Origin of the sequence: Ruegeria sp., assembly GCF_965243365.1 — a bacterium.
Lineage (GTDB): Bacteria > Pseudomonadota > Alphaproteobacteria > Rhodobacterales > Rhodobacteraceae > Ruegeria.
The window spans coordinates 2,447,188-2,502,713 of sequence record NZ_CBDEUW010000002.1 but is presented as its reverse complement, the minus strand read 5'-3'; the positions used below and the strand labels follow the sequence as shown (position 1 = coordinate 2,502,713).

Below are 55,526 nucleotides of genomic sequence, written 5' to 3'. Positions count from 1 at the left end.
CGGCTGCGCGGGCTTAAAGCCGTCCAGCGCCACTTCAGTCCCGTTGCGGTCATTCGTGATGGTGTCACCGACGCGGGTGTCGCGGACCTGTTTGATCGAGGCTGTGAGGAAGCCGATCTCACCTGGGCCGAGGCTGTCGACCATCTCCATCTCGGGGCGGAAGACGCCGACGCGATCGACATGGTGCAGGGTGCCGTTCGACATGAACTTGACCCGCATGCCCTTTTTCAGCGTGCCGTCCATGATGCGGACCAGAACGATGACGCCGAGATAGGCGTCGTACCACGAATCCACCAGCATTGCCTTGAGCGGTGCGTCCAGATTGCCCTGCGGTGCGGGCAGTTGCTGCACGATGGCCTCTAGCGTCTCGTGGATGCCCTGCCCGGTCTTGGCGCTGACCTGAATGGCGTCGGTCGCGTCGATGCCGATCACATCCTCGATCTGTTCGGCCACGCGGTCACAGTCGGACGCAGGCAGGTCGATCTTGTTCAGCACCGGCACGATCTCATGATCGGCGTCGATGGCCTGATAGACATTCGCCAGCGTCTGCGCCTCAACCCCTTGGGTCGAGTCCACAACCAGCAGAGAGCCCTCAACCGCGCGCATCGACCGGCTGACCTCATAGGCAAAGTCCACGTGGCCGGGGGTGTCGATCAGGTTCAGCACATAGTGCTCGCCATTATCGGCGGTATAGTCGATGCGAACCGTGTTGGCCTTGATGGTGATGCCACGCTCACGCTCGATATCCATGCTGTCGAGCAGTTGTTCCTTCATGTCGCGATCCTTGACCGTTCCGGTCTCTTGGATGAGCCGGTCAGCAAGGGTGGATTTGCCATGGTCGATATGCGCGACGATGGAGAAATTGCGGATATGAGCGAGGTCTGTCATGGGTTGGGGATATGTAGAGGAATCGTGGGTTGGTCAAGGTGCTATACAATGACTGGGTTTGACAGGGATGATCAAGTTCCAGAACCTGGATTCACTATGCTTTTTGGCAATCAGGCAGCCAAGGAAACTATCCCGTATTTCATAGGCGAAGAACAATCTGTACTGATGGCCCTATCCGTTCGACTCCTTCTTCGCTCGCTTCCTCGGATGTTCGTCGCTTTAGTCGAAAAAGACCCCCCAAATATCGATTTCATAATCCTTGGTACATTTCGTGCCGCCATCTCCACAGCAGTCGGGTGCAAGTATCCGAACTTCCTGTCGAACCGAGATGCCGCTTCGGAAGAAGTATTGCAAATGAAGTTGCACCAGCTTGATAGTGTCGTGCATATGGCAAATTGCTGTGCTCAGTTTTTTGGAACGAATAGCGAGAGACGCCGTGCAGAGCTCGTTGCGGGCAGCATCGACGCCTCTCTACTGGCCTTCCCAGAAAACGAAGTTATCAATCAGGTATTGGCTGATCTGGAAGACCACGAGCAAGGAACGACGGATGAACAAGCGTTCTATTCGCCGCTTTTTTCCGTCTACGATCCCCCAGATAGCCACAAAAGTGCGATGTGGTATTTCGACCAAGTACCTAACAGTGGTCCATGGGTGTTTTGGCGAAGCTGGTATCAAGGTTACTTTGATGGGCAACCTTTGGACTGGGAACTCCAAAAACAGATTGCATTGATTGACAATAGTATCTGGAACGCTGGACCGAATGCGATAGCTGATGAAATCAGGCGAGTTCGAGCGCGGTTGAAGGTCGAATCTTCATTGGCTGAACTCAAGGTCCACTTGGAGGCAAAGCGACTTGCCCGCCATGGCATCGGCGGGAACAACCCTCCTGAGAGCATTCAAGACAAGCCTTTGTCCGGCGCAATAACACTGATTTGGGAAGCCAAAGAGGAACTCTCGACCGCGTTGAAGCAGGAAAATCCTGCTCGCGAGTGGATTCAGGCGATACTGGTTAAGTTCAAATCCGGTTTAATTGACCTTCTCAAATGGTGTACTCGAAAGGTCAATTTAGCTGTTGGCACCGCAATCATAGTTGGAACCACCAAAGGTACGACCGTTGTCGTGGATGCTTACATCGCCAAACATCCAGAGAAGATTGAAGCGTTGATTGAAACTTTGGAGGAGTGGCTGCCGTTCCTCTCATGACGGGCGCCGGGCTGAATCCCGGCCTACAGGGTGGGGTGTTTCTGACTCGTCTATTCACTTTTTTGAACCCACCGATTGATCCCGAATCCACTTTGATTCATACTCCGCCGCAGACCGAGAGGGGCGAAAGACCCGTCCGGGCAGGCAAAAAACGAGGCTCGAGTATGAAACAGTTCCTCTTAATCGCATTTTGTGCGGCATCGCTGACAACAGTTGCTCCGGCTGCGGACGCCGCGCAGATCAAGCAGGCGTGTTTGGCGTCGGATCGCGAGGCGGCGACGCGGGCGCGGTGCAGTTGCATTCAGCACGTCGCCAATCAGGCGCTCACCAGCAGCGATCAGAAGACCGTGGCCAAATGGTTCGGCGACCCGCATCAGGCGCAGGAGCTGAAGATGTCGCAGACTGCGCGCGATGATGCGTTGTGGGATCGGTATCAGAACTTTGGCCAGATGGCGCAGGCAATCTGCAGCTAAGCCCTTCTGCAACCTTGACCTGACCTGCCCTGCGCCCCAGAAATGGCGCAGCGAAAGGTATGTGCGATGGTGATGAAAGGGCTGACCCTGCGGGGCCTCGAGGTGTTCGAGGCGCTGGCGCGGACGGGATCGGTGGCACAGGCGGCCGAGATCACCGGGCTCAGCCAGCCTTCGGTCAGCCAGCAGTTGCGCAATCTGGAAAAGGCCTTGGGCACCGATCTCGTCGATCACGGACGGCGGCCGATGCGGCTGACGCAGGCCGGGCGCAGCTTTCTGGCGCGCGCCGAGACGGTTCTGGCCGAACTTCAAATGGCCCAAAGCGAACTGACCGTTATGGACCTGGGTCATCTGACCACGCTCTCGATCGGGTTGATCGACGATTTCGATAATGATCTGACACCGCGTCTGGCGACCCTGCTGGCCGACAGCCTGACCCGGTCAAAGTTCAAACTGATCACTCTGCCCAGTCTGGACCTGTTTGAGGAACTCGAGGCGCAGCGCCTGCATATGGTTGTCTCGGCCCATAGCGGAGAGGTGTTTGAAGGGGTGGTAGAATACCCTTTGGTTCAGGACCCGTTCATTCTGGTGACTCCCAAGGCCATCGAAAACCCAACACGCGATCTGCCCTTTCTACGCTATGCGCGCGAGCAACTAATCAGCCGGCAGATCGAAGGTCATCTGGCCCGGCAACAGCTGGAGTTTGAGGAACGCTTCGAGATCGGTTCGCACCTGGCGCTGATGGCCATGGTGGCGCGCGGGCTTGGTTGGGCCATCACGACCCCGCTGGGCTATATGCGCGCCACCCGGTTTCATGACGTGCTTGACGTACATCCGGCCCCATTCGGAGACCATGGGCGCACGATTTCCCTGTTCACGCGCACCGACTTGGCCGGGCAGGTCCCGCAGGAGGTCGCGGGAATGATGCGACGCCTTATGAAAAGCCAGATTATTGATCCGGCAATTACAAAATTACCCTGGCTGAGCGGACGTTTGAAAGTATCAGACTAGTCGTCCAGATGCGCCCTCAGCCCTTCGACCGCTGTTTCGATCAGATCCAGCGCACCATCGAAATCGCGGGTGTAGTACGGGTCGGGCACATGTTCCGCGCCGGTTTCGGGCGCAAAATCCGTTAACAGGCGCACGGGCGTTTCATTCCCCGCAGGGCGCAAATCTTCGATATCGGCAATATTGCGCGCGTCCATGCCGATGATCAGATCGAACCTGTGGAAATCCTCTGCCGAAAACTGCCGCGCACGCAGATCGCCAAGGTCGATCCCGCGGACCAATGCCGCGTTTTGCATCGGTCCGTAAGGTGGATCTCCGACATGCCATCCCGAGGTGCCTGCGCTATCTGTTTCAAAATGCGGCGCGCGGGACCGAAAGGCGCCCTCGGCGGCCGGGGACCGGCAGATATTGCCCAAACAGACGAAAAGGATACGGTGTGTCATGGGGCAAGCTTTAGCGCGTGAGACAAGTATGGAAAAGATCGTCATTCTGACAGGAGCCGGAATATCTGCGGAAAGCGGGTTGAGCACGTTTCGGGACGAAGGCGGTTTGTGGGCACAACACCGCATCGAAGACGTGGCCACGCCCGAGGGCTTCGCCCGCGACCCTGCGCTGGTGCACGGGTTCTACAATGCCCGCCGGGCGCACGCGGCCCAGGCAAAACCAAACGCGGCGCATAGCGCGTTGGCCCGGCTGCAAAGGGACTGGCCCGGCGACGTCATCATCGTGACCCAGAATGTGGACAGTCTGCACGAAGCAGGTGGAGCCGAAGACGTCATTCACATGCACGGCAGTCTGGCTGGCGCGCTTTGCGCCGCCTGCGGTCACAGGTGGGCGGCGCCCCCAGAGATGGCCGTGGGTGAGCCCTGCCCTGCGTGCCACGCACCGGCTGCGCGGCCTGATGTCGTCTGGTTCGGCGAGATGCCGTATCAGATGGACGTGATTTATGATCACCTGGCCAACGCTCGGATTTTCGCCAGCATAGGCACGTCGGGTCAGGTCTATCCGGCCGCAGCCTTTGTCCACGAAGCCATCGCAGGTGGGGCCCGCACCGTCGAACTGAACCTTGAGCCTTCGGCTGGAAGTTCAAGTTTTGACGAAACAATTCTGGGGCCTGCTACGGAAACGGTCCCACGCTGGGTGAACAAACTCCTTGGTCAGCGCTAAGGCTGTGGGTACAGATTGTTTATGCCTCAATCGGTTGGATTGCGGCCAGATTTTGGAGATGGGATGAACATGACAGACCCAAACGCAAAAGACGGTGAAATCCTGGACGAGACCACCATGCGCTCGCGAGACGCGCTCAGCGACAATCTGGCAAGCCTGTGGTGGACATTCCTGTTGCGCGGCGTGCTGGCCGCTGTGGTCGGGATCGCGGCGCTGTTCTGGCCGACTGGAAGCATCTCGCTGTTGCTGCGGCTGGTCGGGTTTCTTCTAATCCTGGATGGCGGCCTGACCCTGGTCGGATTTGGACGACGCGGAGTGATCGGCGGTGCGGGCATTGTCGCCGCGCTTATTGGTCTGGTCTTGCTGATCTGGCCCGAAGGCGCGGCCCGACTGGCGTTTTTCCTGCTGGGTGCGTGGGCGCTTGTCATGGGGATCGGTTCGATGATGGCGCTGTCCCAGATGCATGCTCAGGATCCGGAACGCATGATTGTGTAGAGTCGGGGAGAGGCGCGCCCTGCTGTAGGTGTGGGGAGTAGCTGTTATCCGGCGGCTTTCGCGTAGTGCCGGTGCCTCAGTCCTCACCATGGCCACGTTTCCTCGTCCCCGCTCATCAAACCGGACGTGCGGCTTTCCCGCATCCGGCTTTCCGACAGGTCATGCCTTCGCCCACGGAAGGCCCTTCGTCATTGGCGCAAGGCGTAGCAAGCCGTAGGTGTTCCACAGCCGTTCGTCCGGGTAGCGCACATACTTCCCAGCTTTCACCTTGTGCTTTCGACAGAGCCATTGTCGCAGCCGCTTGGTCGTGTGCGCATCAATCGCCGCATAGGCCGAACTGACTTGTCCGAGGTGGTAATAGTTCGCCCAGCCGGACAGCATCCAGTTGAGACGGCGCACCATATCCCCAGAACTCATCAGCCCATACTTTGCAGCGGTCTGCGCACTGATCTTACGGCAGATGCTTTTGACGCTCGCCTTGCTGGGTTTGGTGCCAATATAGGCACCCCCCTGCGGGCGGTAGTTGCGTCCGATGCGATACCCCAGAAACTCAAGCGCCTCTTCCGGGCATCGCAAGCATCGGGTCTTGTCGTCGTTGATCGCCAGCTTCAGGCTATCCATGATCTGCCTGACCGCCGCCAGCATTTCTGCCGCCGGGGCCTTGCCGAGAACACAAAAGTCGTCCGCATAGTTCACGATCTCTGACCGAAAGCGCCGGGCGTAGCCCAGCACTGTCCAGCCCAGAATGAACCGGCGCATGTAAAGGTTGCTGAGGAGCGGTGAGATGGGGGCACCTTGGGGTGTTCCCTTCCGCTCGTGGCGGGCGCGGTTCAAGCGGCGCTTGCCGCCCTTTCCGTCCTCCTCTTCTACCGGCATTTCCAGCCATGCCTTGATGAGGCCGAGCATCCGCCCATCGCTCACGCGGCGGGCAATGCTCTTCATCAGTTCGGCATGGGGGATTTCGCCGAAGTAGTTGGACAAGTCGCCGTCTACAACCTCGTTATGTCCGGTATTCACAAGCCGATGAATGCGATTGACCGCATCCGTCGCGCTCCGTTCCGGTCGGTAGGCATATTGCTCCGGTTGCAGGTCGGCCTCAAAGATCGGCTCAAGCACAAGCGTCGCCGATGTCTGCGCCACCCTGTCCCGTATGCAGGGAATGCCCAATGGCCGGAACTGGCCGGGCTGTTTCTTCGGGATCAGAACCTGTCGCACCGCTTTTGGTGTGTAGGTTCCGTCCTTCAAGTCCTGCGACAATTCCCCGAGCCATTGCTCCACGCCATACGCTTCGATGTGGTCGACTGTCTCTCTGTCCACCCCGGCGGAGCCGCCATTCAGGCGCACCCTGTCCCAGGCTTCCGTTAGAAAGTCCATTCGCCACACCTTGTCGATGAGGGCGTGAAAGCGCCGGTCGGGTTCTTCCTTCGCTTTCGCATGTAGCATGGTCTGGAGTTTCTGAACACGTTGTGACCCTGTTAGGTTTTGACCAGTGGTCATGCCTTGCTTCCTTCTCCATACTCTTCTGAAGTCAGGCCCCTTTCCTCGACCGGCATTACCCGGCGTCCTCGGTACTACGGGCCTGTCCGCCACCCTGTCGGCCCGGTCTGTCCCTTGCGGGGAACCGGTTGGCGTGCGCGCGCCACCGACAGGGCTTCCCGTGTTGCCACGTTTTCCATCTTCCATACGTGCCGACGCCAATACCCCGGCGGGAACAGACTGGTGCGTATGTCGCTTGCTTCCCAGTCTGTCGTCGGACTTCCCCAGATACGTGGTGGGTCGTCTCCCGCATTAACCTTTTCGAGGCCTGCTCGGCGTTCACTCGCGTTCCGGCCCGCATGGTCGCTGAGTTGCTCTCGCAACCCTTCTACCTGAGTGCTTCAGACCATGTCGTTACCTCCGTGATCCGCTCAGGCTGCTACCAACCGAAGCGACAATTGTTAGGCGGGATTCGCACCCGCTAGGAAAACGCGCCTTTCCACGGCGCACACGCAACTCTGGCCTGGCAGCCCTGGCGATTGGCTTGGTGCTGATGTTTTGGCCCGGTAGCGGCCTTGTGGCATTGGGCTGGGCTATCGCCTTCTCAGCTTTGGCGATTGCCGTGGTCATGTTTTTCCTGGCCGCACGCTTCAAACGTGCGGGTGACCGCCTTGGGATGCGCTCCGTCAACCGATAACGCAACAGACCGGGCATAGCCCGGTCTGACGCGTGGATGAGGGCTGTTTTTGCGGCCCGAAGACAGGCGTACCCTCAGTGGGAATGCGCGCCGTCTTCTTTGCGTTCCAGATCAACCGGGATCTCGACCTTCACTTCACCGGCTTGCTCAAAGATCAGCGTGACCGGCACTGTCTCGCCATGTTCAAATGGTTCGGTCAACCCCATGAACATCACGTGGTCGCCGCCGCGTTTCAGCATGTGGCCCTCGCCTGCGGGTATGACAAAACCTTCTTCGACATGGACCATTTTGGCCACGCCAGCGTCATCGATCTTGTGAGTGTGCAGCTCAACCCGTGCGGCGACCTCTGATTGCACCCCGATCAGCCGGTCGTCGGCTTCACCCTGATTAACGATCATCATGAAAGCTGCGCCTGCTTTGGCGTTTTTTCCAGATGAACGGGCATAGGCGTCATCGACCTTGATTTCGCTTCCGGCCCAGGCGGTTGCGGCCAGGGAAACTGCTGCGAGTGAGGACAGAATTGTGGATTTGAAGGACATTTAGCCTCTCCTTGATATGTCTGATTTTCTCGTTGGGTCAGACCAAGGCAGGCGGCGCGCGCGCAGGAGTTTGCGGTACAGGGGCAGCGATCAACCCATCTGCGTTCAGAAGAACCGTATGGCGCGGCGTCTCAGGAGGCTGTGGCATGTCCACCTGCGGGTCCAAAACCGCGCCAAGCAAGGACAGAACGTAGTCGGGGCAATAATGCGGTGCGCGGGTGGGCTGCCCCTCTTCGTCCATATAAACGACGACCGGGCCAGTTCCGGTGCACAACACCATCTGACCGACAGCGCGGTCCACACCGCGCGAGGCCGCGACGCCCTGGCCAGTCAAGATGACCAGCACAGACAATGCCATCGATAAAGTGATGCGAATAACAGCCGTCATGCTGGTCAGAGGTATAAGTCAGGGAAACCCCGGGCTTCAATCGCTGATCGCAGCCCTGCGGCGATGCGTCAGTTATCCAGCCCGGGGCGTTTGACCGTTTCAACGGTCAGACTGTTATGTTGCCGATTGACCCGCTGCTGCATTCGAGTGCAGGTGCCAAGAGCTTTGCCCAGAAATGCGGGCAGCAGAGTCAGGAAATCAAAGACTTTTGTAGGCATTGAAATGTCTCCGCCAATTTGAATATGAGCAAACTTAACTCACATTCAGACCCCGATATGTGAACAAGATCACCAACGGAACGGATTTAATAATTAATTAATAATTGCTGGAGAGAAGACGGAAACGAAAAACCCCACACCATCGGGTGCGGGGCTTAAGCATTCAACAAGAAAGTAAGGCTTAGGCCGAGGCTTGTGCCTTGACGATTTCCTTTTTCACTTTCAGAGCGTTTGCGGACAGCTCTTCATCCTTGGCTTTGGCCAGGAACGCGTCCAGACCACCACGGTGGTCAACCGAACGCAGGGCAGCGGCCGAGATACGCAGCTTGACGCCACGACCCAGGGTTTCCGACTGCAGGGTAACGTCGTTCAAGTTCGGCAGAAAACGACGACGAGTTCTGTTTTTGGCGTGGCTGACATTGTTGCCAGTCATCGGGCCTTTTCCGGTCAGTTCGCAACGGCGCGACATGGTTTCTTCCTTTGTTTCTGGAGGCCGGGCAAGATGCCTGCGGCCAAATCACAAGGGGCGCAACCCGAAGTCGCGCCCGAAAACTGGTTGGATGCGTGTAGTGGGAATCGCGACAAGGGTCAAGACGGCTGCGGCGAAATCTTTAAGCAGGCGTAGATTTCCTTTTTCCCTAAATGACCGGGGTCTGCAACAGGGGTTTGTTATTCTTCAGATGCCTGGCAATCAGCTGTGCCTGCAATCGCCCCCGCGGGATCGGGCGGGCCGGGTTTGCGACATAGTCAAGTTCGGCCAACTCGGGAAAAATCGTGAAAATTTCCTGCCGTGACTCAGAGCTGAGAGACTTTAGCGCTTCGGGCCCGGTATACAGGCTTTCAGTTGGAGCATCTTCGGCAAAGATCACCTGATGCTTGTCGAAGAGCAGATGAAAATATTCGACGCTCTCAGCGTGTTCATCCACGAAAATCCCGGGCAGAACGGTTAACTTGATCGCAGGGACCAGTACCTCGCTGGTGCCAAACATGCGCCGCGCGATTCTGGATTGCACCAACATCCGATGCTGCCGCGACACCACAAGATCGCGCCGGGGAAGACCCTCGCCCAGCGCACCGGCCAGAATGCGCACCGGTCGGAGCTTTGGATTCTCATGCAACATCGCAGCGGTCAGCTTTCGACGTCCGATCCAGAGAATGGGGCGCATGCCTTCCCCCAGGGTTGGGATCAGGTCACCAACGCTCAAATCCTGTATCGGCATCGGTCCATTTTGCGTCAATATCTCGGTGCCATAGGTAAAACACGTAACACCCGTCCCCGTTTCGAACCCCGCGTAGCCGGCGGTTTTGCCGGACGGCAACGTGAAGGATCCGCTGGACAGTGAATAGCTGACACCATCCAGAACCGTGAAAGTTCCGTGTGTGTCATCCACCACAACTGTACCGGTGGGAAGATTTAACTGATCCGTTCCCGCACCGCCCTGGATCGTTCCGGCGACATCCGTGCTGCTGAAATTCAGGGTGTCATTACCACTGCCAAGCCGCAGATCACCAACCGTGGAGCCAGTGACAGTAATCACGTCCGACCCTGACCCACCGGTCAGGCGCCCCCCGACTGTGCTGTCGGTTACCGTGATCGTATCGCTGCCACCGTTGCCGAGGACGTTATTTGGAATCGTGCTGTCCGTGACATCAATCTGGTCATCGCCATTACGCCCCCTGACATTATCTATCGGTGTCCCCTGCGGCGTGCCGTTCAGGGTTCCGTTGTCATCCGTGACATCGATATTGTCGTTGCCGGTTGTCCCGTTGATATTGGGCATGGGTTACGGCTCCGTCATCGGCGGCCAAAAACATTTACATATAATATACCATTAAATTTTGCAGCGACCAACCTAGCAACACAACCTTAAATTGCATCGCAGCTTTTTTCGGCTACCATTGCCAGCCCGCTCTACCGGACCTGCGTTTAGTTCAAATCAGCCAACATCCGTTCCGCTGCTGCCGAAGGGCTGAGTTTTCCGGCCCTGACTTCGGCCCCCAGCCGCCCTAGCAAACCGCGGGCCTGCGTGGTCGATAAACGGGCCAGAAGGGCTGCGCGGACCTCTTGTTCGAACCAATATTGTGCCTGCACGGCGCGGTTTTGCGCCCAATACCCGGCCTCACGCCGCCAGGCGATGAGGCTTTGCATTTCCTCCCACGCATGCTCCAGCCCATGTTCCTCGACTGCAGAGACCGTCATGGCCTTGGGAAACCCCTCCGGGTCCTGAGGACGCTTGCGCAACAATCGCAGGGCCCCGGCATAGTCGGCGCAGGTTCGGGTGGCCGTGGCCTTCAGGTCTCCGTCGGCCTTGTTGATCAGGATCATGTCGGCCATTTCCATGATGCCGCGCTTGACCCCTTGCAACTCGTCCCCACCAGCCGGGGCGAGCAGCAGCAGAAAAAGGTCGGACATCTCGGCCACGACCGTCTCGGATTGACCAACGCCAACGGTTTCGATCAATACAACGTCGAACCCAGCGGCCTCGCACAGGGCAATGGCCTCGCGCGTGCGCCGCGCCACCCCGCCCAAATGGCTTTGGCTGGGCGACGGGCGAATAAAAGCGTTTTTCTCACGGCTCAGACGCTCCATTCGGGTCTTGTCGCCCAGAATCGAGCCGCCAGACCGGGCCGAGCTGGGATCAACGGCCAGAACAGCCACACGCAGCCCCTGCCCCGTCAGCATCATGCCAAAGCTTTCAATGAAGGTAGATTTGCCGACCCCGGGGGTTCCCGACAGGCCGATGCGCAGGGCCTGCCGATCCGCTCCGGAAAGGCGGTCCAGCAACGCAGCGGCCTGGGCGCGATGATCCGACCGCCCGCTTTCGACCAAAGTGATCGCGCGCGCCAATGCCCGGCGTTCACCGTTCAAAATTCTGTCGCCCAGTTCGGCGGTATTCATCAGCGACTTCCTCGTCAAAACCTGCCCTAGATGAAGGCCCAGCACCGGAAATGTCCAGCACCAACAAGCGTAGCAGCGTTCTGGACCTTGGCCGACGCTTTGGCGATAAGGCTGCATGATCCGATTGCCTATAGACGAGGTCCTTCCCGACCTGATTGCCTCTGTCAAAGAGTGTGGCCGCGCCGTGCTGCAAGCTCCTCCGGGTGCAGGCAAAACGACGCGTGTGCCGTTGGCCTTGTTGGAAAGCGGCGTTTGCAAGGGCCGGATCGTGATGTTGGAGCCCCGAAGGCTGGCTGCGCGCGCCGCTGCCGAGCGGATGGCAGAAACCCTGGGCGAGCCTGTGGGCCAGACTGTCGGCTACCGGATTCGCGGTGAGACCAAGGTGTCGAAATCCACCCGGATCGAAGTGGTGACCGAGGGCATTCTGACCAGAATGCTGCAATCCGACCCCGACTTGCCCGGTATCGGCGCAGTGATTTTTGACGAGTTCCATGAACGGTCGCTGAATGCCGATCTGGGTCTGGCATTATGTCTTGAGGTTGCCGGCGCGTTGCGGGACGACCTTATCCTCATTGCGATGTCGGCGACACTGGATGCAGAACCGGTCGGGGAATTGATGGGCGCGCCGCTTGTGACCTCGGAGGGCTCCAGTTTCCCGGTTCAGACACGTTGGCTGGATCGGCCATTGGGTCCTCAATCCCGGCGGCTAGACGCTCTGACCGATTTGGTCGTTCAGGCCGAGCGCGAGACGCGGGAAACCGGCGGCGGAATTCTGGTCTTCCTACCAGGAGAAGGTGAAATTCGCCGCGCCGAGTCTTCCCTGGCTGGGCGATTGCCGCGAGACTGCACCATCCGGCCTTTGTTTGGTGCCCTGACCTTCGCCGCACAGCGCGCCGCAATCGCGCCAGCGGAAACTGGCCGCAAAGTGGTGCTGGCCACATCGATTGCCGAAACCTCGCTGACCATACCGGACATTCGGGTTGTGGTGGACATGGGGCAGGCACGTCGGGCCAGATTTGACCCGGGCTCGGGCATGTCCCGCCTTGTGACCGAACGCGTCACGCGCGCCGAGGCGACGCAGCGCACAGGGCGTGCCGGGCGAGTGGCCGAAGGGACATGTTACCGGCTGTGGTCCAAGGGTGAAGAGGGTGCTTTGGCCGCCTTTCCGCCCGCCGAGATCGAGGCAGCCGACCTGACCGGTCTGGCGTTGGAACTCGCCCTGTGGGGGGCTGACGCCAGCGATTTGGCCTTCATGACGCCACCGCCTCAAGGCGCCCTGACCGAGGCGCGGGCATTGTTGGTCACGCTGGGCGCATTGGATGAAAAAGGAAGGATAACCGACCACGGGCGCGCTTTGGCCGCCCTGCCGTTGCATCCAAGGCTTGGCCACATGCTGGTTCACGCGGGAGCGGACGCGGCATTGTTGGCCGCGCTGATGGCCGAACGCGACCCACTGAAAGCTGCACCTGTGGATCTGATGCTGCGGTTGGAAGCGCTGCGGGATATCCGCACGTTTCAGCGCAATCGCCCGTGGCAGGTGAACCAAAGCACGTTGGAACGAACCAAAGCCGAAGCCAAGCGATTGCGCGCTCAGGCCAAAAGCGCGCGAACCGACCTGAGCCCGGCAGCCATGGCAGCGCTTGCTTACCCGGATCGGATCGGGCAACGCCGGAAAAGTGATCAGCCGCGCTATATCTTGTCCGGTGGAAAAGGGGTTGCGTTGGATAGCAGTGACACGCTGGCCGCAGCCCCCTTTCTGGTGATCTTAGATACCGACGGAAACCCTCGGGAGGCAAAGGTGCGCATGGCGGCGCACATCTCGGAAGGCGAGATAAGGGACCTCTTTGCCGAACAGATCGCATGGGTCGAAAGCTGTGTATGGTCCAAGCGTGACCGGCGCGTGGTCGCCCGACGACAGGAACGGTTTGGCGCGATCGCGCTCAGCGACCGCATCTGGAAAGATGCCCCGGATGACATCATCTCTCGGGCTATGCTGGATGGGGTTCGTGATCTGGGCCTGAGGCTGGACGGCGCGCCTGCCCGGCTGGCTTCGCGGGTTGAACTGGTGCGGTCCGAGGGCGTGGTGCTACCCGATTTCTCGATCCCTGGCCTGATGGATGATCTTGAAAACTGGCTGCTGCCCATGCTTTCAGGCGTACGCAGCGCGGATGACTGGAAGCGGTTCGACCCCCTTCCTGCTTTGCGCGCGCGGCTAAGCTGGGACCAAACGCAAGAGCTGGATCGGCGGGCTCCGGGTGCCTTCGTGACCCCTCTGGGTCGAAAAATCCCAATCGATTACAGTGGGGCGACCCCCGAAATCGCGCTGCGGCTGCAAGAGGTGTTTGGCGTCACCAAACATCCGATCGTGGGCGGACAACCTCTGAAGATCACCCTTCTGTCCCCGGCCCAGCGCCCGATCCAGATCACGCGTGATCTGCCGGGATTCTGGGCAGGGTCCTATGCGGATGTTCGCAAAGATATGCGGGCCCAGTACCCGAAACATCCGTGGCCTGAAGACCCAACCCAAGCCGACCCAACTTTGCGGGCCAAACGGCGCAGCAAGTAAACCAATTTGGTATGAAGCGTTCAAAATAACATGTGTTTTTGACCGATATTTCAGGCTGCTCACCCCATTTCGGTCAAAAAACCTCTAATTTTTCCGCAACATTATTGAGATATTGCAGATGTATGATTACATACCCGCAATCTGTGATCCAAAAGAGGTCCAGGCAGGCAAACAATGACAAAATGGCTGCGAGATATTTGGCAAGAAGTGGCGCGGCCACTGATCTTGCGCCCGAAACGGGTGCAATGCGCGGCTTTGTGCACCCGAAAATCGGGCAAAGACCGAGAAGTTCTGCTGATCACAAGCCGGGACACCGGGCGTTGGGTCATTCCCAAGGGTTGGCCAATTGACGGTCTGGACGGGGCGGAAACCGCACAGCAGGAAGCCTGGGAAGAGGCCGGTGTTCGCGCAGAGCATATTGACCCCGACCCGGTAGGCCATTTCACCTATGACAAAATCCTCAAGGACGGATCAGCCCAGCCGGTACTGACCAGCGTCTATCACCTTCAGGTCTCGGAACTGGCGGAAAAATTCCCAGAAGTCGACCAGCGTACGCGGCGCTGGTTCTCGCCGAAAAAGGCTGCAAAACAGGTGCGCGAACCCGAATTGCGGGATATATTGCTGCAATACTGACGTTTTCGCTGCGGCCCCACCACAAAGCCCTTGCTCTTGTGGCTATAAGGCGCTAGCGCGCTCGCCCAACCCAATTTCGAACTGAATTTATGCCCGAGTACCGGCCCAGAACGCGTTGGCAGGCGCTGGACAGTGACCTGCACCGCATCACAAACATAGAACGTGCAAACGCGTACGTCTCACGCCCGCTCTTGGCGCCGGGCGTTGCCTTGGCGTTCATTGTGCTGGCCGGGCTGATGGCGGCTGTCGCGCTCAACCGCATAGATGGGGGGATGATCGTCATCGCTGCGGCCGCGTTTGGGGCCTATATGGCCATGAACATCGGTGCGAACGACGTGGCCAACAATATGGGCCCTGCGGTTGGAGCCAACGCGCTGACAATGACAGGCGCGATTGCCATTGCAGCGGTCGCAGAAAGCGCAGGGGCGCTGATCGCGGGCGGGGATGTGGTGTCAACCATTTCCCGCGATATCATTGATCCGGCGTCCGTACAGAACACGACTGTGTTCGTCTGGGCGATGATGGCGGCCCTGATCTCGTCCGCGTTGTGGGTCAATCTGGCAACCTGGATCCGCGCGCCGGTATCGACCACGCATACGGTGGTCGGAGGCGTAATGGGCGCTGGCATAGCCGCCGCCGGTTTAACGGCGGTGAACTGGACCACCATGAGTCTTATTGCGTCCAGCTGGGTGATCTCTCCGGTCCTGGGCGGTGCTGTTGCTGCGGCGTTTCTGGCGTTGATCAAATCCAGAATTCAGAACCAGAACGACAAAATTGCGGCCGCCCAGCGATGGGTTCCCCTTCTTGTCGCTTTGATGGCTGGAATTTTTGCGACCTATCTGGCGGTCAAAGGTTTCGGTCACATTGTAAGGATCGACCCGGAAGCCGCACTGTTGATCGGCCTCGCGGCCGGTGCCTTGGTCTGGTTCATCACCGTCCCGTGGGTGCGACGCAAATCAGAAGGAATGGAAAACCGCACCCGATCCGTGAAGGCGCTGTTCACCCTGCCGCTGGTGATCGCTGCCACGTTTCTGAGTTTTGCGCACGGGGCGAATGATGTAGCCAATGCAATTGGCCCCCTGGCCGCAATTGTTTATGCAACCGAAGTTGGCGACTTTGCCGCTCAGGTGACCATCCCGAGTTGGGTCATGATTATCGGCGCGTTCGGCATTTCGTTTGGTCTGTTTCTGTTCGGCCCAAGGCTGATCCGGATGGTCGGCCGCCAAATCACCAAACTGAACCCGATACGGGCGTTCTGCGTAGCACTATCGACCGCGTCAACGGTAATCGTTGCAAGCTGGTTCGGGTTGCCCGTCAGTTCAACCCATATTGCCGTGGGCGCAGTATTCGGGGTTGGCTTTTTCCGGGAGTGGCACGTGGATCGGCATCGCAAGCGGGCGCAACTTCAGCGCCCCCAGCATGTTCGGCTGGCTCGGGAAGAGGTTCGCCGGCGAAAATTGGTACGGCGATCGCACTTCATGACCATCATTGCGGCATGGGTCGTGACCGTCCCCGCGACAGCCATCATGTCTGGCCTCATCTTCAGAATACTGACTACGTTCAATTGAACCGGGAACCGGAATGGCTTCTGATGCCCTCAGCCTCTGATCTGTGCAACGGAAAGAGCAGAGGTCGGTGATTGCCGAACAAGCTCGGCAATCCGCGTATTAAGGGGCGCAGGCACCCCGTGTGCAAGGCCGATCCGAATAATCTCACCCTGTAGGCTGTCGATTTCGGTTGGTCTACCCGCGCTCAGATCATAGGCCATGGATGTTCTGGCACTGGGATCAATAGTCAGCATGCGTGACGCAACTCGCGAAAACAACGCCGTTGGCAGCCGCAGGATGTGCGGCGTGAACGAGGCTGGCAAGGGCGTGGTCGAGCCCACCGGATGCCCGGCAGCTTTGAGAACCAGCAGCGCCTCGGCCATTTGATCGGCCATCAGGCAGCGCCAATCGCGATTCAGCAGTTGCTGCTGCAAGGTTAACCCAGACAGCGCGTTCAGAGCGTTGTTCAGGTTGATGACCAGTTTGCCCCATTGGACCTTTTCAATCTGGTCACTTTCACTGACCGGCATGGTCGGGTTGGACAAACCTTCGGCCAAGGCCCCGCCGCCGCTTTCAATAACGATATCACCAGAGGTCGCCCGGTGATACGTGGCGTGATCCAATGGCACGACATTAAAGGGCACCATGCCGGCGCGAACATCCCGATCCGGTAATTCCGCGCGCAAAATACGCACGTTTTCCATACCGTTCTGCCATGACAAAACCGCAGCATTTGCAGGCGCATAGCGCGATATCAGTCTCGCCATTTCGCGTGTCGCTGCCGACTTGACGGTCACGATAATCAGATCCGCCGCCGCCATGCAGGCTGGGTCTTTGACCAGAGCAAGCTGACTCGCCGGGATTTCGCGACGCATCCCCGAAAAATCAGTCACCGTCAGGCCGAACGTGCGAATAGGTTCCAACACATACTCGCGTCCTAACAGGGTCACATCATGGCCGTTGGCGGTTATAATGCCGCCACAGAAGCACCCAATGCTACCGGCACCTGCCAACACGATTTTCATGGCGACCCTCCTGAAGATACCAAGAGGATCACCGGTATGCATCGGGCAGGCAAGCCCGGTGAATACAGACGTCGCGCCCGCCTGCGCTTAGCGCGCCAATCTTGGGCGGGTGCGTTCTAATTCCTCGGAGATGGGTATAAACTCCTGATCGTCCCCCGGAGGCAGATGAAAGGCCCCATTAGCCCAATCTGCGGTTTTCCACTCGCGTGTCGCAGTTTCGATCTTTTCCTTCGACGACGAAACGAAATTCCACCAGATATAGCGATCTTCGTTCAAAGTCGCCCCGCCCAGCAACATCAGCCGCGCGCCTGTTGCCCCCGCCCTGACCGACAATTTGTCGCCAGGTCGGAATACCATCATCCGTCCGGATTCGAATGTGTCACCCGCAATCTCGACCGATCCTTCAGTAACATAGACACCACGATCTTCGTGATTGTCCGGCAAAGGAAAGGACGCCCCAGGGTCTAACTGGACGTCCAAATAAAAGGTCTCGGACAACATCGTGACGGGGCTTGTTTCGCCATATGCCGAACCAAGAATAAGACGTGCGCTGACACCGGCGTCCTGAATGTGGGGCAAAGCACCTTGCTTGTGGTGCTCAAAATCCGGGGCCATATCTTCGTGGGCTTCGGGAAGGGCGATCCAGGTCTGGATACCAAACAGGCTGTGTTTCTTACCGCGCGTGTCATCGCTAGTGCGCTCTGAATGCGTCACGCCACGGCCAGCGACCATCCAGTTGACCTCGCCGGGATAGATCATTTGATGAGTGCCCAGGCTATCGCGATGCTCGAATTCGCCTTGATACAGATAGGTGACGGTTCCCAGTCCAATATGCGGATGTGGCCGGACGTCGATCCCTCCGTCCGTGATGAACTCAGCCGGGCCCATCTGGTCGAAGAAAATGAATGGCCCAACCAATTGCCGTTTGACCGAAGGCAACGCGCGGCGAACCTCGAAGCCGCCCAGATCGCGCGCACGCGGAATGATCAGGGTGTCCAATGCCGAGTTTTCCGACATGCAGTCGGGATTGTGGGTGGGGTTCCAGCTCATTCCTGCTCTCCCTTGGTTCGAGAATTTCGTTCCCTGATGCATAATATAGCCCATGATTTTCATCTTCAATTCGCAAAAATGCACAGATTTAGTTCAAGCCTTTGGATGAGTTGTGATGCGCCGACCATCAGCACACTTCGAAGATGACGACCCGGAAGTTCTACCCAAAACCATTTTGACGACTTCTATCACGGATATGTGAGGCTTGAGATTTCTACACCTGCGCGGTCTCGGAATTGGCCGAAACCATGCTATGTTTCAAAGGTGCTGCTGCCCCTTGCCCTTAGGGTACTATGTACAGGAGGTCCTACATGACAAACGCACCTGTCACTCGACGCTCTGTTATTGCCGCTGGTGGCGCCATACTGACCACCGGCGCGGTGGGCTTACTGGTGCCAGCGCGCGCCTCGGGTCTGGCTCCGACGCCATCCATGCGGGGCGGTTCCAACAACTATCGCCCGGGTGCGCCTATAGTCGACCGCATCGGAGGAGGAGGCTTCTGGATGACCGGCACGGTGCGTCGGGCCGGTGACGGCGCACCCCTTCCCGGTCAGCGTATCCAGATCTGGGCGCATACAACCGAAGGGCATGAGCGTGACCCGCAAAGCCACGGGGCCACCCTAACCGACGCGAACGGAGAGTTCCGGCTGGAAATGCCTCAGATCGTGCCCGCCTTTGGTCAGCCTCATGGTCACCTGGCTTATGACAGCGGCGAGTTCGAAACGGTATTTCTGCGCCCCATCATGGATAGCTCGAAAGACAAAACTCTGTCTGCGCATTTTGTTTTGCAGCCGATCTGAAATCGGTGATCCGCGCAACAATCATCTGGTCGGCCCTGACCATCGCCCTTGTTGCGCCATTGATTGCGGCCGCGGAAAGCCCGCTGCTGGCCTGGCGTGAGCCTGTTTACATCGCGGCCGGTTTTGCGGGGATTGTGTGCATGGAGTTGCTTCTGTTGCAGCCACTTTTGGCAGGAAGACAACTGCCATACCTTTCCCCGGCAGCCTGCCGGAGCTTGCATAGGCTTGTTGGCCTGGCACTGATCGCAGCTATTCTGGTCCATGTCGGTGGATTATGGGTCACCAGCCCACCGGATGTTGTTGACGCGCTTCTATTCACTTCGCCGACCCCGTTTTCAGCCTGGGGAGTCGTCGCAATGTGGGCCGCATTTGCGACGGCCTTGCTGGGTATCTACCGGTTTAGACTGAACCTGCGATTTCGCCTCTGGCGGTTCGGCCACACCGGATTGGCCGCAATTACGATCATTGGCAGTGTGGTGCACGCATTGCTGATCGAGGGCACGATGGAAATCATGACCAAAACAGCGCTCTGCTGTTTGGTCTTGTTGGCGAGTGTTCGGGCACTCGCCAACATGCGGGTATGGGAAGTCAGACGCCGTGCTTAGACTCCCAGACACCAACGCATGACAGCTTTCTGCGCGTGCAGGCGGTTTTCGGCCTCGTCAAAAACAACTGAGTTCGGGCCGTCCATGACCTCTGACGTCGCTTCCTCCTCGCGGTGGGCGGGCAGGCAATGCATGAACAGCGCGTCGGGTTTGGCGTGGCTCATCAGCTCGGTGTTGACCTGATAGGGACGCAACAGGTTGTGACGCCGCTCTTTCGCCGACTGGGAATCATGCATCGAAACCCAGGTGTCGGCGACCACTAGGTCCGCGCCCTCGACAGCTTTGAACGCATCACGCTCAACCACGATTTGCGAGCCCTTCTGACGGGCGAACCCCATGAACTCTTCTTCGGGGTCGAACTGGGCGGGGCCGGTGAAGGTCAGATCAAAGCCGAATTGGCCCGCAGCGTGCAAAAACGAGGCACAGACATTGTTGCCATCGCCTGTCCAGACCACCTTTTTGCCTGCGATCGGGCCGCGATGTTCCTCGAATGTCAGAACATCGGCCATGATCTGGCAGGGATGGGTGCGGTCGGTCAGACCGTTGATCACCGGGACGTCCGAATATTCGGCCATCTCGGTCAGGATGGTTTCGTCAAAGGTGCGGATCATGATCATGTCGACATAGCGCGACAACACGCGAGCGGTGTCGGCGATGGTCTCGCCGTGGCCCAGTTGCATATCCTTGCCAGACAGGACCATGGTCTGCCCGCCCATCTGGCGCACGCCTACGTCGAACGAGACGCGGGTCCGGGTGGATGGTTTTTCGAAGATCAGCGCGACCATGCGACCAGCCAGCGGCTGCTCATCATCGGGCGCGGCCTTGGGACGCCCAAGACGGGCCTGTTTCATCGCGCCCGCCTGGTCAATCATGGTCCGCAAGGCGGTGGAGTCGGTTTTGTGGATATCAAGGAAGTGGTTCATACCGTGTCGCTTTTGGTTAGGGATGCGTGGGGGCCAGCCCCCACACCCCCGAGGTATTTTTGAACAGAAGAAGACTCAGGCTGCGGTTAGATTGGCCTCGATTTGCCTGGCGGCTTTGTCGAGGCGGATCATGGCCTGAGCGATATCATCTTCGGTCAGGGTGAGCGGGGGCAGCAGACGGATCACGTTGTCGGCCGCAGGAACGGTAATGACCTCGTTGTCATACCCTGCGTTCACCACGTCGATATTGGTCGGTTTGCATTTCAGGCCGAGCATAAGGCCCGCGCCGCGCACCTCTTCAAACACATCGGGGTGGTCGGCGATCAGGCCCTCGAGTTTTTGCCGTAGCAGGCCCGCCTTGCGGTTGACACCTTCCAAAAAAGCGGGCGTGGCGACATGATCGATCACGGCGCATCCTACCGCGCAGCCCAGAGGGTTGCCGCCATAGGTCGATCCGTGGGTGCCAGCGGTCATGCCGCTGGCCGCCTCTTCGGTGGCCAGTACGGCCCCTAAGGGGAAACCGCCGCCGATGCCTTTAGCGACCATCATGATGTCGGGTGTGATCCCGGCCCATTCATGGGCAAAAAGCTTGCCGGTCCGGCCCACACCACACTGAACTTCATCGAGGATCAGAAGCAGGCCGTTGTCGTCACAGATCTGGCGCAGGGCCTTGAGCTCGGCATCCGGGACCGGGCGGATACCACCTTCGCCCTGAATCGGTTCGATCATGATAGCGGCTGTTTTATCCGTGATGGCGTTGGTGACGCCGTCGAGATCTCCGAATGTGAGATGCACGAAACCGGGCAGCAGCGGGCCGAAGCCTTTGGTCATTTTTTCGGACCCGGCGGCGGCGATTCCGGCGGAAGACCGGCCATGGAAGGAGCCGTCAAAGGTGATGATTTCGACCCGTTCGGGTTGACCTTTTTCGTAGAAATACTTGCGGGCCATTTTCACCGCCAGTTCGCAGGATTCCGTGCCTGAATTGGTGAAGAATACCGTGTCGGCGAAGGTGTGCTCGACCAGTTTATCGGCCAGTGCCTGCTGCTGCGGGATGTTATAAAGGTTCGAGACATGCCACAGCGCGTGCGCTTGCTCGGACAATGCGGCCACAAGCGCGGGATGCGCATGACCCAGCGCATTCACAGCGATCCCGGCGCCGAGGTCCAGAAAACGTCGGCCATCCGCTTCGATCAGCCAGGCGCCTTCGCCCTTCACGAAAGTCAGGGGCGCGCGGTTATAGGTCGGCAGAACGGACGGGATCATCGGATCATCCTCTTAGATATGTTGAGCCTCGTGAGTGATACACGAAAGCCCGGTTCGTCAACAGATTTGGTGGGTGATGCGCGGTATTTGAGCGCGCGAACAGATCAAACTGGCCGGTTATGCGGCGAAACGTCGGCGTCGGAGACGCAGGATATGAGCGTGGTTGATCATGTCGGGTCGTATAGCCGGGCAAATGCAACCTGAAAACCCCCTTATCGCCAATTCAGGGAATTTCATTCAGAGGCCGCACTTGAGACTTGCCATTTGCCCGCCGTTACCCCACCGCTTGCACATGATCGCCGACCGACCACAGAACCCGCCCCTTGCCGCGCTGCTGATATTCACAGCAAGCGCCTTTTTTGCCGGGACGACCCTGTTGGCCAAGGCGCTTGGAACCGGGGCGCTGGGTCCCGCGCTGCATCCAATGCAGATAAGCCATGGGCGGTTTCTGTTTGCCTTCCTTGTCATCTTATGCGCCGTGGGCGTGATCAGGCCCCGTTTGAGGCGGCCCCATTGGGGGCTACATATCGGTCGAACCAGTTTTGGATGGCTGGGCATTACGCTTATGTTCGCATCGGTTGCCTATATCCCGATCTCTGACGCCACGGCGATTTCATTTCTCAACCCGGTTTTTGCGATGGTTCTAGCCATACCGTTGCTCAAGGAAGGGGTCGGGCCATGGCGCTGGCTGGCGGCGGCGGTCTCTCTGACCGGGGCATTGATTTTGTTGCGCCCAACTCCGGAAAGCTTTCAGCCTGCCGCGCTGCTTGCACTGACAGCCGCCGCGGTGATCGGGATGGAACTGATCTTCATCAAGAAACTCTCGGGCCGCGAGATTCCGATCCAGATCCTTCTGGTGAACAACGCGATGGGTTTGACGATCGCCACAGTCGCCGCCAGCTTTGTGTTCCAGATGCCGACCCCGGCGCAATGGGCAGCGCTGGCTGGTATTGGCGTACTGATGGCCTGCGCACAAGCTTGCTTTGTCAACGGAATGGCGCGGGCCGACGCGTCCTTTGTCGCGCCGATCAGCTATGCCACTTTGATCTTTGCCGCCTTCTTTGATCTGGCGGTGTTCGACGTGATCCCGGATACCATCAGCGTGATTGGTTCGGCCATCATTCTGACAGGCGCACTAATCCTGGTTTGGCGAGAGGCGCGCGTCCGCCGGGGCTGATAAAAGTTTCGCGACTTGGTCCGGGGGCGACCAACATGTCGTAAATGCTCATGATCTTCGCAAGGTGGAGCGTAGCCTGAATCTCGATTGATTCGAGAGATTGCCATGCACGAACGCCGCATTCCCGAGTGGGTCCGCCATGCCCCTGCCCCATCCGTCCGCGACTTTGGCATCCTTGCCGGGTTCGAAGCCATCGTCCGCGGGATTCTGATTTCGGTCTTTCCGCTGGCGATGTATCGCGCGCTGGGCGACGCCTCTTCGGTGTCATTTCTTTATTTTCTGGTTGGGATCGTGTCGCTGATCGCTGGGCTTATGGTGCCGTTTCTGGTCAGATTTGTGCCGCGGCGGTGGTCTTATACTGCCGGCTGCCTGATGTTTGTCGGCGGCGCATTGCTGGCCATTGAAGGCAGCCCGGCGGCGGTTGTAGGGTCGCTGGCACTGAACACCGTGGCGACTGTCGTTACATTTGTATGCTTCAACGCCTATGTGCTGGATTACATCAGCAAGATCGAACTTGGCCGTTGTGAGACCAGCCGCATGTTCTACAGCGCGCTGGGGTGGACTGCCGGGCCGATGGCAGGCGTTCTGCTGATGGAGGTGTGGGCTCCTGCGCCGTTCGTCATCAGCGCAGTCGCCGCTCTGGCCATGCTTGCCCTTTTCTGGCGCATGCGGCTGGGCAACGGAAAGCTGATCAGCAAGGCGCGAGGCCCCGCGAAGAATCCGCTCGCTTTTTTGCCAAGGTTCTTTTCCCAGCCGAGACTGGTGGCAGGGTATCTGTTTGCGATGATCCGGTCCTGCGGCTGGTGGATCTATGTCGTTTACCTGCCCATCTTTGCGATTCAGAACGGTTTGGGCGAACAGTTGGGCGGTATACTTCTGTCGGGAACAAATGCAATGTTGTTCGCCGCGCCGCTTATCCTTCGCTGGGTGCAGGGACGATCATTGCGCACCGCGGTTCGGGTGGGCTTTGCAGTCAGCGGGACCTGTTTTGTTGCAGCCGGAGCGATATCGGCCTGGCCCGTTGCCTCTGTTGTTGCGCTGGTCCTTGGGTCGGTCTGGCTGATCGTGCTGGATATTTGCGCGGGCCTGCCATTTCTGATGGCCGTCAAACCGTCCGAGCGGACCGAGATGTCGGCCATCTATTCCAGCTATCGCGATGTTTCAGGCATTTTGACCCCAGGAGCCGCCTCTCTGATCCTGTTAGTCACGCCAGTCGCGGGCGTCTTTGCCGCCGGAGGGGCAGCCCTGTTCGGTGCATGGGCGGTCGCGGCGCGTTTGCATCCAAGGCTCGGCAGACCTCGGGTCCTGCTTCAACCCGGGGCGCCGGCCGAACCGGTTTAAGCTTTCAACCGGTAGCCCGTTCGCAGCATCTGCCAGGTCAAGCCGCCGACCAGCAAGGTGGCCCCAAAGCAGACAGCCATGCCCAGATACGGCGAACTGTCGGATACCCCGATCATTCCATACCGTAGCCCGTCGATCAGGTAGAATACCGGATTCACGTGACTCAGACGATTAAGGACCGGTGGCAGGGCCTCGACGGAATAAAAAGTGCCCGACAAAAACGCCAATGGGGTCACGATGAAGTTAGTGATTGCCGCCATCTGGTCGAACTTGTTCGCAAAAATCCCTGCAAACAGGCCAAGCGCGCCCATGAAAGCCCCTCCGAGAATTACGAAAATCAGCACGGTCAAAGGGTTTTGGGGCACAAGACCCAACACCAACGCCAATGCAGCGGCGACAACAGCTGCGATCAGAATGCCGCGCACGACGCCTCCGGCCAGATAACCCAGCAATATTTCCAAAGGCGACAATGGAGGCATGAGCGTGTCAACGATATTGCCCTGCACCTTGGCAATCACCATCGAGGACGAGGTATTGGCAAACGCATTCTGAATCACGGTCATCATCATGATCCCCGGGGCAAGAAAGGTCAGAAAGGGCACACCCATCACATCCGGACGCCCTGGACCCACAGCAATGTTGAAGATCAGCAGGAACAGCCCGGCAGTGACCAGAGGTGCAAGCAAAGTCTGCGTCCACACTGCCAGAAACCGCAGCGTTTCCCGTTGGATCAGCGTATAGAGACCCATCCAGTTCACCGCCCCGAAACGGCGCGGGTCATGATCTGTACTTATCTGCATGTGTCGCCCTCAAACTGATTCGAGAACCGCTTGTAACTCGGCTCGCAGTGATTAAAATAGGGGGCTGAGACGATTTCCCAAGGCGGCCCGAATCCGGGGCCGCTTTCCGCTTTTGAAAGGCAACCGATGTCCTGGACTGACGAGCGCGTAGAACTGCTGAAGAAGATGTGGGGCGAGGGCCAGTCGGCCAGCCAGATCGCCAAGGAACTGGGTGGCGTCACCCGTAATGCGGTGATCGGCAAAGTGCATCGCCTCGGCCTGTCGAACCGCACGGCTGGCGCCTCACCCGCCAAAGCGGAACCCAAGGAAAAACCGGCGCCCGCCGCAAAGGCCGAGGCCAAGCCGAAACCGGCCCCCAAGACCGAACCAGCGCGCCCGGCACCACCCGCCGAAGCCAAACCCGCCATTCCGGCCCGCCGTCAGATTATCCCGGCAGGTCAACCGCTGCCCCCGCAACCCTCGGCCAACGAAATCAGCCCCGAGGCGCTGGCCAAGGTCAACGAGGTTGAGAAGAAGGCCAAGAAACTGACGCTGATGGAGTTGACAGAGAAAACCTGCAAATGGCCCGTCGGCGATCCGGCAACCGAGGATTTCTGGTTCTGCGGTTTGCCGGTTGAGGCCGGTAAACCCTATTGCGAAGCGCATGTGGGTGTGGCCTTCCAACCGATGAGCGCACGACGCGATCGGCGGCGGTAAAACCGGTGCGCCAGGATCCGACGGCAATCGAGGATACCTGGCTGGCGCGGGCCAAACGACTGTTGGCGCTGGCCGAAACCGGCCAGCATTTCACCAAAAATCCCTTTGATCGCGAACGCTATGACGAGATCGCCCATATGGCGCGTGCCATGCTGGCCGATCTGGGACAGGTCCCCCTGTCGCGGATCGAAGGCCTGATTTCCGAACATGCCGGCGGCTATGCCACACCCAGCGTCGATATCCGCGGTGCGGTCATCCGCGACGCCCAAATTCTATTGGTGCGGGAACGCAGTGACGGGAAATGGGCCCTGCCTGGCGGGTTTGCAGATATCGGCAGTTCTCCGGCAGAGAATATCGAGCGCGAGGTGTGGGAGGAAGCTGGGCTAAAGGTCCGCGCGCAACACCTTTATGCGCTACGCCACAAGGCACGGCACCCCTACCCGGCTGACGCCCGCGACTTCTACAAGTTGTTTTTCTCATGCGAAGAAGTCGACCAAAGAGATCCTAAGCCGGGGTCCGAGACAAGCGACGCCGCTTTCTTCAAACTCGATGAGTTGCCCGAACTGTCGCAGGTCAGGACCTTGCGGCAGGATATTGTTGCTGCCTTCCAGGCAGATATAACCGATCGCCCTTGTACACTTTTTGATTAAAACGTCACTGCGCCGGGTGCGTCGGTAAATCCGGCATCGGCACCCACCCCGGTAATTCATCCGGCAACACCGAAACATGCAACCGTTCTGACCGATCGCGCCCGACTTTCCGATGCTTGCGCAAAAGGAAAATCTTGCCCCACCCCCGCCAAGTCCCGACTGACCGCGCATGGATATCTGTCGGGAAGCGGTCACGCCAGCCTTCGGGCAAAGGCAGCCCGTGCAACTCAGCTTTGTCCAGCATCCAGATCAAAGAGATATTGCTCAGCGGTCGAGCCTCTTCAAACCCGTTCAACTGGCCACCGACGTCACCATGCGTGCCGCGGAACCAGACCTGCTCGACATGCCCTTTGAACTCTGGAGTACAGGTCCACAGAACCGGCTCGAACACCTCACGCGTCTCATCCAAGGCCATTGCGTGGTATCCATGTCGGGTCGCAGGGCCAAGTTGATGGGTGTGGAACGCATGCCGCTCTTCCGCCCAGCGCCAGAGCAACGGCAACCGCAAGCCCAGCGCTTTGACCGTGTCCCACACACCGACCATCTCAATCGCAACCTCTTCATGGCAAAATTGGCGGCGGAAATCCCGTGCCGCAGTGCCATCGGGGTTGCACTCATAGTGCCGATAGGCTTGCTTGATATTCCTCTCTGTCGCGTGCTCGGCCTTGAGCAATCCGATCATATCTATAACGCCCGCAAGGCTGCGCACGCCGTACGCCCCGCGCGAGTAACCGATGAAATAAATCCGGTCACCCGGTTTGTACCGCGACGCCAGATAGCCATAGGCCCGGCGAATTTGCCGATTGATCCCGCGCCCCATCAGGACATCCAGCGAAGACTTCCAGCTTTCCCACTGGACCCCGGATTCATAGAAAACCGAAACCTGGCTGCCCATCTCTCGGCACAGGCGATATGTCTGACCAGCATGGGTTTCCCGCCCGGGTTCAAGCGTCGACATCGTACCGTCGAGGATAATTACGTGATTGACGGGTTCGCGATGTTTAACCCCGGCTGAATGTTCGGACCGCAATGGCCGCCCGAGCCACCCTAGTACCTTTCTGCTCAGCCGCGACAAAACCATACGTTCGCGAGTTCCTTTCCCTTTTGAGGTCAGGCGGGCCTTGCCCACCATACCCGGTCAAATCAGTGCGCCCGAACCGCATATGCCGGTTGGGCTTATGCATCCACGGTGCCTGTCTTGCACCCCCGGCCGATGCCCGCCAGTTAGGCCCTTGACGAAACAGGCACCAAGGTAAACCTAATCATGGGTATCTCAGTCACCTGGGGCAAGGCTTATACTCTGAACGAAACTGTGAGGCGTTGTCGATCCGCATCGCGCTTTGCCTACCTGCCGCATGGCCGATTACGGTGGACGCCTTGCCCCACAGAGCCCCGTTGCATTCAGACATCCCATTGATCTAGCGATGGAATCGAGTGTAACACGCCTTGTCTAAATTCGCTGATCTTACCCTGAAACACTTCATCACGCCCCTGGGACCCAAACCGCTTCACTACACAATTTCTAACCGTTTCGCCGGATTGCCCCCGTCCCGTAAACACTGCCCCAGGAATGATCGCCCGAAGGTATTGAGAACCCGTAACCGTGATTCACTTGGCCGGGCGCGGGTAAATAGCCTTGCTGACTCTTCCCCTTCGGCAATCCTTTCGCTATTGCAGGCACCGACCCGAGATTGATGACGCAGGACGCACCCCATGGCGATGGAAAAGACATTCAACGCGGCCGAGGCCGAGGCCCGCATCTACAAGGCCTGGGAAGAGGCCGGAGCCTTCAAGGCAGGCGCGAACAGATCGCGCGATGAAAGCTTTACCATCATGATCCCGCCACCCAACGTGACTGGAGCTTTGCACGTGGGCCATGCGTTCAACAACACGCTGCAGGACATCCTGATCCGCTGGCACCGGATGCGCGGCTTCGACACGCTCTGGCAACCCGGTCAGGACCACGCGGGCATTGCCACGCAGATGCAGGTCGAGAAAATGCTGGCCGCCACTCAGCAACCCAGCCGGAACGAATTGGGTCGCGAGAAATTCCTTGAGAAAGTTTGGGAATGGAAAGGCGAATACGGCGGCACGATCATCGAGCAGTTGAAACGCCTCGGCTCCTCCTGCGACTGGTCGCGCAACGCCTTCACCATGGCCGGTGCGGCGGGCGATCCGCGCACGGGGCATGAGAATTCGGCCAACTTCCACGACGCCGTGATCAAAGTCTTTGTCGATATGTACGAAAAGGGCCTGATCTATCGCGGCAAGCGTCTGGTGAACTGGGACCCGCATTTCGAAACCGCGATCTCGGACCTTGAGGTCGAGAATATCGAGGTCGCGGGCCATATGTGGCACTTCAAATACCCGCTGGCCGGGGGCGAGACCTACACCTACGTCGAAAAGGACGAAGACGGGAATATCGTGCTTGAGGAAGAGCGCGATTATATCTCGATCGCCACGACCCGACCCGAGACCATGTTGGGCGACGGCGCGGTTGCGGTTCATCCGTCGGATGAACGGTACGCGCCAATCGTCGGGAAACTCTGCGAAATCCCCGTTGGCCCGAAAGAGCACCGCCGTCAGATTCCAATCATCACCGATGAGTACCCCGATCCCGATTTCGGCTCGGGCGCGGTGAAGATCACCGGCGCGCATGACTTCAACGACAACATGGTTGCCAAGCGCGGCGGCATCCCGATGTACCGCCTGATGGACACCAAAGGCGCGATGCGGGCCGATGGCGCGCCTTATGCCGAAGAAGCCGACAAGGCGCAGGAATATGCGCGTGGCAAGGACTTCACCGAGAACGAGATCGACGCCATCAACCTCGTGCCCGATCACCTGCGCGGGCTCGATCGGTTCGAGGCGCGCGCGAAAGTCGTCGAAGAGATCACGGCGGACGGTCTGGCCGTGATGACCCGCGCGGATGATCCGCGTCTGGGTTCGACCGCGTTGAAGTCAGATCACGAAGGCGCGGACAAGCTGGTCCCGCTGGTCGAGAGCAAACCAATCATGCAGCCCTTCGGCGACCGCTCGAAGGTTGTGATCGAGCCGATGTTCACCGACCAGTGGTTCGTCGACGCCGCCAAGGTCGTCGGCCCCGCGCTGGATGCGGTCAAGGACGGCACGGTGAAGATCATCCCAGAGTCCGGCGAGAAGACCTATTACCACTGGCTGGAAAACATCGAGCCCTGGTGCATCTCGCGCCAGCTGTGGTGGGGGCATCAGATTCCGGTCTGGTATGGGCCATCCCTTCAAATTGTCGACGACTCACCTGATGACCCATCATTTCACCTCGACTGGGACTCTCCTGTCGCGTTCTGTGCCCCGACCTATGAAGGTGCGGCACTTCGCGCCAAGGAATACTACTCTTGGTTGGAAGAAATCAGCGCGCTATCTGGATTTACTGAGGTTGATTCATCAGACAATTCAAAGTCAGCATTCCTGAAGCAGCCCCAAAAGCCAAAGGGCAACTTCTCGGGCTCATTTTCGGTCCCAGACACTGATGGAACTCAGTTTATCGGCCTTTACCGCGATCCCGACGTCCTCGACACCTGGTTCTCCTCCGGCCTCTGGCCCATCGGCACGCTGGGCTGGCCCGAGCAGACCGAGGAGCTGGAGCGCTACTTCCCCACGGACGTTCTGATCACCGGCTTTGACATCCTGTTCTTCTGGGTCGCCCGGATGATGATGATGCAACTCGCCGTGGTCGATCAGATTCCGTTCCACACCGTCTACCTGCACCAGCTTGTCCGCGACGAGAAGGGCAAGAAGATGTCCAAGACCACCGGTAACGTCATCGACCCGCTGGAAATCGTGGACGAATTCGGCGCCGACGCGCTGCGCTTTACCAACGCTTCGATGGCGGCGATTGGCGGGGTGCTGAAACTGTCCCGCGAGCGGATCACCGGCTATCGCAACTTCGGCACAAAACTCTGGAACGCCGTCCGCTTTGCCGAGATGAACGAGGTCTTTACCGACGCCGTGCCGCAACTGGACGTGACCGACCTGAACCCCAAGGCCGCCGTGAACCGCTGGATCATCGGCGAAACCGCCCGCGTTCGGGAAGAGGTTGACGCAGCGCTGGAAAGCTATCGCTTCAATGACGCGGCCAACGGGCTTTACGCCTTTGTCTGGGGCAAGGTCTGCGATTGGTACGTGGAGCTTTCGAAACCCCTGCTGCAAGGTGACGATACTGAGGCACAGGCCGAGACCCGCGCCACCATGCGCTGGGTTCTGGATCAGTGCATGGTCCTGCTGCACCCGATCATGCCCTTCATCACCGAAGAACTGTGGGGGCTGACCGGCACGCGGCCCAAGATGGTCGTCCACGCCGACTGGCCGACTTACACCGCCGCAGACCTGATCGACGCGGAGGCGGATCGTGAGATGAACTGGGTGATCTCGGTCATCGAAAACACCCGCTCGGCCCGCGCCCAGATGCGCGTTCCAGCAGGTCTCTATGTACCGATGCTGGTGACCGAGATCGACGCGAACGGACAGGCCGCGTGGGATCGCAACGAGGCGCTGATCAAGCGTCTGGCGCGGATCGACAGCCTGACCAAGGCGGACGAATTGCCCAAAGGCACCATCTCCATCGCCGCGCCAGGCGCGAGTTTCGGCCTGCCGCTGGCGGATATCATCGACATCGGTGCCGAAAAGGAACGTCTTGAGAAAGCCAAGGGCAAACTGGCCAAGGAACTGGGCGGTCTGCGCGGTCGGCTGAACAACCCCAAATTCGTGGCCTCGGCCCCGGAAGAGGTGGTCGAAGAAGCCAAAGCCAACCTCGCCGCCCGCGAAGAGGAAGAGGCGAAACTGAACGAGGCGCTCGCCCGTCTGGCCGAAATCGCCTGATCTTCATCTTTTTAAAAATACTCAAAACCCGAACCCTATCGCCAACCCCGGCGGTAGGGTTTCTCTTTACCCTCACAGCTTTCCCCTTGTTCGCGCCACCCCGCGCTTGTTAGCACTTCGACATCACAACCCTGAGGCCCTGATGGCGCGATCCTTCCCTCCGATGCAAACCGTTTCGACCGGGCTGGTGGTCGCCATTGTGGGGTTCTTCAGCTCATTCCCCATTGTCTTGCAGGGGCTGGGTGCGATGGGCGCATCCCCAACGCAAGCCGCGTCGGGCCTGATGAGCGCGGCGATTGCCATGGGGCTTGCGGCCATCATCCTCAGCCTGCGGTACAAATTGCCCATCAGCGTCGCCTGGTCGACCCCGGGCGCGGCTCTGCTGGCCGTGTCTGCCACCCCTGCCGAGGGATTTTCAGGTGCGGTTGGAGCGTTCCTGTGTGCCGGAGCGCTGACCGTTCTGGCCGGGCTGTGGAAACCGCTCGGGCGGCTGGCAGCAGCGATCCCCACCTCGCTGGCCCAAGCGATGCTGGCGGGGGTTCTGTTGCCTCTCTGTCTGTTGCCGTTCAAAGCGGCGGTCGAGATCCCGTGGCAAGCGCTGCCGGTGATCCTGATATGGTTCATTGCAGGGCACTTTAACCGGTTGTTTGCCGTCCCGTCCGCCGTAGTCGCCGCAGCCATCATTGTGGCCCTGAACGCCGGAGATGCGCAATTGATGCCCGACCGCCTGGTTGCGGCTCCGATCTGGACAACCCCATCATTCTCGGTCGCGTCGGCCATCGGTATCGGCGTGCCGCTGTTCATTGTCACAATGGCAACGCAGAACATCCCCGGTGTCGCCGTCATGCGCAGCTTTGGCTTCGCCCCCGTTCCGGGCCGTTTGTTCTCATCCGTTGGTGGCGCAAGCCTGATCTCGGCCCCTTTTGGAGCACCCGCAACCTGCTTAGCCGCGATAACCGCCGCGATGTGCTCCAACGAGGACAGCCACCCCGACCCGGCGCAGCGCTATTGGTCCGCCATCATGGGCGGCGTGTTCTATTGTCTGTTCGGCATCTTTGCCGTGGCAATCACCAGCTTTGCCGCGCATGCCGATCCGCTGCTGATGGGCACTCTGGCCGGGGTCGCTTTGATCGGGGTCATGGCGAATTCGATGCACGCAGCGCTGGACGTGCCTGCCGAGCGTGAGGCGGCCATCCTGACCTTGGCCATCACGGCCTCTGGGATAACGGTATTCGGCCTGGGTGCAGCGGTTTGGGGGCTTCTGGCCGGGGGCATCGCATATCTTGTTACGAACAGAATGCGGTGATCCCTTTCGCTATCCCACCACAGTCGGTATGATACATACATGATTGGATCCCTTGGAAAACTGGTAGAACGCCAGATCAAAAAAGCTCAGGCCGAAGGCCAGCTGCAAGGTCTTGAAGGCGAAGGCGCGCCGCTGCCCGACCGCTCTGCGGAAGCGCAAGGTGATCCGGCCATTGCAGCGGGCCATCGCATCATGGCGCAGGCCGGCGTGTTACCCGAGGAATTCAACATCAAAAAAGAACTGGACGCCGTTCGGCAGACTTATGCGAAGCTGACCGATCCCGAGGACAGAAAAACCGCCATGGCGCGCATCGCGGATCTGGAGATGCGGTACAATATGGCGCGCGACGCTCGGCGTTCGTTTATGAAGTGATCATTTGAACTCGGGTCTGCGGCCCTGCATCTGGGCGGTGACAACTTCGATCTGATCCGGTTTGCCGATCAACGCTACCTGTTCCGAGGATTCCTCTAACAGAACCTCGGTGCGGGATTTTGTCTCGGCCACATCAATCAAACGTTTTGCCGCCCGGATCGCTGATGGGCTTTGACCCGCGATATCTTCGGCCAACGCAAGCGCTTCGGTCACAGGATCATCCGAGAGTTTCGTCACCAGCCCCCAATCCGCAGCTTGCGGCGCACCGATGGGGCGGGCCGTGTAAGTCAACAGGCGCAGCACGTCCGAGCGCACCAGTTTTGGCAGCAGAACCATACCGCCCATATCGGGTATGATGCCCCACTTCATTTCCATTAAGGCCAGTTTGCTTTCTGGGTGCGCGATCCGGATATCCGCACCCAGCGCGATTTGCAGACCCCCGCCATAGGCCACGCCTTGAATGGCGCAGATCACCGGCACGGGAATGCGTCGCCAAATCAGTGCAAGCTCCTGCATTTCATTGGCGTCCTCATGGCTGCGGGTCATCAGCCATTCTGTAGGGTCCATATGAACCATTTTGGCAAAGCTCGCCATGTCGAGGCCTGCGCAAAAGCTCTTGCCCTCACCCGTAAGAACAACGGCGCGGGCATCCGACGTGGCAACCTCGTAGCCAGCGGTCAGGATCGCCTTGATCATGGCATCATCCAGCGCGTTCATCTTGTCGCCACGGGTAAGCGTGACATGAGCTATATGGTCTTTGTATTCCACCGAAACGCGCGCCATGCTGGACCTCTCGTTGCTGTTTCCGCAAGCTTGCACCAAATACCACGCTAGGCGCTACTGCGACGTCAGGGCATATCGCCAACACGCGCGGGGCTTGCCCGTGGAAAGCCCTTGCGCTTATCTGCCTGCATGACTGGTCCTCGATTTACTCCCCTCGCCCAATCCCTGCCCGCTACGGTTCCTTTTGTCGGTCCGGAAACGCAGGAGCGGCAACGCGGTGCGACATTCGACGCTCGGCTGGGCGCAAATGAAAACGGCTTTGGCCCATCGCCCCTTGCAATTTCAGCCATGCAAAAGGCCGCTGGCGAAATCTGGATGTACGGCGATCCTGAAAACCATGACCTGCGCTATGCGCTGGCTGATCATCACGGTGCTCGGCCCGACCATATCATTGTGGGCGAGGGAATTGACGGTTTACTTGGGTATCTGGCCCGCCTGTTGGTCGAACCGGGAGATGCCGTAGTGACCTCGGAAGGGGCATACCCGACCTTCAACTATCATGTCGCGGGGTTCGACGGGGTGCTGCACAAGGTGCCCTACTCGGACGACCATGAAGACCCGGTCGCTCTGTTCGCCAAAGCCGCCGAGGTAGACGCAAAGATGGTTTATCTGGCCAATCCTGACAATCCGATGGGTAGCTGGCATTCTGGTGCGGATATCGTCGCAGCGCTGGAGCATTTGCCCGATGGCTGCCTGCTTGTGCTGGATGAGGCTTACGTGGAATGTGCGCCAGAAGGCACGGCGGCGCCGGTGTCAGCCGACGATCTGCGCGTTATCCGAATGCGCACATTCTCAAAGGCTTATGGTATGGCTGGGGCCCGGGTCGGCTATGGTATCGGTGCACCTGATCTGATTTCCGCTTTTCATAAGGTCCGCAATCACTTCGGCATGAACAGGGCCGCGCAGGCTGGGGCCTTGGCGGCCCTTGAAGACGCCGAGTGGTTAGCAAGCATTCGGAAGCAAATCGCCCAAGCGCGTGAACGGATTGGGCAGATTGCGCGTGAGAATGGGTTGGAGCCCTTACCTTCGGCGACCAATTTCGTTGCCATCGATTGTGGGCGAGACGGGACCTTTGCCAAGGCTGTGCTTGGGGCGTTGGTCAATCAGGGCGTGTTTGTCCGCATGCCGTTTGCTACGCCACAGGATCGTTGCATACGTGTCAGCTGTGGAAAGGATGCTGAGTTGGATGCATTCTCAGCAGCTTTGCCCAGAGCCTTAGCCGAGGCTGCAACAGGCTAAAGGAGCAATTGGCGTGAGGAGGGCCAGGGGGCTGTCTGCCCCCTCTTGGCCCGTTGGGCCAATTCACCCCCGAGGATATTTTCGGCCAGATGAAGAAATGGATTCTTGGTATCTTGGCGTTTTAGGGGTTGGTCTTAGCTGGCCAATACCCTGGCTGCTGCCTCCAGGGCGCCTGCCCCGCGGGGGATATTCAGGGCAGCCATTGCGGTTTCGACACTGCCAAGCGTGGCCAGCACCATCTGGCCATTTACGTGCCCCATATGCCCAAGCCGGAAGCAACCGTCCCAATCCTCCATGCCAAGACCGATGCCAAGGGTCAGGCCCATTTGGGTTTCCGTGAATTGTCGCAGTGGCGTACCTTGCCCATCCGACAGGTGGAGCGCGGTAACAGCGCGGCTGCGATGCTTTCGATCTGTGACATTCAGATGTAGCGCGCCGCCTTCGGCCCATATTTCACATGCGCTCCAGATTGCCGTTGCCAAGCGTTCGTGGCGTGCCCAGACATGTTCGATCCCCTCGGCATGGATAAGATCCAGTGCAGCACGCAGACCGTAGAGGTGGTGTGTTGGCGCGGTGCCGTTAAAATACTGGTAAAACAGGTCAGGGTTGGCGCGGGGGGTCCAGTCCCAGTATTGCGAAACCCGGGGCATCCGGGATCTTTTCGCATGCGCCTTGTTGTTGAAGAATACGAAGCCCATACCGGCTGGGGTCATCAGGCCTTTCTGGCAGGCCGAGACCATAACATCGACGCCCCAATCGTCCATTTCGAACCGGTCGCAGCCCAGCGAGGCAATGCAGTCCGCCATCAACAGCGCCGGGTGGTTCAGATCATCCAATAACGCCCGCAAGGTCGGGATGTCATTGCGGATAGAGCTGGAGGTGTCGACATGAACCGCCAGAACAGCCTTGATCTGGCGGTCAGCATCTGCGCGCAGCGCATCAGCGATACGGTCGAAATCCCAGGGCGATGAGGTGCCAAAATCGATGAGCTCGACCTTCGCACCGATCCCGATCGCCATTTCAGCCCAACCATGTGTGAACCGGCCCGATGCCGGGGCCAGAATAGTCTCACCAGGGGCAATAACGTTGGACAATGCCGCTTCCCACGTGCCGTGGCCGTTGGAAATGTAGATTGCGACGTTATGTTCGGTTCGCGCAACACGACGCAAATCCTGAACCAGCGCAGGCATCATCTCGATCAGTTCACCATCATAGATGTTTGGCGATGGCCGGTGCATGGCTTGCAGCACCGCATCGGGCATGACTGAGGGGCCGGGTATAGCCAGATACTCGCGCCCTTGCGCGAGGGAGAGTTGCTTTGTCATGGGGTCAACCTGTGTGAATTGGCCCCTACCCTAGCGTGGCTTTGGGCGGCGTCAATCCGTCAGCCCGGAGGCCGCGCGGGCAAGGGCTTCAATCCCGGCCCAATCACCGCTTTGTACCATGTCTTTGGGTGCAACCCAGCTGCCGCCCGCGCAGACCACGTTGGACAGACAGAGGTAGTCTTTTGCGTTTGTTGGAGAAACCCCCCCCGTTGGGCAGAACGTGACCTGCGGCAGAGGTGCGCCGATGGCTTTCAGGGCCGGAGCGCCACCCGACGCCTCGGCGGGAAAGAACTTCTGCATGTCGTAGCCTTTTTCCAGAAGCTGCATGGCTTCGCTGGCCGTGGCCGCACCGGGCAACAGGGGCAGGCCTTCGGCCTCACATGCAGCGATCAGGGCGTCGGTGGCTCCAGGTGAAACGCCGAATTGTGCGCCGGCCTCTTTTGCAGCGCGGACATCCTCGGGCGTGATCAGCGTGCCGGCGCCAACAACGCCACCGGGAACCGTGGACATGGCCCGGATGGCATCCAGGGCCGCCGGGGTTCGCAATGTGACTTCCAGCGCGGGAAGGCCGCCAGCAACCAGGGCTTCGGCCAGAGGACGCGCAAGCGCTTCGTCATCGACCACCAAAACGGGAACAATGGGAGCCAGGGCGCATATTTCACGTGTGCGGTGGGTCTTGGACATAAGTTACACTCCGAAAATGCTTGCGCCAGTGTCAGCCGAGCCGACATTGGCCCGAAAGGTTCCGAACAGATCGCGCCCGACACCAAACTGATTGGCAGAAAGGTCTGCTGTTGCCGGGGTGCGTTCGAGAACGCCGTCTGTGAGGATTTCCAACTCGCCTTTGACCGCGTCGACACGCAACAGGTCATCATCTTGCAGATAGGCGATCGCACCCCCGTCCAGCGCTTCGGGGCAAACATGGATCGCGGCAGGCACTTTGCCAGATGCGCCCGACATGCGGCCATCAGTCACCAGCGCCACCTTTTGCCCGCGCCCTTGCAGTATCGACAGGATGGGTGTCAGCGAGTGTAGTTCAGGCATGCCATTGGCTTTCGGACCCTGAAAACGGACGACAACAATGACGTCACCGGTGAACTCTCCGGCTTTGAAAGCCGCTTTTACCTGATCCTGATCGTCGAATACTCGGACCGGAGCTTCGACGATCTGGTGCTCTGGCGCGACGGCTGAGACCTTCATGACGCCAGTTCCCAGATTACCGGTCAGGCGGGACAGCCCTCCTGTGGGCTGGAACGGGTCTTTGGCGGGGCGCACGATCCTTTCGTTCAGACTCTGGCCTGCACCTTCTTCCCAGACCAGTTCACCGCTTTTCAGCTTTGGTTCTTTGGTGTAATTGTGCAGGCCCTGCCCGGCGACCGTCAGCGTGTCGGGGTGCAACAGACCATCTTCCAGCAGCGTGCCGATAGCAAAGCCCAAACCCCCCGCCGCGTGGAAATGGTTCACATCTGCCAAACCATTCGGATAGACCCGCGCAACCAGAGGAACCACTGCGGAAATGTCCGAGAAGTCCTCCCAATCCAGTACGATGCCACCGGCCCGTGCCATGGCAATCAGGTGGATTAGCAGGTTTGTCGAGCCTCCGGTTGCCATCAATCCGACGATACCGTTGACGAAGGCACGCTCGTCCAGGATCTGGCAAACGGGCGTGTAATGGTTGCCAAGCGCGCTGAGCGACAAGGCACGGCGCGCGCCCTCTTCGGTCAGAGCGTCGCGCAGGGGCGTGTTGGGATTGATAAAGCTGGATCCCGGCAAATGCAGGCCCATGAACTCCATCAGCATCTGGTTGGTGTTGGCCGTTCCGTAGAATGTACAGGTGCCGGGGCCGTGATAGGCGGCCATTTCGGCCTTCATAAGTGCGTCGCGGCTCACTTCTCCGGCGGCGAATTGCTGACGAACCTTCGCCTTTTCATCATTTGGCAAACCGCTGGTCATCGGACCTGCGGGCAGGAAGACGGCGGGCAGGTGGCCAAAACTTTGGGCCGCAATCACCAGACCAGGCACGATTTTGTCGCAAACGCCAAGAAACACCGCCGCATCATAGGTGTTATGGCTCAGCGCGACAGCCGCCGCCAACGCGATCACATCGCGCGAGAACAGCGACAGTTCCATCCCGGCCTCACCTTGGGTGACACCGTCACACATGGCGGGCACACCACCCGCGACCTGCGCGGTGCCGCCGGCGGCACGGATGGCCTGCCGGATCAGTTCGGGATACCGCTCGAACGGTTGGTGCGCTGACAGCATGTCGTTATAGGCAGTGACAATGCCCAGATTTCCCGCCGTACCGGTGGCCATGGATTGTTGGTCCTGCCCCGCCCCCGCATAGGCATGGGCCTGGCCACTGCAGGACAGATGCGCGCGGGCTGGGCCCTTGGACCTGGCCTGCTCCATCCGTTCCAAATGCGGGCCACGCAGGTCGGCGCTGCGCGAGATGATACGCTGCGTGACGTCAGTGATGACGGAATGTACCATGTCTAACCTCCGATCTGACGCCAGCGACGTCCGTCGCGATGCATCAGCATCAATGCTTCTTCGGGACCCGAGCTGCCCTGATCATAGCGCGACGGCTTGTCGCCGCGATCTTCCCAGCCCTGAATGATGGGATCGACCCAGGCCCACGCGGCTTCGGCTTCGTCACCGCGCATGAACAAGGTCTGGTCGCCGCGGATGACGTCCATGATCAGGCGCTCATAGGCGTCCGGGGCGCTGGCATCGTCGCCCAAGGCATCAGCAAAGCTCATATCCAGCGAGACATCGGACAGGCGGAAGCCACCCGGACCGGGATCCTTGATCGTGGTGCGAAGGGTGATGCCTTCATCCGGTTGCAGGCGAATTACCAGAACGTTCCCATGCAAAGGGCCGACATTGGGGAATATCGTATGGGGGGGATCGCGGAAGAACACCGCAATCTCGGATTCACGCGCACGCAGGCGTTTGCCGGTACGCAGGTAGAACGGCACCCCGGCCCAGCGCCAGTTGCCTAAATGAACTTTGAGCGCAATAAAGCTCTCGGTCCGGCTGGCGGGGTTGCCGACGTGATCAACATATCCGCCCTCACCCTTTTCCGCGCGATATTGCCCGCGCGCAATGTCTTTGGGTTCGACAGGTTCCAACGCCTCAATCACTTTGACCTTTTCGTCCCGCACCGCGTTGGGAGAAAACTTCGAGGGCGGCTCCATCGCCGTCAGACACAGCAACTGCACCAGATGGTTCTGGACCATATCCCGCATGGCGCCGGACTGATCGTAATACGCACCACGTCCTTCGACGCCAACGGTTTCTGAAACAGTGATCTGAACGTGATCGACATGGGTCGAATTCCACAAGGGTTCGAACAGAGAATTGGCAAACCGCAAAGCCATCAGATTCTGAACGGTTTCTTTGCCCAGGTAATGATCGATCCGATAGATTTGATGCTCTTCAAAACAGGCGCGAAGGCCGGAATTCAGCGCCTTGGCCGACGCAAGATCGTGGCCAAAGGGTTTTTCGACAACGATCCGGCTATCGGGTGTGGCTATGCCGGTATCCTGCAATCGCTGAGCAATGCCGGAAAACAGGCTTGGGCCGACCGACAGATAAAAAGCGCGTATGACGTCGTCGCGCATAACGCCTTTCAGGGCATCCCAACCCGCTTGGCCCAAGGCATCAACCGGGACATATTCAACGCAGGCCAGAAACCGGTCCAAAGTGCCCTTGTCGAATTCTGGCGCAAATTCCTTCATCGATGCGTGAATCTGTTTGCGAAAGCCATCGCTGTCCATTTCTGACCGCGCTGTGCCGATTATTCGGGCATCCTCCGGCATCTGTCCGACTTCAAATCGGTGATACAGCCCCGGCAGGATTTTACGCTGCGCCAAGTCACCGGTTGCACCAAACAACACAAGGTCGAAAGGCTGTACCGGAATTACGCGTGAAACCATGTTGAGGCTCCTGTTGAGGTCACTGCGATTAGCTTAACATGGCGCGCTACGTATAAGAGATCATACCATGTTATCGCTAACATTCTGGGCGTTAATAGAAAGGCGCACACCAAAAATCAAGCTAAGAATCGCTGAAAACCATGCTTTTCCAACCTATCCCTGACTGCGCAGCCACTCCATTACGGCTGGGCGCACTGATTGCTCCCCGCGATGACGGGCATCGGCGATGATTTTGCGCACAGCCAGCAGGTCAGATCGCAGCAACAGGCTTTTGACCGGCCCGATCGAGGCCGGACGCATCGATAATGTGCGCATCCCCATGGCGGCCAGGCAGAGCGCCTCGACCGGGCGGCCCGCATCTTCACCGCAGAAGCTGAGCGGGGTGTCCGACGTACTGCATCGTTCGACGATACGTTCGATAAAAGTCAGAAAGCTGACGTTCAGAGTGTCATATCGGCGGCGCACCAGTTCATTTTCGCGGTCAGCGGCGAAGAAGAACTGTTTCAGGTCATTGCCACCAATCGATACAAAATCGACCTCGTCAAAGAACTTTTGCGGCGCAAAGGCCAATGAAGGCGTTTCAAGCATCGCGCCGACTTCAAGCGTCTCGGGCAACACGTGACCCAGACGCTTTTCACGCTCGATGGTTTTGTTCACCTCCCATCGCGCTTCGCGGTATTCTTCGGCCTGGGCGACAAAGGGGAACATGATCGTCAACGGACGGCCATTGGCAGCACGTAAGAGCGCCTGCAGCTGCATCCGCATCACGCCACGCTTGTCCAGACCGACGCGGATCGCGCGCCACCCCAGCGCCGGGTTCGGCTCGGCCACATGTTTCATATAGGGCAGAACCTTATCAGACCCGATGTCCAATGTACGGAACACCACCCGTTTGCCACCAGCCGCATCCAGAACCCGCTGATATTGCGAAACAAGTTCCGAGCGTTTGGGCATCTGATTACGGATCAGGAATTGCAGTTCGGTACGGAACAGGCCAACCCCTTCGGCGCCCGAATGACCCAACGAGGGCAGGTCGGCCATCAGACCGGCATTCATTACCAGATTAATCCGCGCGCCATCCCGCGTTACCGTTGGGGTTTCGCGGATCGAGGCGTAACGCTCCTGCGCCTTGGCCTGCATCGCGACCTTGTCTCGGAACGCGCTGACCACGGTATCTTCGGGGCGCAAGTGAACAACACCATTGTCGCCATCGACCAGAATATGATCGCCATTCAGTGCCTCGGTCGTGATCCGGCCAACATGCACCACCAATGGAATCGCCAGCGCACGCGCGACGATGGTGGCGTGGCTGCCGACCGAGCCTTCCTCAAGCACGATACCCTTCAGCGAGCGACCGTATTCCAGCAAGTCGCCCGGGCCGATGTTGCGCGCGACCAGGATCGGGTCGGGCGGCAGATCGGCCCCGTTTGCATTCCCCTGCCCTGTCAGAATGCGCAGCAACCGGTTGGACAGATCATCCAGATCGGCCAGCCGTTCGCGCAGATAAGGGTCGGTAACCTGGCTCATGCGCGCGCGCGCCTGGGATTGTTCCTTTTCAACCGCGGCTTCGGCGCTGAGGCCAAGGGCGATATCTTCCTCCATCCGCCGCATCCAGCCTTTGGAATTCGCGAACATGCGATACGCTTCCAGCACCTGCAACTGCTCGGTATCGCCATCGCGTGAGATTTCCAGCATCTTGTCAACGCCAACCCGCAATTCTTCAACCGCCTCGGTCAGACGCTCTTGTTCTCTGTGCGGGTCTTCCGCAATCGGGTTGGTGACAACGACGCGGGGCTCATGCAGCCAGACATGACCTTCGGCCGAGCCTTCCTGGGCGGGCCCACCAGTCAACTGAACCGATTGCTGGTGCAAAGGGGACAGGGCCGCGCCTTCACCGACAAAAGCGCCCAGTTCCGCCATTTCGGCCAGAACCATGGCCACCACTTCAAGCGCATAGATCTCGTCTGCAGAAAACTTCCGTGCTTCACGGGACTGAACGACCAACACGCCGAGTTTTTCGCCCAATCGCTGAACAGGCACCCCCAGAAAGGACGAAAACCGCTCTTCTCCGGTCTCGGGCATATAGCGGAAACCCTTGGCCGAGGGCGCATCGGCTGTGTTCACCACCTTGCCGCTTTTGGCGACACGACCCACCAGCCCCTCGCCCATGCGCATACGGGTCTTATGTACCGCCTCGGGTGACAACCCTTCGGTAGCGCACAATTCCAGCGTCTCTTCATCCCGGAACAGGTAGATCGAACAGACCTCGGCCCGGATACTGTCTGCAATCAGATGCGTGATCCGGTCAAGGCGCTCTTGGCCGGCGGCCTCGCTCGCCATTTCTTCGCGCAGCCGACCCAGCAGCTTGCGGGATTCTGTTTCGGTGCCGTCCACCATGGCCCACCCAAGTTACGGTTTCAGGCGACCCTGTTGGCTGAAATGCTCAGGCCGCCTTGTCCAGTTCAAAGGCATCATGCAGTGCCTGAACAGCAAGTTCCATGTATTTCCTGTCGACCAGCACGGAAATTTTAATCTCAGAGGTTGTGATGACCTTGATGTTGATCCCCTCATCCGAGAGCACCTTGAACATCTTGGCCGCAACCCCCGACTGCGAGCGCATACCGATACCCACGACCGAAACCTTGCAGACATCTTCGTCAGCAACCAGTTCGGCATAGTTCAGCTCACCCTTTTCCTTGATGCCCAGCAGAGCCTTTTCGGCGCGCGCCACCTGATCGGTCGGGCATGAGAACGTCATGTCGGTACGCCCCTCGTCCGAGATGTTTTGGACGATCATGTCGACATTCACGCCTTCTTCACTGAGCGCAGTGAAGATAGTCGTGGCGATGCCCGGGCGGTCGGCCACGGAAACAACGGTCATCTTGGCTTCGTCGCGGGAATAGGCCACACCGGCCACAACATTGGATTCCATGATATCCTCCTCGTCGCAGACCAGCGTACCGGCCTCGTCGGATTGTTCTTCAAAGCTTGAGAGAACGCGCAGTTTCACCTTATACCGCATCGCCAGCTCGACCGAGCGGGTTTGCAGCACCTTGGCCCCCAGCGAGGCCAGTTCGAGCATTTCCTCGAACGAAATCCGATCCAGTTTCCGCGCCTTTTCGCAGATACGCGGGTCGGTGGTATAAACCCCGTCCACATCGGTATAAATGTCACACCGCTCGGCGTCGAACGCGGCGGCAAAGGCGACGGCAGTGGTGTCCGATCCACCCCGACCCAGCGTGGTAATACGGCCTTCGGGGCTGAGGCCCTGAAAGCCTGCCACAACGGCGACCTTCATGCCCTCACCAAATTTCTGGCTGATATTCTCGGTCGGGATCTCTTCGATCCGGGCCTGGCTGTGGGCGCTGGTGGTCAGCAGCGGCACCTGCCAGCCCTGCCAACTGCGCGCGGGCACGTCCATTTCCTGCAATGTCAGCGCCATCAGGCCCGCGGTGATGTTTTCACCCGACGACACAACCGCATCATATTCGCGGGCATCGAACAGGGGTGAGGTTTCATTGACCCAGCCCACCAATTCGTTCGTTTTGCCGGACATGGCCGAGACAATGACAATCACATCATAGCCTTTGGCCACTTCAACGCCGATGCGCTTGGCCGCGCGGCGGATACGGTCCAGATTGGCGACCGAAGTGCCGCCGAATTTCATTACAAGTACGGGCATGGGGGCAAGTGTCTCCGCGCCTTTGGATTCCGATCTCGTGCCTCTTATGCGAGGGGGGGGCCAAGGGCAAGGCCGAGCGCGGACGCAAAACTGCGGCACGGGGCCGCTTTACAATGACGGGCGGCGATGTCAGCGTTAAGGCAACTGACTGATCCAAGAGGATTCCATGTATCGCTTTGCTATTGCCCTGACCCTATTTTCAAGCTCTGCCATCGCTCAGGTCGCCACGCTTTCGGGCACAGATGGCCAAAACTCCTTAGGCACCGTGCCCTGCGCGGCCATTGCGGGCGAACCGTTGTCCAACTGCCCTGCCGAACTGCGCCGTAAAGAGGACGGCACCGCTACTCTGGCCGTGCAACTGAACACAGGTGAGGTCCGGCGGATTTACTTTACTGATGGCATCCCGGATTCCAGCAGTTCGACCGCGAAAATCTCATACGAAACGCCCGGGGATCTGATGGTGATCTTCATTGAACCGGGCGAGGTCTATGAAATCCCAAGGGCGGCCCTGACCCGTCAGTAGGCGTGCGGGCGCCCGTCCCAGTTTGCAAAACAGCCCGTATTTTCCAGCGACAGGGCGTCGAATCGCTCAACCAGGCCGGATACGGCCTCGTCCACCGTGATTTCCGCCCGGGTGCCGCCCATTTCCGTTTGCACCCAGCCGGGGTGATAGATGCCGACGGCAATACCATCTGCCCGCAGGTCGGTTGCCAGATTTCTCCCCAGATTCAACACCGCCGCCTTGGAGGCGCGATAGATGTAGCTGCCCCCGGGTGCACGCGTGTGTGAGGCCATCGTCGACGATTGAATGACGATCCTGCCACGGGCCGCGCGCAAGTTGGGCAGCAGCGCCTGAACGGTCAAGAACACGCCTGTTACATTGGTAGCAAAGCTTTGGTCCCACATCTCGACCGGATAGCCGTCAATGCTCTGCCCCTTGTCCAGATACACCCCCGCGTTGCAAATCAGCAGATCAACAGGACGATCGCCAAGTGCCTTAGCCATATCGGTGTGATGGTCCGGGTCGGTGACGTCCAGAACCACCTGAGCACTTCCACAACGCGCAGTACCCGTAACGTCATGCCCCTCGGCACGGTAATGATCGGCCAAGGCCTTGCCAATCCCACGATTGGCGCCGGTAATTACGACATGCATGCTTCAGTTCGCTTTGCGGCTGGGAATAAAAGGTAAGGGTGCAACTGGCACGCCATCTTCAATCAGCGCGCGTGCCTCTTCAGGCTTGGCCTCACCATAGATCGAACGCTCCGGCGCGTCGCCAAGGTGCATTTTCCGGGCCTCGCTGGCAAATTCCTTGCCGACATAATCCGAGTTGTCTTCAACCTCGCGGCGCAGTTCGGAAAGCGCCTGTTCGATGTTCTGCGTAGATGTCGCGACGTCAATGCTCTGGGCGTCGGGTTTTTCCGGCACCAGGCGTGCCGCCGAACGTGCTGGGCGCACCCGTGGCGTCATAATTGCCTTTTCAACCTCGGCGCACCCGCACACAGCGCACGTCACCATTCCCGCCGAAGCAAGTTTGTCGAAAGCGTCAGCCGATTGAAACCAGCTGTCAAAGCTGTGGCCTTCACTGCATTTCAGCGCGTATTGAATCATCGTCAATCCAAGTTTCGGTTGGCGAATAGATACCTACCGATAAGGCAAGATCAAGCCCTCGGTTTCAACGCAGCATACGTGTGGAGAGTCTCTGCACCAACTCTTCGTGGGGGATGTCTGCGTCTACGGCCAAACGGCGCAGACCAAAGTGAACATGGGCAATCTGCTGGTAGTAGCGGGTATAAACATAGTTGGCGCTGCCCCCAGCCAGTGCACCCAGAATGGGCACGGATTGCGCTGCTAGTTTCTGCCCCAGAACCACCGATAACCGAGGCGCGACGGCGGCAATCAACCGCTGCATCGTTGGGCCTGTCAACGTCAGCCGCACCGAGAAAAAGCCCGTGTCCGCCCCGTCATCATGCGACAACGGACCTGCCGCAGACAAAACCCGCACACAGTCGAACTTTACGCCCTCTTCGGCCGGATCAAACCCTTCACGCGCCGCTGCGCCCTGTATCGAGCGAAGCAGCATTGTGGTGGTCGCTGGCAACTCCATCAATGCGGTCGAGACCCCGCCCAGCCCTCCGGCCGCGCCCATAGCGGTGGTCATGGCTGTATTCACCCAAGGCGGCTGATCCGGCACGGCCCGCCGGGACCCCTGTGCGGCGTGCATGGCCAGCCAAAGCGCCTGCTCGGTCGCGCCGTTCAAACCGTGGCGCACAGGGTCCGGTAGCTGTTCCAGCAACGACTCCGCCGATCCGCCAAGCCGATTCAGCAGCTTGATGCCAACCCCGCCAGCCGCCTTATAATGCGTCGCAAGGCGGTCCAGTTCGGCCTCGGGATCGATCTTTTCAACAAGAACCACGTCCTGCATAGGTGCCCTCCTGTCCAGAAAAGATCGGCACGTTGCAGTAGGTTTTCAATGGGTCATCGCGTCCAACGGGTCACTTGGCCCCGGATTCCACCCCACACGCCGGGCTTCAATTCCAAGCCCAGAACGCGTTCGGGGTTGGTCGGTGGCGGCATCTCGACCCCCTGTAGGCGGTCAAAGCCGAACCGGGCGTAGTAGGGCGCATCGCCCACCAGCATGACCCTCTGCCATCCCAGCTCGCGCCCGATTTCGATACCCTTATGGATGAGATAGCCGCCCAATCCTTCACCCTGATGGGTCGGGTGTACCGCGACCGGTCCCAACAACAACGCATCATGTGGACCGACATGAACAGGCCAGAACCGGATCGCACCCGCCAGGATCTCTTGCCCGTCGCGCGCCACCAATGACAGATCGGAAATCGGAGATACGTCATCACGCAGACGGTACGAAGACAATGCCTCGCGCCCCGGTGCGAAGCACAGGTCATAGAGAGCTTCGATTTCCCACCAATCCTCCGGCTCTTCCGGCCTGATCCTGAACTGCTGCACCCCTGCCCTCTTCTCCTTGCTGGCATTCGCCCTAACACTTCGTTACGCCTTGAGCAAACGCTTGGAGATCAGATGTTCTACCGACCCGAAAACGGCCATGGGCTGCCGCACAACCCATTTAACGCGATCATCACCCCGCGCCCGATTGGCTGGATATCGACCCGGGATGCCGACGGAATCAACAATCTGGCCCCCTATTCGTTTTTCAATGGTGTCGCCTACACACCGCCCCAGGTGATGTTCGCCACAACCGGCACCAAACATGATCAGGAGGATGGCAAGGACAGCATCGCCAATATCGAGGCAACCGGAGTATTCTGTGTCAATGTGGTGGCCCACGCCCATCGGGACGCAATGAATGCGAGTTCGGCAACCCTGCCCAAGCACATAGACGAGTTCAGTCATGCCGGAGTGAACCCCATCGAATGCGAGACCATCCCCTGCGCCCGAATAGACGGCGCGCCTGCTGCGTTGGAATGTAAACTCACGCAGATTGTAAAACTGCCAGGTGAGGCCAATCGCGTCGTGTTCGGTGAAGTCACAGGGGTTCACCTGCATGAAGACCACATCCGCGACGGCAAGTTCGATGTGACCTCGTACAAACCCCTCGCGCGGCTGGGTTACCGGGATTATGCGGTCGTCAGTGAATTGTTTTCGCTGTCACGGCCCGATGACTAATAGCTACGCAAAGGGGGCTCTGCCCCCGCCGCCCTTCGGGCGACTCCCCCGGGATATTTTTAGCCAGATGAAGCAGGGGACCCATTCTTCATCTGGCCCCAAATATCCCGGAGCGCGAGGCAGAGCCTCGCAGGAATGTCAATGCCCGCCCAAAATCCCGGTACGGACGGAATAGTCGACAACAAGTTCGTATTCCGGATCGTCGTCGCTGTCGACCATCAGGTGCCCGGCTTTCGTCAGCAGCTTGTGGCAGTCGCGGCTCAGGTGGCGCAGCATGACGCGTTTTCCGGCTGCTTCGTATTTGGCCGCGATGTTCTCGATCGCCTGCAACGCCGATTGATCGACGACCCGGCTGTCGGCAAAGTCCACAATCACGGTTTCCGGGTCATTCGCGACATCGAACAGTTCGACAAACCCTTCAGACGAGCCAAAAAACAGCGGACCCTGGATTTCGTAGACTTTCGCACCCTCTTCCGTCTCCGAGTCACGGGTGACAGCGTGAATGCGCTTGGCGTTGTTCCATGCGTAGGCCAGGGCCGAAACGATTACGCCCACAACGACGGCGACCGCAAGGTCTTCCATCACGGTCACAACAGTTACCAGCACAATCACAAAAGCGTCCATCATGGGAACTTTGAGAAGGATCTTGAACGAGTTCCACGCGAATGTGCCGATCACCACCATGAACATGACGCCGACCAGTGCCGCCAGAGGGATCTGTTCGATCAGAGGCGAGGCAAACAGGATGAATACCAGCAGGAAGACAGCGGCTGCAATCCCGGCAATGCGGGTGCGGCCTCCGGATTTGACGTTGATCATTGACTGACCAATCATCGCGCAACCGCCCATACCACCGAAGAAACCGGTGACAACATTGGCAGCGCCCTGTGCAATGCACTCCTGCGAAGCACCGCCTCGTTTGCCAGTGATTTCACCGACCAGATTCAATGTCAAAAGGGACTCGATCAGACCAATTGCCGCCAGAATGACAGCATAGGGCAGAATGATTTCAAAGGTCTCCCATGTCAGCGGCACCATGGGGATGTGGAACTTGGGAAGGCCACCTTCGATCGACGCCAAATCACCAACCCGAGGCACGTCGAGCCCCACGCCGATCACAATAGCGGCAACCACCACGATACCAGCCAGAGGCGCAGGAACGATCCGCGTGATCCGCGGCATGATCCAGATCACCGCCATAGTCAGCGCCACAAGCCCCAGCATCGTATAGAGCTGCATGCCGGACAGCCATTCTCCACCACCCACGCCGTGGCCGGTGTTTTCCATAGTCCCCGGCACCTTGAACTGACCCAACTGCGCCAGAAAAATCACGATCGCCAGACCGTTTACAAAGCCCAGCATGACCGGATGCGGCACCAGCCGAATGAATCGCCCCCAGTGCATCGCGCCTGCGATCACTTGCAGGATGCCCATCAGAACAACCGTCGCGAACAGATACTCGACACCGTGTTGTGCCACCAATGCGACCATAACCACGGCCAGAGCACCGGTTGCACCCGAAATCATGCCCGGACGTCCGCCAATCAATGCTGTGATCAAACCGACCAGGAACGCGGCGTAAAGACCGACCAATGGGTGCACACCCGCCACAAAGGCAAACGCCACAGCTTCGGGCACCAGCGCAAGGGCAACTGTCAGACCTGACAACAGTTCGATCCGAAGACGCGACATAGTAAGCCCTTCCTCGGGCGACCAGCGCAGATCGGGAATGGCAAGACGATTGGCAAAGCTTGCCAGCATAGCTCGGGGCATCGGGGTGTCCTATGGATTGGGTCTGTTGGCGCGAACGCGCCCTTTTACTGATAGAACGGCATCTCGGATACGGCACTTAGCGGGAAGCGGGTATGCGCCCAACGCATATCTCAAGGCAACCAGCACAAGGTTCCGCCAGTACAAACGGTTGAACACACTTGCCAAACAGGCGCGCCTTCCGCAGATAATTCCATCAGAAGCAAGAACGGAGAGGACACGTGGCCAAAACAAAAATCGCCATTATCGGAGGATCCGGCATCTATGACATCGATGGTCTTGAAGGTGCTGCTTGGGTTTCGGTTGAATCTCCGTGGGGTGATCCATCGGATCAGATCCTGACCGGCACCCTGGATGGGGTACCGATGGCGTTCCTGCCGCGCCATGGACGCGGGCACGTGCATTCCCCGACAGAGGTGCCCTATCGCGCCAATATCGACGCTTTGAAGCGGTTGGGTGTGACCGACGTCATCTCGGTCTCGGCCTGTGGGTCGTTTCGCGAGCATATGGCGCCGGGGGATTTTGTCATCGTCGATCAGTTCATCGACCGGACGTTTGCGCGTGAAAAAAGCTTTTTTGGCACCGGCTGTGTCGCGCATGTCAGCGTCGCGCATCCGACCTGCCCGCGCCTGTCGGATGCTTGCGAAACCGCAGCCAAGGCTGCGGGAATAACCATCCATCGCGGCGGCACCTATCTGGCGATGGAGGGGCCGCAATTTTCTTCCCTCGCGGAATCAAAGATGTACCGTGAGCATTGGGGGTGCGATGTGATTGGCATGACCAACATGCCCGAAGCCAAGCTCGCGCGTGAGGCCGAGTTGTGTTACGCATCCGTTGCGATGGTCACGGATTACGACAGTTGGCACCCGGACCACGGCGAGGTCGACATCGCGACCATCGTTGCGACGCTGACAGGCAACGCCGACAAGGCCCGCGCATTGGTCAAAGGATTGCCGGGACCGTTGGACCCAGACCGCGCGCCCTGCCCGTTTGGGTGTGACCGGGCACTGGAATACGCCGTCCTGACCGCACCCGAAAAGCGCGATCCGGCAGTAATGGCGAAACTGGATGCGGTGGCCGGGCGCGTTCTATAACCCATACTGCGGAGGCTCGTTAGTTTATGGGCAAGTGACGACTCACTTCATCCCATAAACCATGCGACCACAAATCACTGTGGGTTCCGTCAGGGGTTACAAACAATTGCCCTGATGGACCGGACAACGCGGCCAATGCCTCGCTATGGTGAAGCGGAACGGTTTCATCCTGAGCACCGTGAAAGATCAATATCGGCATCTCGATTTGCCCGATGATGTCGCGCGTGGCAAATTTATCCCGCATCAGCGCGTGAACCGGCAACCAGGGGTATCTTTCGGCAGCAACGTCGACCGTTGCGGTAAAGGGGGCTTCCAGCACAAGCAGCTCGGCCTCGGGCCTTTGCGCTGCGACGGCGGCGGCCACTCCTGTCCCCAAACTCTGACCGTGCAGCACAATCCGATCCCCTTGGGCGTGAAGTGCATCAAACAATTCCAAACCATCGGAAATCAGCGCCGGTTCCGAAGACTCACCTTCGCTGCCCGGAAACCCACGATAGCTGGGTGCCAGCAGGCCAAACCCGCTGTTGAGAATCTCGCGGAACCGGTCTGCGCGATCCGCCAGATTGCCGCTTTGTCCGTGAAAGAACAAAACTGTCGGTGCCCCTTCGATTGCTGGTGGCGCTGACCATACAGCCAACGTGACCTCATCCGACATCTGAAACTGAACAAGCTCAACATCCGCCAGCCCGATCGCAGATGGGGCTGGCAAGTCGCCTTCGGGTTTGAAGAGAAGCGAGCTCTGGTTGACATACATATACGAGACGGCAGCCGCATAGAGCAGACAGCCCAGCGCCAGTGCGGCAAACAGAGCTTTCTTCGGCGACCATCTGCGTTCAGGGGAAAAGGTCTTGGGGTCCACGCTGTGTGCCTGTGTCATCGATTTCTCCGCCATCGAAACCCAAATTCTGGTAACCGCTAGCAGAATTTCAAGAAATGTGCCGAAACCTTAACGCATTCTTTAGCCTGTTGCCACGATGCCAACATTTTAGCAATTCCCAACATCCGAACTTGAAAGACACAAGGGGTTGGCCATGTTGATCCGAAGAAACTCAAACAAAACAGGTCGTTGCCTGATCAAAACCGAGACGAAGACCCGACATGAACCGCCTTGAAGCATTGGATGGCGCACGTTTTCTGGCCTTTTGCGGCATGGTGCTGGTTAATTTCCGAATTGCCGCTCAGGTCGCCCCAGGCGACGACTGGGCCACGGCCCTGATCAACGCGTTGGAAGGGCGCGCCGCTGCGTTGTTTGTCATTTTGGCAGGGATCGGGGTGAGTTTGTCACGCATTGCGCCGTCCCTGTTGCTGAAGCGTGCAGCGTTTTTGTTTGTGCTGGGCCTGATCAACATGACGATCTTCGATGCGGATATCCTGCATTTCTACGCAGTCTATTTCGTTGTCGGGGCCGCGTTTTTGACAGCGTCCGAACGCGCCCTTTGGCTGGGCGCTTTGACAGTTGTCGCCCTGTCGGTATTTGCGATTTTGACCTTTGATTATGACCGAGGATGGGACTGGCAAACCCTGACTTACACTGACCTTTGGACGCTGCCGGGGTTTCTGCGCAACACCATTTTCAATGGCTGGCATCCGGTCCTGCCCTGGGCTGCATTTCTCTTGATCGGCATGGCAATCGGGCGAACCGACTTGCGAACGCTGTGTATTCAACACCGGCTGATCATGTGGGGCTTTGGCGTAGCAGTTCTGGCGCTATTCCCGCAAATGTTGGCGTCTGATCCCGAGTTGGCGGCGTATTTGGGGACCGAGTCGATACCTCCGGGGCCGTTCTACATCCTTGCAGGCACCGGAAGCGCCTGTGTCGTCATAGGGGTGCTTCTAAAGCTGTGGCCGGTTTTCGAGCGTGCTCGGATAACACCGGTACTGACGGCCCCGGGTCGCCAAAGCCTGACCTTGTATATGGCCCATATCCTGATCGGTATGGGCGCGCTAGAGGCATTGGGTTTGCTGGATGGAACGTTGACGACCCCGCAGATCACGGCAATCGCATTGCTGTTTTGTTCCGCCTCTTCGGGATATGCGTTGCTCTGGTCCCGCAAATTCCGTCGAGGCCCGTTGGAGGCGCTGATGCGGTGGATAACCCAACCGCACAGGGCTTGACGGCACCAAAGTATCAGGGCTTGGTGGCGCAAAACAGATTAGGACGCCCCATGGAACTTGACCTTTGGCTGGCTTTTGTGGCCGCTTCGACCGCCCTGCTGCTAATACCCGGCCCGACCGTTCTGCTGGTGCTAAGTTACGCATTGTCCAAAGGCCGAAGCGTTGCCGTTGCCTCGGCCACCGGGGTGGCCCTGGGCGATCTGATCGCCATGACAGCTTCCTTGCTGGGGCTGGGTGCGCTGGTTCTGGCATCAGCGATCCTGTTTTCAGCCCTAAAATGGATCGGCGCGGCCTATTTGGTGTGGCTCGGCGTGAAACTTCTGCGCAGCGCACCTTCGGACGGTTTGGATCCGATGCGCACCGAGAACGATGTGACCGCGCGCAGTGTGTTTGGCCATGCAGCGGCCGTGACCGCGTTGAACCCTAAATCAATTGCCTTTTTCATTGCTTTTGTGCCGCAATTCCTGCGACCAGCCGACGCTCTGGGTCCTCAATTCGCGATCCTGATCGCCACTTTTGTTGGTCTGGCCTGGCTGAATGCGCTTGCTTATGCACTGCTCGCGGACCGCCTTCGCCGAATGATCGGGCGCGCAGGCATCATAACTGCAATCACGCGATTTGGAGGTTTGGCCCTTATCGGAATGGGCGTGGCAACAACCATCCTCAGACGTCCGGCCTAAAGGATCAATCCTCGGCGTTTTCTTTCATAAAACCACGGATGAATCGGCGGATTTCGCGGGCGGCTGATGTGTCGAGTTCTTTGCACAGTTCGACAAACGCATCCCGTTCATCTTTATCCAAACGCAGGACCAACTGACTGTTTTTCTTGGTAGACCCCTTGCTGTCTTTCTTTGCCACGCCTTTTGATCCTATTCGAGACTTGATTCTTTCCGAGATGCAATGCATATACATAGCATAGAAGTTGTAGTTATCGGGCACATAACAACAAAAATAGGAATTAGGCAATGAATCTTCATGCTGCTCAGGCATTTCTTTTGCGAGACCAACGCAACTGGCGCAAACCGCACCTGTCGTGGCTGCCAGCGTCACTGTACAGATATTATAGCCTGCCGAATGTCATAGCACGCCGCCGCAAGTAACGCAGGCGGCAGACTCTCCTTGCATGAACGGGCGTCTTGGGCCAAACACTGGCGTGTTTTTTGACGCGCAAAGGGTGGCCCATGTCCAGAAACAAAACAGTCAAGGATTACATTCGGACCATCGTTGATTTCCCGCATGAAGGGATCATGTTTCGCGATGTCACCACTTTGTTTGCCGATCCGCGCGGGTTTCGTATCGCCATCGACCAAATGCTGCACCCCTACGCGGGCGAGCGGATTGACAAAGTTGTAGGCCTAGAGGCCCGCGGTTTCATTCTGGGCGGCGCAATCGCTCATCAACTGAGCGTCGGTTTCGTACCGATCCGCAAAAAGGGCAAATTGCCCGGCACCACGATCAGTCAGGACTATAAGCTGGAATACGGCGAGGCGATCGTGGAAATCCACGATGATGCCATCCAGCCGGGCGAAAAAATTCTTGTCGTAGATGACCTTTTGGCCACCGGAGGCACAGCCGAGGCCGGAATAAAACTGATCGAACGCTTAGGCGGGGAAATCGTCTCCTGCGCGTTCATTATCGATCTGCCCGAACTGGGTGGGCACAAAGTGCTGGAAAGCATGGGTATGGACGTTCACGTGCTATGCGAATTCGAGGGGCTCTGACGCAAACCAATCACGAAAGCGTGATTGGATAATTCCAAATGCCGAGGCTTAGCTCCTGCGCCCACCAAATCAATCCCTTTATCGTGTTACGGCGTTGATCTGTCCCTGACATCGGCCCGTACCGTTGACGATGCCACCTGAGGCATTTTCAACAAGGGAAGTTATCCGATGTTTCGCAAAATCGCTTTCGCCAGCGCCACAACCCTCCTGCTGACCACAACCGCCTTTGCGGGCGGCCACAAGAAAGACATTGTGGACACAGCGGTTGGGGCCGGCAGCTTCACCACACTCGTTGCAGCCGTACAAGCTGCTGATTTGGTGGATACGTTGAAGGGCGAAGGTCCGTTCACCGTCTTTGCCCCAACCGACGAAGCCTTTGCCGCCCTGCCCGAGGGTACAGTGGAGAACTTGCTCAAACCCGAGAACAAGGATCAACTGGTCGCAATCCTGACCTATCATGTGGTGCCTGGAAAAGTGATGTCGGGCGATCTGTCCGATGACATGTCTGCGGCCACAGTCCAGGGCGGTGAAGTCACCATCGATCTGGATAACGGCGTAATGGTGAATGACGCAAACGTTGTTCAAGCCGATATCGAGGCCGACAACGGCGTGATCCACGTGATCGACAAAGTCATTCTGCCATCGTCGTAACTGCAGACAATGGCGGCCCGGTCAGCCGGGCCGCTTTCTCGATCCTATCTCAGAACTGCACCGGGATTCATAATCCCCATCGGGTCCAACGCCTGTTTGATCGCACGCATCGCGGCAAGCTTGGTCCGATCCCCGTATTGCTCGACATCTTCCGCTTTCAGACGCCCAACGCCATGTTCGGCACTGACAGAACCTTCATACGCGTGCACCAACTCGTGCACCGCCCGTTGGACGACACCTCGCTGACTTACAAACTCCGCCTTCTTGCGTCCTTTGGGCGGGAAAACGTTGAAGTGCAGATTTCCGTCCCCAAGATGGCCAAAACAATTGATCCTGTATTGTCCAAGCGCCGCAACCTTTTCGGTGCCGTTCCGGATGAATTCAGGGATACGCGAAATCGGAACGGAGATGTCGTGGCTTGAAACGGATCCGATCAAGCGGTTCGCCTCCGGAATAAGTTCGCGCACGGCCCAAAGCGCGTCCCGCTGCGCAAGT

General features: G+C 58.7%; 56 protein-coding genes (2 of these 56 only partly in view). 26 read left to right on the top strand and 30 right to left on the bottom strand.

What is annotated here, in order from left to right:
- A protein-coding gene (lepA, locus tag ACP0GE_RS16110; protein ID WP_424832929.1) for a translation elongation factor 4 crosses the window boundary here: on the bottom strand, positions 1-888 show its 5' end (the start). It extends 912 nt beyond the left edge of the window; the window shows 888 of its 1,800 coding nt (coding positions 1-888); the start codon lies at positions 886-888; the stop codon falls past the left edge of the window.
- Positions 889-936: 48 nt separating this feature from the next.
- Between lepA and ACP0GE_RS16105 the strand changes: the two genes are divergently transcribed.
- The 3 genes from ACP0GE_RS16105 (at position 937) to ACP0GE_RS16095 (ending at position 3,572) form a co-directional block, all read left to right on the top strand.
- Positions 937-2,091 (top strand): hypothetical protein, encoded by a 1,155-nt coding sequence (locus tag ACP0GE_RS16105; RefSeq protein ID WP_424832928.1) that lies wholly within the window; start codon positions 937-939, stop codon positions 2,089-2,091.
- Positions 2,092-2,255: 164 nt separating this feature from the next.
- On the top strand, positions 2,256-2,564 hold the full coding sequence (locus ACP0GE_RS16100) for a hypothetical protein (RefSeq protein ID WP_424832927.1): 309 nt from the start codon (positions 2,256-2,258) through the stop codon (positions 2,562-2,564).
- A 66-nt stretch (positions 2,565-2,630) separates the two neighbouring features.
- Positions 2,631-3,572: a LysR family transcriptional regulator gene (locus ACP0GE_RS16095; protein ID WP_424833863.1), complete on the top strand. Its 942-nt coding sequence runs from the start codon at positions 2,631-2,633 to the stop codon at positions 3,570-3,572.
- Here the strand turns inward: ACP0GE_RS16095 and ACP0GE_RS16090 are convergent.
- Positions 3,569-4,012: a low molecular weight protein-tyrosine-phosphatase gene (locus tag ACP0GE_RS16090; protein WP_424832926.1), complete on the bottom strand. Its 444-nt coding sequence runs from the start codon at positions 4,010-4,012 to the stop codon at positions 3,569-3,571. The two genes, ACP0GE_RS16095 and ACP0GE_RS16090, sit on opposite strands and share 4 nt — an antisense overlap.
- Positions 4,013-4,040: 28 nt before the next feature.
- Here ACP0GE_RS16090 and ACP0GE_RS16085 point away from each other — a divergent pair, with 28 nt between their 5' ends.
- On the top strand, positions 4,041-4,736 hold the full coding sequence (locus ACP0GE_RS16085) for an NAD-dependent deacylase (RefSeq protein ID WP_424832925.1): 696 nt from the start codon (positions 4,041-4,043) through the stop codon (positions 4,734-4,736).
- A 69-nt stretch (positions 4,737-4,805) separates the two neighbouring features.
- On the top strand, positions 4,806-5,231 hold the full coding sequence (locus ACP0GE_RS16080) for an HdeD family acid-resistance protein (RefSeq protein WP_424832924.1): 426 nt from the start codon (positions 4,806-4,808) through the stop codon (positions 5,229-5,231).
- A gap of 159 nt (positions 5,232-5,390) precedes the next feature.
- Here ACP0GE_RS16080 and ltrA read toward each other — a convergent pair whose 3' ends face one another.
- Positions 5,391-6,728 carry a group II intron reverse transcriptase/maturase gene (gene ltrA, locus ACP0GE_RS16075; protein ID WP_424832923.1) on the bottom strand — a complete coding sequence of 446 codons (1,338 nt, stop codon included), beginning with the start codon at positions 6,726-6,728 and terminating at the stop codon, positions 5,391-5,393.
- A gap of 415 nt (positions 6,729-7,143) precedes the next feature.
- Here ltrA and ACP0GE_RS16070 point away from each other — a divergent pair, with 415 nt between their 5' ends.
- Complete coding sequence (locus ACP0GE_RS16070) at positions 7,144-7,404, top strand: DUF308 domain-containing protein (RefSeq protein WP_424833862.1); 261 nt, start codon at positions 7,144-7,146, stop codon at positions 7,402-7,404.
- 74 nt (positions 7,405-7,478) lie between these two features.
- Here ACP0GE_RS16070 and ACP0GE_RS16065 read toward each other — a convergent pair whose 3' ends face one another.
- The 6 genes from ACP0GE_RS16065 to meaB form a co-directional block, all read right to left on the bottom strand.
- Positions 7,479-7,943, bottom strand: coding sequence for a copper chaperone PCu(A)C (locus tag ACP0GE_RS16065; RefSeq protein WP_424832922.1), 465 nt, complete (start codon positions 7,941-7,943; stop codon positions 7,479-7,481).
- Positions 7,944-7,980: 37 nt separating this feature from the next.
- Positions 7,981-8,331, bottom strand: coding sequence for a hypothetical protein (locus ACP0GE_RS16060; RefSeq protein WP_424832921.1), 351 nt, complete (start codon positions 8,329-8,331; stop codon positions 7,981-7,983).
- 68 nt (positions 8,332-8,399) lie between these two features.
- Positions 8,400-8,549 (bottom strand): hypothetical protein, encoded by a 150-nt coding sequence (locus ACP0GE_RS16055; protein WP_424832920.1) that lies wholly within the window; start codon positions 8,547-8,549, stop codon positions 8,400-8,402.
- A 181-nt stretch (positions 8,550-8,730) separates the two neighbouring features.
- Complete coding sequence (rpmB, locus tag ACP0GE_RS16050) at positions 8,731-9,018, bottom strand: 50S ribosomal protein L28 (protein WP_424832919.1); 288 nt, start codon at positions 9,016-9,018, stop codon at positions 8,731-8,733.
- 169 nt (positions 9,019-9,187) lie between these two features.
- On the bottom strand, positions 9,188-10,330 hold the full coding sequence (locus tag ACP0GE_RS16045; protein WP_424832918.1) for a Hint domain-containing protein: 1,143 nt from the start codon (positions 10,328-10,330) through the stop codon (positions 9,188-9,190).
- A 146-nt stretch (positions 10,331-10,476) separates the two neighbouring features.
- A complete protein-coding gene (meaB, locus tag ACP0GE_RS16040; protein ID WP_424832917.1) occupies positions 10,477-11,448 on the bottom strand; it encodes a methylmalonyl Co-A mutase-associated GTPase MeaB in 972 nt (323 codons plus the stop codon).
- 115 nt (positions 11,449-11,563) lie between these two features.
- Between meaB and hrpB the strand changes: the two genes are divergently transcribed.
- The 3 genes from hrpB to ACP0GE_RS16025 all read left to right on the top strand — a co-directional run bounded on the left by hrpB (position 11,564) and on the right by ACP0GE_RS16025 (position 16,215).
- On the top strand, positions 11,564-14,014 hold the full coding sequence (gene hrpB, locus ACP0GE_RS16035; protein WP_424832916.1) for an ATP-dependent helicase HrpB: 2,451 nt from the start codon (positions 11,564-11,566) through the stop codon (positions 14,012-14,014).
- Between the two features lie 174 nt (positions 14,015-14,188).
- Positions 14,189-14,647 (top strand): NUDIX hydrolase, encoded by a 459-nt coding sequence (locus ACP0GE_RS16030; protein ID WP_424832915.1) that lies wholly within the window; start codon positions 14,189-14,191, stop codon positions 14,645-14,647.
- Positions 14,648-14,736: 89 nt separating this feature from the next.
- Positions 14,737-16,215: an inorganic phosphate transporter gene (locus tag ACP0GE_RS16025; protein ID WP_424832914.1), complete on the top strand. Its 1,479-nt coding sequence runs from the start codon at positions 14,737-14,739 to the stop codon at positions 16,213-16,215.
- A gap of 29 nt (positions 16,216-16,244) precedes the next feature.
- On the opposite strand, the gene ACP0GE_RS16020 is transcribed toward ACP0GE_RS16025, so the two are convergent.
- Positions 16,245-17,219 carry a 2-dehydropantoate 2-reductase gene (locus tag ACP0GE_RS16020; RefSeq protein ID WP_424832913.1) on the bottom strand — a complete coding sequence of 325 codons (975 nt, stop codon included), beginning with the start codon at positions 17,217-17,219 and terminating at the stop codon, positions 16,245-16,247.
- An 87-nt stretch (positions 17,220-17,306) separates the two neighbouring features.
- A complete protein-coding gene (locus ACP0GE_RS16015; RefSeq protein ID WP_424832912.1) occupies positions 17,307-18,269 on the bottom strand; it encodes a pirin family protein in 963 nt (320 codons plus the stop codon).
- 311 nt (positions 18,270-18,580) lie between these two features.
- Between ACP0GE_RS16015 and ACP0GE_RS16010 the strand changes: the two genes are divergently transcribed.
- Together ACP0GE_RS16010 and ACP0GE_RS16005 are read left to right on the top strand one after the other, a co-directional pair.
- Positions 18,581-19,069, top strand: a complete 489-nt coding sequence (locus tag ACP0GE_RS16010) for a twin-arginine translocation pathway signal (RefSeq protein WP_424832911.1) — start codon at positions 18,581-18,583, stop codon at positions 19,067-19,069.
- 8 nt (positions 19,070-19,077) lie between these two features.
- Positions 19,078-19,674: a ferric reductase-like transmembrane domain-containing protein gene (locus tag ACP0GE_RS16005; RefSeq protein ID WP_424833861.1), complete on the top strand. Its 597-nt coding sequence runs from the start codon at positions 19,078-19,080 to the stop codon at positions 19,672-19,674.
- Here ACP0GE_RS16005 and argF read toward each other — a convergent pair.
- Together argF and ACP0GE_RS15995 are read right to left on the bottom strand one after the other, a co-directional pair.
- The gene (gene argF, locus ACP0GE_RS16000) at positions 19,671-20,597 is read right to left on the bottom strand and encodes an ornithine carbamoyltransferase (RefSeq protein ID WP_424832910.1); all 927 of its coding nucleotides are present in this window, start codon (positions 20,595-20,597) and stop codon (positions 19,671-19,673) included. The genes ACP0GE_RS16005 and argF overlap by 4 nt on opposite strands.
- A 75-nt stretch (positions 20,598-20,672) precedes the next feature.
- Positions 20,673-21,860 (bottom strand): aspartate aminotransferase family protein, encoded by a 1,188-nt coding sequence (locus tag ACP0GE_RS15995; protein ID WP_424832909.1) that lies wholly within the window; start codon positions 21,858-21,860, stop codon positions 20,673-20,675.
- A gap of 292 nt (positions 21,861-22,152) precedes the next feature.
- Between ACP0GE_RS15995 and ACP0GE_RS15990 the strand changes: the two genes are divergently transcribed.
- A complete protein-coding gene (locus ACP0GE_RS15990; RefSeq protein WP_424833860.1) occupies positions 22,153-23,037 on the top strand; it encodes a DMT family transporter in 885 nt (294 codons plus the stop codon).
- Between the two features lie 105 nt (positions 23,038-23,142).
- Positions 23,143-24,378 carry an MFS transporter gene (locus ACP0GE_RS15985; RefSeq protein WP_424832908.1) on the top strand — a complete coding sequence of 412 codons (1,236 nt, stop codon included), beginning with the start codon at positions 23,143-23,145 and terminating at the stop codon, positions 24,376-24,378.
- Here the strand turns inward: ACP0GE_RS15985 and ACP0GE_RS15980 are convergent.
- Positions 24,375-25,178: an ABC transporter permease gene (locus tag ACP0GE_RS15980; protein WP_424832907.1), complete on the bottom strand. Its 804-nt coding sequence runs from the start codon at positions 25,176-25,178 to the stop codon at positions 24,375-24,377. The genes ACP0GE_RS15985 and ACP0GE_RS15980 overlap by 4 nt on opposite strands.
- 126 nt (positions 25,179-25,304) lie before the next feature.
- Between ACP0GE_RS15980 and ACP0GE_RS15975 the strand changes: the two genes are divergently transcribed.
- The gene (locus tag ACP0GE_RS15975; RefSeq protein ID WP_424832906.1) at positions 25,305-25,874 is read left to right on the top strand and encodes a GcrA family cell cycle regulator; all 570 of its coding nucleotides are present in this window, start codon (positions 25,305-25,307) and stop codon (positions 25,872-25,874) included.
- A gap of 5 nt (positions 25,875-25,879) precedes the next feature.
- Entirely contained in the window at positions 25,880-26,524 is a 645-nt protein-coding gene (locus ACP0GE_RS15970; protein WP_424832905.1) for an NUDIX hydrolase, read from the top strand.
- A gap of 4 nt (positions 26,525-26,528) precedes the next feature.
- On the opposite strand, the gene ACP0GE_RS15965 is transcribed toward ACP0GE_RS15970, so the two are convergent.
- Positions 26,529-27,605, bottom strand: coding sequence for a DUF2235 domain-containing protein (locus ACP0GE_RS15965; RefSeq protein ID WP_424832904.1), 1,077 nt, complete (start codon positions 27,603-27,605; stop codon positions 26,529-26,531).
- 632 nt (positions 27,606-28,237) lie between these two features.
- Between ACP0GE_RS15965 and ACP0GE_RS15960 the strand changes: the two genes are divergently transcribed.
- The 3 genes from ACP0GE_RS15960 (at position 28,238) to ACP0GE_RS15950 (ending at position 33,059) form a co-directional block, all read left to right on the top strand.
- Positions 28,238-31,381, top strand: a complete 3,144-nt coding sequence (locus ACP0GE_RS15960; protein WP_424832903.1) for a valine--tRNA ligase — start codon at positions 28,238-28,240, stop codon at positions 31,379-31,381.
- Between the two features lie 142 nt (positions 31,382-31,523).
- Positions 31,524-32,687: a benzoate/H(+) symporter BenE family transporter gene (locus tag ACP0GE_RS15955; protein ID WP_424832902.1), complete on the top strand. Its 1,164-nt coding sequence runs from the start codon at positions 31,524-31,526 to the stop codon at positions 32,685-32,687.
- Positions 32,688-32,726: 39 nt separating this feature from the next.
- A complete protein-coding gene (locus ACP0GE_RS15950) occupies positions 32,727-33,059 on the top strand; it encodes a DUF1992 domain-containing protein (protein WP_424832901.1) in 333 nt (110 codons plus the stop codon).
- Here the strand turns inward: ACP0GE_RS15950 and ACP0GE_RS15945 are convergent, their stop codons facing one another.
- The gene (locus ACP0GE_RS15945; RefSeq protein ID WP_424832900.1) at positions 33,060-33,842 is read right to left on the bottom strand and encodes a crotonase/enoyl-CoA hydratase family protein; all 783 of its coding nucleotides are present in this window, start codon (positions 33,840-33,842) and stop codon (positions 33,060-33,062) included.
- A gap of 129 nt (positions 33,843-33,971) precedes the next feature.
- Here ACP0GE_RS15945 and ACP0GE_RS15940 point away from each other — a divergent pair, with 129 nt between their 5' ends.
- Positions 33,972-35,081: a pyridoxal phosphate-dependent aminotransferase gene (locus tag ACP0GE_RS15940; protein WP_424832899.1), complete on the top strand. Its 1,110-nt coding sequence runs from the start codon at positions 33,972-33,974 to the stop codon at positions 35,079-35,081.
- Positions 35,082-35,215: 134 nt separating this feature from the next.
- On the opposite strand, the gene ACP0GE_RS15935 is transcribed toward ACP0GE_RS15940, so the two are convergent.
- The 6 genes from ACP0GE_RS15935 to ACP0GE_RS15910 form a co-directional block, all read right to left on the bottom strand.
- A complete protein-coding gene (locus tag ACP0GE_RS15935; protein WP_424832898.1) occupies positions 35,216-36,406 on the bottom strand; it encodes a pyridoxal-phosphate-dependent aminotransferase family protein in 1,191 nt (396 codons plus the stop codon).
- Between the two features lie 51 nt (positions 36,407-36,457).
- Entirely contained in the window at positions 36,458-37,090 is a 633-nt protein-coding gene (locus ACP0GE_RS15930; protein ID WP_424832897.1) for a bifunctional 4-hydroxy-2-oxoglutarate aldolase/2-dehydro-3-deoxy-phosphogluconate aldolase, read from the bottom strand.
- A gap of 3 nt (positions 37,091-37,093) precedes the next feature.
- Positions 37,094-38,899: a phosphogluconate dehydratase gene (gene edd, locus ACP0GE_RS15925; RefSeq protein WP_424832896.1), complete on the bottom strand. Its 1,806-nt coding sequence runs from the start codon at positions 38,897-38,899 to the stop codon at positions 37,094-37,096.
- Positions 38,900-38,901: 2 nt separating this feature from the next.
- A complete protein-coding gene (gene zwf / locus ACP0GE_RS15920) occupies positions 38,902-40,347 on the bottom strand; it encodes a glucose-6-phosphate dehydrogenase (RefSeq protein WP_424832895.1) in 1,446 nt (481 codons plus the stop codon).
- 153 nt (positions 40,348-40,500) lie between these two features.
- Positions 40,501-42,744 (bottom strand): phosphoenolpyruvate--protein phosphotransferase, encoded by a 2,244-nt coding sequence (ptsP, locus tag ACP0GE_RS15915; protein WP_424832894.1) that lies wholly within the window; start codon positions 42,742-42,744, stop codon positions 40,501-40,503.
- 46 nt (positions 42,745-42,790) lie between these two features.
- Positions 42,791-44,029: an aspartate kinase gene (locus ACP0GE_RS15910; protein ID WP_424832893.1), complete on the bottom strand. Its 1,239-nt coding sequence runs from the start codon at positions 44,027-44,029 to the stop codon at positions 42,791-42,793.
- Positions 44,030-44,195: 166 nt separating this feature from the next.
- Between ACP0GE_RS15910 and ACP0GE_RS15905 the strand changes: the two genes are divergently transcribed.
- On the top strand, positions 44,196-44,552 hold the full coding sequence (locus ACP0GE_RS15905) for a hypothetical protein (protein WP_424832892.1): 357 nt from the start codon (positions 44,196-44,198) through the stop codon (positions 44,550-44,552).
- On the opposite strand, the gene ACP0GE_RS15900 is transcribed toward ACP0GE_RS15905, so the two are convergent.
- The 4 genes from ACP0GE_RS15900 to ACP0GE_RS15885 all read right to left on the bottom strand — a co-directional run bounded on the left by ACP0GE_RS15900 (position 44,546) and on the right by ACP0GE_RS15885 (position 47,002).
- A complete protein-coding gene (locus tag ACP0GE_RS15900) occupies positions 44,546-45,184 on the bottom strand; it encodes an SDR family NAD(P)-dependent oxidoreductase (protein ID WP_424832891.1) in 639 nt (212 codons plus the stop codon). The two genes, ACP0GE_RS15905 and ACP0GE_RS15900, sit on opposite strands and share 7 nt — an antisense overlap.
- 3 nt (positions 45,185-45,187) lie before the next feature.
- Complete coding sequence (locus tag ACP0GE_RS15895) at positions 45,188-45,640, bottom strand: DUF1178 family protein (protein WP_424832890.1); 453 nt, start codon at positions 45,638-45,640, stop codon at positions 45,188-45,190.
- Between the two features lie 64 nt (positions 45,641-45,704).
- Positions 45,705-46,454 (bottom strand): EcsC family protein, encoded by a 750-nt coding sequence (locus ACP0GE_RS15890; protein WP_424832889.1) that lies wholly within the window; start codon positions 46,452-46,454, stop codon positions 45,705-45,707.
- 53 nt (positions 46,455-46,507) lie between these two features.
- Complete coding sequence (locus ACP0GE_RS15885; protein ID WP_424832888.1) at positions 46,508-47,002, bottom strand: GNAT family N-acetyltransferase; 495 nt, start codon at positions 47,000-47,002, stop codon at positions 46,508-46,510.
- Positions 47,003-47,074: 72 nt separating this feature from the next.
- Between ACP0GE_RS15885 and ACP0GE_RS15880 the strand changes: the two genes are divergently transcribed.
- Positions 47,075-47,680, top strand: coding sequence for a flavin reductase family protein (locus tag ACP0GE_RS15880; RefSeq protein WP_424832887.1), 606 nt, complete (start codon positions 47,075-47,077; stop codon positions 47,678-47,680).
- Positions 47,681-47,818: 138 nt separating this feature from the next.
- On the opposite strand, the gene ACP0GE_RS15875 is transcribed toward ACP0GE_RS15880, so the two are convergent.
- Positions 47,819-49,453 (bottom strand): SulP family inorganic anion transporter, encoded by a 1,635-nt coding sequence (locus ACP0GE_RS15875; protein WP_424832886.1) that lies wholly within the window; start codon positions 49,451-49,453, stop codon positions 47,819-47,821.
- Positions 49,454-49,671: 218 nt separating this feature from the next.
- On the opposite strand from ACP0GE_RS15875, the gene ACP0GE_RS15870 reads away from it, so the two are divergent.
- Complete coding sequence (locus ACP0GE_RS15870) at positions 49,672-50,544, top strand: S-methyl-5'-thioadenosine phosphorylase (protein ID WP_424832885.1); 873 nt, start codon at positions 49,672-49,674, stop codon at positions 50,542-50,544.
- A gap of 19 nt (positions 50,545-50,563) precedes the next feature.
- On the opposite strand, the gene ACP0GE_RS15865 is transcribed toward ACP0GE_RS15870, so the two are convergent.
- On the bottom strand, positions 50,564-51,421 hold the full coding sequence (locus tag ACP0GE_RS15865; RefSeq protein ID WP_424832884.1) for an alpha/beta hydrolase: 858 nt from the start codon (positions 51,419-51,421) through the stop codon (positions 50,564-50,566).
- Positions 51,422-51,642: 221 nt separating this feature from the next.
- Between ACP0GE_RS15865 and ACP0GE_RS15860 the strand changes: the two genes are divergently transcribed.
- Both ACP0GE_RS15860 and ACP0GE_RS15855 read left to right on the top strand, forming a co-directional pair.
- Positions 51,643-52,659, top strand: coding sequence for a DUF418 domain-containing protein (locus ACP0GE_RS15860; protein ID WP_424832883.1), 1,017 nt, complete (start codon positions 51,643-51,645; stop codon positions 52,657-52,659).
- Between the two features lie 50 nt (positions 52,660-52,709).
- Positions 52,710-53,339 carry a LysE family translocator gene (locus tag ACP0GE_RS15855; protein WP_424832882.1) on the top strand — a complete coding sequence of 210 codons (630 nt, stop codon included), beginning with the start codon at positions 52,710-52,712 and terminating at the stop codon, positions 53,337-53,339.
- A gap of 4 nt (positions 53,340-53,343) precedes the next feature.
- Here the strand turns inward: ACP0GE_RS15855 and ACP0GE_RS15850 are convergent, their stop codons facing one another.
- On the bottom strand, positions 53,344-53,709 hold the full coding sequence (locus tag ACP0GE_RS15850) for a hypothetical protein (protein WP_424832881.1): 366 nt from the start codon (positions 53,707-53,709) through the stop codon (positions 53,344-53,346).
- A 131-nt stretch (positions 53,710-53,840) separates the two neighbouring features.
- On the opposite strand from ACP0GE_RS15850, the gene ACP0GE_RS15845 reads away from it, so the two are divergent.
- Together ACP0GE_RS15845 and ACP0GE_RS15840 are read left to right on the top strand one after the other, a co-directional pair.
- Positions 53,841-54,380 carry an adenine phosphoribosyltransferase gene (locus tag ACP0GE_RS15845; protein WP_424832880.1) on the top strand — a complete coding sequence of 180 codons (540 nt, stop codon included), beginning with the start codon at positions 53,841-53,843 and terminating at the stop codon, positions 54,378-54,380.
- A 168-nt stretch (positions 54,381-54,548) separates the two neighbouring features.
- A complete protein-coding gene (locus ACP0GE_RS15840) occupies positions 54,549-55,031 on the top strand; it encodes a fasciclin domain-containing protein (RefSeq protein WP_424832879.1) in 483 nt (160 codons plus the stop codon).
- 44 nt (positions 55,032-55,075) lie between these two features.
- Here ACP0GE_RS15840 and ACP0GE_RS15835 read toward each other — a convergent pair whose 3' ends face one another.
- A protein-coding gene (locus ACP0GE_RS15835) for an FAD-binding oxidoreductase (protein WP_424832878.1) crosses the window boundary here: on the bottom strand, positions 55,076-55,526 show its 3' portion. It continues 959 nt past the right edge of the window; only the last 451 of its 1,410 coding nucleotides appear in the window; its start codon lies off the right edge, out of view; the stop codon is at positions 55,076-55,078.

Bases quoted from the DNA above. Each gene is read 5' to 3' on its own strand.
- ACP0GE_RS15975 (WP_424832906.1), top strand. From the start codon at position 25,305: ATGTCCTGGACTGACGAGCGCGTAGAACTGCTGAAGAAGATGTGGGGC.
- ltrA (WP_424832923.1), bottom strand. From the start codon at position 6,728: ATGACCACTGGTCAAAACCTAACAGGGTCACAACGTGTTCAGAAACTC.
- ACP0GE_RS15955 (WP_424832902.1), top strand. From the start codon at position 31,524: ATGGCGCGATCCTTCCCTCCGATGCAAACCGTTTCGACCGGGCTGGTG.
- ACP0GE_RS15840 (WP_424832879.1), top strand. From the start codon at position 54,549: ATGTTTCGCAAAATCGCTTTCGCCAGCGCCACAACCCTCCTGCTGACC.
- ACP0GE_RS16025 (WP_424832914.1), top strand. From the start codon at position 14,737: ATGCCCGAGTACCGGCCCAGAACGCGTTGGCAGGCGCTGGACAGTGAC.
- argF (WP_424832910.1), bottom strand. From the start codon at position 20,597: ATGAACCACTTCCTTGATATCCACAAAACCGACTCCACCGCCTTGCGG.
- ACP0GE_RS15880 (WP_424832887.1), top strand. From the start codon at position 47,075: ATGTTCTACCGACCCGAAAACGGCCATGGGCTGCCGCACAACCCATTT.
- ACP0GE_RS15860 (WP_424832883.1), top strand. From the start codon at position 51,643: ATGAACCGCCTTGAAGCATTGGATGGCGCACGTTTTCTGGCCTTTTGC.
- ACP0GE_RS15985 (WP_424832908.1), top strand. From the start codon at position 23,143: ATGCACGAACGCCGCATTCCCGAGTGGGTCCGCCATGCCCCTGCCCCA.
- meaB (WP_424832917.1), bottom strand. From the start codon at position 11,448: ATGAATACCGCCGAACTGGGCGACAGAATTTTGAACGGTGAACGCCGG.
- ACP0GE_RS15965 (WP_424832904.1), bottom strand. From the start codon at position 27,605: ATGGTTTTGTCGCGGCTGAGCAGAAAGGTACTAGGGTGGCTCGGGCGG.
- ACP0GE_RS15935 (WP_424832898.1), bottom strand. From the start codon at position 36,406: ATGACAAAGCAACTCTCCCTCGCGCAAGGGCGCGAGTATCTGGCTATA.
- ACP0GE_RS16045 (WP_424832918.1), bottom strand. From the start codon at position 10,330: ATGCCCAATATCAACGGGACAACCGGCAACGACAATATCGATGTCACG.
- ACP0GE_RS15995 (WP_424832909.1), bottom strand. From the start codon at position 21,860: ATGATCCCGTCCGTTCTGCCGACCTATAACCGCGCGCCCCTGACTTTC.
- ptsP (WP_424832894.1), bottom strand. From the start codon at position 42,744: ATGGTGGACGGCACCGAAACAGAATCCCGCAAGCTGCTGGGTCGGCTG.
- ACP0GE_RS16060 (WP_424832921.1), bottom strand. From the start codon at position 8,331: ATGACGGCTGTTATTCGCATCACTTTATCGATGGCATTGTCTGTGCTG.
- ACP0GE_RS15980 (WP_424832907.1), bottom strand. From the start codon at position 25,178: ATGCAGATAAGTACAGATCATGACCCGCGCCGTTTCGGGGCGGTGAAC.
- ACP0GE_RS16030 (WP_424832915.1), top strand. From the start codon at position 14,189: ATGACAAAATGGCTGCGAGATATTTGGCAAGAAGTGGCGCGGCCACTG.
- ACP0GE_RS16010 (WP_424832911.1), top strand. From the start codon at position 18,581: ATGACAAACGCACCTGTCACTCGACGCTCTGTTATTGCCGCTGGTGGC.
- ACP0GE_RS16020 (WP_424832913.1), bottom strand. From the start codon at position 17,219: ATGAAAATCGTGTTGGCAGGTGCCGGTAGCATTGGGTGCTTCTGTGGC.
- ACP0GE_RS15890 (WP_424832889.1), bottom strand. From the start codon at position 46,454: ATGCAGGACGTGGTTCTTGTTGAAAAGATCGATCCCGAGGCCGAACTG.
- ACP0GE_RS15905 (WP_424832892.1), top strand. From the start codon at position 44,196: ATGTATCGCTTTGCTATTGCCCTGACCCTATTTTCAAGCTCTGCCATC.
- rpmB (WP_424832919.1), bottom strand. From the start codon at position 9,018: ATGTCGCGCCGTTGCGAACTGACCGGAAAAGGCCCGATGACTGGCAAC.
- ACP0GE_RS15960 (WP_424832903.1), top strand. From the start codon at position 28,238: ATGGCGATGGAAAAGACATTCAACGCGGCCGAGGCCGAGGCCCGCATC.
- ACP0GE_RS16055 (WP_424832920.1), bottom strand. From the start codon at position 8,549: ATGCCTACAAAAGTCTTTGATTTCCTGACTCTGCTGCCCGCATTTCTG.
- zwf (WP_424832895.1), bottom strand. From the start codon at position 40,347: ATGGTTTCACGCGTAATTCCGGTACAGCCTTTCGACCTTGTGTTGTTT.
- ACP0GE_RS15945 (WP_424832900.1), bottom strand. From the start codon at position 33,842: ATGGCGCGCGTTTCGGTGGAATACAAAGACCATATAGCTCATGTCACG.
- ACP0GE_RS16090 (WP_424832926.1), bottom strand. From the start codon at position 4,012: ATGACACACCGTATCCTTTTCGTCTGTTTGGGCAATATCTGCCGGTCC.
- ACP0GE_RS15845 (WP_424832880.1), top strand. From the start codon at position 53,841: ATGTCCAGAAACAAAACAGTCAAGGATTACATTCGGACCATCGTTGAT.
- ACP0GE_RS15855 (WP_424832882.1), top strand. From the start codon at position 52,710: ATGGAACTTGACCTTTGGCTGGCTTTTGTGGCCGCTTCGACCGCCCTG.
- ACP0GE_RS15910 (WP_424832893.1), bottom strand. From the start codon at position 44,029: ATGCCCGTACTTGTAATGAAATTCGGCGGCACTTCGGTCGCCAATCTG.
- ACP0GE_RS16085 (WP_424832925.1), top strand. From the start codon at position 4,041: ATGGAAAAGATCGTCATTCTGACAGGAGCCGGAATATCTGCGGAAAGC.
- ACP0GE_RS15950 (WP_424832901.1), top strand. From the start codon at position 32,727: ATGATTGGATCCCTTGGAAAACTGGTAGAACGCCAGATCAAAAAAGCT.
- hrpB (WP_424832916.1), top strand. From the start codon at position 11,564: ATGATCCGATTGCCTATAGACGAGGTCCTTCCCGACCTGATTGCCTCT.
- ACP0GE_RS16095 (WP_424833863.1), top strand. From the start codon at position 2,631: ATGGTGATGAAAGGGCTGACCCTGCGGGGCCTCGAGGTGTTCGAGGCG.
- ACP0GE_RS15865 (WP_424832884.1), bottom strand. From the start codon at position 51,421: ATGACACAGGCACACAGCGTGGACCCCAAGACCTTTTCCCCTGAACGC.
- ACP0GE_RS15895 (WP_424832890.1), bottom strand. From the start codon at position 45,640: ATGATTCAATACGCGCTGAAATGCAGTGAAGGCCACAGCTTTGACAGC.
- ACP0GE_RS15900 (WP_424832891.1), bottom strand. From the start codon at position 45,184: ATGCATGTCGTAATTACCGGCGCCAATCGTGGGATTGGCAAGGCCTTG.
- ACP0GE_RS15930 (WP_424832897.1), bottom strand. From the start codon at position 37,090: ATGTCCAAGACCCACCGCACACGTGAAATATGCGCCCTGGCTCCCATT.
- ACP0GE_RS16065 (WP_424832922.1), bottom strand. From the start codon at position 7,943: ATGTCCTTCAAATCCACAATTCTGTCCTCACTCGCAGCAGTTTCCCTG.
- ACP0GE_RS16080 (WP_424832924.1), top strand. From the start codon at position 4,806: ATGACAGACCCAAACGCAAAAGACGGTGAAATCCTGGACGAGACCACC.
- ACP0GE_RS15875 (WP_424832886.1), bottom strand. From the start codon at position 49,453: ATGCCCCGAGCTATGCTGGCAAGCTTTGCCAATCGTCTTGCCATTCCC.
- ACP0GE_RS16105 (WP_424832928.1), top strand. From the start codon at position 937: ATGACTGGGTTTGACAGGGATGATCAAGTTCCAGAACCTGGATTCACT.
- edd (WP_424832896.1), bottom strand. From the start codon at position 38,899: ATGGTACATTCCGTCATCACTGACGTCACGCAGCGTATCATCTCGCGC.
- ACP0GE_RS15940 (WP_424832899.1), top strand. From the start codon at position 33,972: ATGACTGGTCCTCGATTTACTCCCCTCGCCCAATCCCTGCCCGCTACG.
- ACP0GE_RS16100 (WP_424832927.1), top strand. From the start codon at position 2,256: ATGAAACAGTTCCTCTTAATCGCATTTTGTGCGGCATCGCTGACAACA.
- ACP0GE_RS16015 (WP_424832912.1), bottom strand. From the start codon at position 18,269: ATGAGCTGGAACCCCACCCACAATCCCGACTGCATGTCGGAAAACTCG.
- ACP0GE_RS15990 (WP_424833860.1), top strand. From the start codon at position 22,153: ATGATCGCCGACCGACCACAGAACCCGCCCCTTGCCGCGCTGCTGATA.